Source organism: Sinomicrobium sp. (assembly GCA_029266035.1).
GTDB lineage: Bacteria > Bacteroidota > Bacteroidia > Flavobacteriales > Flavobacteriaceae > Sinomicrobium.
In genome coordinates, this window is sequence record JAJUFH010000023.1 from 1 (window position 1) to 45,879 (window position 45,879).

Genomic DNA, 45,879 nt, shown 5'->3' on the forward strand with positions numbered 1-45,879 from the left:
CACAACGACCACATGGTTCACTAAAAAATATGAAACCAGAAGAATTTGAAACTTTTCTTTTGGGGCGCGCCCCAAAAGAAAGACCAACAGTAATCATTAATTATTAACCTGAAAAAAGGCAAGCTTATTCAGGCAAGGTCAGAACAACAACAACAAACCATAAATCACCAACTAAAAAACTACAATCTAAACCCAAAATAAAATTATATTTGCAAATTAAACCTGTCCTAAAAAACCGGGAGGTATTCCGGAGAATAAGGGACATATAACCTTTGCTATGAAGCACATCCGGAATTTTTGCATTATCGCACATATAGACCACGGGAAAAGTACCTTGGCCGACAGGTTGTTGGACTATACCGGATCGGTAACGGAACGGGAGAAGCAAGATCAGTTACTCGACAATATGGATCTGGAGCGCGAGCGTGGTATTACTATCAAATCGCACGCCATACAGATGGAATATGTTCACAAGGGAGAAACGTATACCCTAAACCTGATAGATACTCCCGGACACGTAGATTTCTCTTATGAGGTATCGCGTTCTATTGCGGCCTGTGAGGGTGCATTGCTCATCGTAGATGCTGCACAGAGCATACAGGCGCAAACTATATCCAACCTATATCTGGCCTTGGAAAACGATTTGGAAATCATTCCGGTACTGAATAAAATAGATCTCCCAAGCGCCAATCCGGAAGAGGTTACCGACGATATTGTAGACCTATTGGGATGTGATCCGGAAGAAGTGATTCCCGCCAGTGGTAAAACCGGACTGGGAGTAGATAAAATACTCGAAGCCATAATAGAAAGGGTACCACCGCCAAAGGGAAATACCGACGAACCCCTACAGGCTATGATTTTCGATTCTGTATACAATCCTTTTCGGGGGATTGAAGTAATCTTCCGAGTGATGAACGGACAGATTACCAAAGGGCAGAAAATTAAATTTATGGCTACCGGAAAAGAGTACTATGCCGACGAAATCGGTACACTCAAACTCACTCAACATCCAAAACAGGTCATTGAAACAGGAGATGTAGGTTATCTTATTTCAGGGATAAAAGAAGCTCGAGAAGTTAAGGTGGGGGATACCATTACCGATGCAAAAACGCCTACAAAAAATATGATTGCCGGTTTTGAGAATGTAAAACCGATGGTCTTTGCCGGTATTTATCCGGTAGATACCGAAGATTATGAGGAACTTCGCGCCTCTATGGAAAAACTGCAGCTCAACGATGCTTCTCTGGTATTTACTCCTGAAAGCTCTGCGGCATTGGGATTTGGTTTCCGCTGTGGATTTCTCGGTATGCTACACATGGAAATCATACAAGAGCGTTTGGAAAGGGAATTCGATATGACGGTAATCACTACTGTACCCAACGTATCCTACCTCGCTTACAGCAAAAAACAACCGGATACCCCCATCGTAGTCAACAACCCTTCCGACTTGCCCGATCCGTCAGGAATGGATAGGGTAGAGGAGCCCTATATCAAAGCGACTATTATTACCAAAGCCGACTTTGTAGGACCGGTAATGAGCCTTTGTATAGACAAAAGGGGACAGATTACCAATCAGACCTATCTCACCCCGGAGCGAGTAGAGCTCAATTTTGACATTCCACTGGCAGAAATTGTTTTTGACTTTTACGACCGATTGAAAACGGTTTCTAAAGGTTATGCTTCTTTCGATTATTCGCCTATAGGAATGCGCAGCTCAAAACTGGTAAAAGTAGATATACTGCTCAACGGGCAATCGGTAGACGCGCTTTCAGCGCTTATCCACGCCGACAATGCCTACGATATCGGCAAAAGGATGTGTGAAAAGCTCAAGGAACTGATTCCACGCCAGCAATTCGACATTCCGATACAGGCCGCAATTGGGGCAAAAATCATCTCTCGCGAAACTATTAAAGCCTTGCGTAAAGACGTAACCGCAAAATGTTATGGGGGCGATATTTCACGAAAGCGAAAACTGCTCGAAAAACAGAAAAAAGGTAAAAAGAGAATGCGCCAAGTAGGTAATGTAGAAATACCTCAACAGGCATTTATGGCTGTATTGAAACTCAACGACTAAATAGCTATACCTACTTTTTTAATACCGGAGATACGAATTTTCGTGTTAGAGGAGATTGGAATGGATACCCTACTAGCATATCGATCCATAAAATATCACCGTATCATGGCAATATGAGGTATACCATCTTCCAGATAACCTTTGCCTATCTGCTTAAATCCGTGTTTTTCATAAAATTTAAGCAGGTATTCCTGAGCTGATATTCGTATTCTCTCTTCGGAAAAATGAGTGGAGATAGCGCTTATAGAAGCCTTTATAATTTCGTGTCCATAACCGTATTGTCTGTAACTTTCTCTGACTACTACGCGCCCTATACTCGCCTCTTCAAAATACATTCCGGGTTTAAAAATCCGGGTATACGCCACTACCTCATCATCTTTTTTCCCTATCAGGTGCAGAGCATAAGCATCTTTGCCATCTAGATCTTGATAAACACAGTCTTGCTCCACCACAAACACCTCCGATCGCAATTGGAGTATATCGTATAATTCTTGCAGACCGAGTTCGTCAAACGATTTTACCGAAATTGAAAGCATAAATCGGATTTATGAACAACCAAGAGGTATCTTGTTTACGCGGTTTTGATGCCTTCCTCCTTCAAATTCTGTATTCAAAAAGGTCTTTACCATATCTAAGGCCTGTGGCAAGGAAACAAAACGAGCGGGAATACTCAATATATTGGCGTTGTTGTGTTCGCGAGCGAGTTGAGTAATCTCTTTGGTCCAACAGAGTGCAGCTCGAATTTTTTGGTGTTTGTTGGCTGTGATTGCAGCGCCGTTACCACTTCCGCAGATAATAATTCCAAAATCGGCTTCGCCCGATTCTACATCGTCCGCTACCGGGTGAATAAAGTCTGGATAATCCACACTGCTATCGGCATCTGTACCGTGATTGGTCACTGTGATCCCCATATCTTCGAGCAGTTCTTTTATCGCAAATTTATACGAAGTACCTGCGTGGTCGTTGCCTATAGAAATTTTCATGGTGTAAACGTTTATATATGTGTACGCAAAGGTACTAAATAAGGCTTTTGAACCGCTATAAACAGCCTTGTTAATTTGATTTTATAAATATTTAATAATGAATTAATTATACCTTAACACTAACTGTTGATATTTATAGGCTATAATCTCAAAAAATAATTTGTTTTTATCAAAATATATTGCAATATGCTTTTTTATTCGGATTAATCAAGTGGATTCTTTTAAAATTTCTCGGTTGGTTATCAAGTTTAAAAACACAGTTATCAACACTTATTGGTACTGCTATTTATCAAATAAAAACTGTTATTTACAATTGTTCACAACTGTTAATTACTTCTCATTTATCCGTAGAAATGAAGAGCTTATAGTGGGTAAAAACTGTTGATTACCCGGTATAATTTTTAATAAGAGACAAAGTCAAGTTTTTCCGGAAAAACTTACACCACAAATTAACAGCCCATAATAACACATCAAAAAATATTTTAAAAAAAAAGAATTTATAATGATAATGTTAATTGTTGTTGATTACTTCTTGTGGTTAAACTGGAAATAATACTCAAACAATTCTCATTGTAGTGCCTTTATCTTCAAATTCTCTCAAGATTTCAATTGCGATATCTACGTCTTTGTGATGTACTTTTAGCTGTATTCCGCCAAGGGCATTGGAGTAGAAGGGGGTTATATTTACCATGGTTTCATTCTCGAAGACATGGGGAATTCCGGCATCTTCCAAAGCGAGGCGGAGCACCGCGTATTCGTAGGGGTATGTAAAGACCGCTATAGTTACAAATTCTTCCATCGACTTAGTTTGGTGTTATAGGTGTATAAAAATAGGGAAATATTACTTTATTTAATTTTTAAGTTATACACTCTCGCCATGTTACTTCGATTATTATTTGTACTTTTCGAACATAATAGAAACGATTATATGTCAAGAAAGAAAAAACGTGCTGAGAAGCACAAAAAGAGTGAAATTATCAAGGGTATTTTTTCTGTACTCGAAAAGGATCCCAACAAATCATTCAACTATAAACAGATTGCTTCAAAACTGAATATTACCGATGCTGGAAGGCGCAATATACTCATAAAGAAACTGGTAGAACTCAAGGAAAAGAAATCTATTAAAGAGGTAGAACGAGGTAAGTATCAAGCCATACCTTCACTCAATTATTTTACAGGGATAGTAGATATTACGGGTAGGGGAAATGCCTATGTGATTTGTGACGAGCTGGAAAAGGATGTTTTTGTACCGTCGAATATGCTGGGAAAAGCCTTGCATGGAGATGAGGTAGAGGTGTATGTATTTCCAAGGCGATCGCGAAACGGAAAGAAGCTAGAGGGAGAGATTACCAAGATTATCAACAGAAAAAAGACAGCTTTTGTAGGAGTAGTTCAGATGCAGAAAAATTTTGCCTTTGTACTACCTACAGATTTTCGCATGTATACCGATATTTTCGTGCCTAAAAACAAAATAAACGGCGCTGAACACGGCGATAAGGTATTGGTGGAGATCGAAGACTGGCCGGATAAGGCCGATTCGCCTTACGGCAAAATTCAAAAAGTATTCGGTAAACCGGGAGAGCACAATACCGAAATGCACGCCATTCTCGCTGAATACGGTTTGCCATACACCTTTCCGGAAGAAGTGGAGCACTATGCTAATCAGTTAGATACTTCTATCACAGCCGAGGAAATAAAGAAACGACGCGATATGCGTGAGGTGCTCACCTTTACCATAGACCCGGCAGATGCAAAAGACTTCGATGATGCGCTGTCTTTTAGAGTGCTAGACAACGGAAATTTTGAAGTGGGAATACACATTGCCGATGTGTCGCATTACGTACAGCCGGGGAGTGTTCTCGACGAAGAGGCATACAACCGGGCTACTTCGGTCTACCTGGTAGATCGCGTAGTGCCTATGCTGCCCGAAATACTGTCGAACAATGCTTGTTCCCTGCGTCCGAATGAAGAAAAATACACCTTTTCCGCAGTCTTTGAAATGAATGGAAAAGGGGAGGTGCTCGAACAGTGGTTTGGGCGTACAGTAACCTATTCCGATCGGCGTTTTGCTTATGAAGAAGCTCAGGCTATTATAGAGCGACAGGACAATGTAGTGCCAAAAGAGGTATCGCTAAGCGGAGAGGAGTACAAAGTAGAACAGGAGGTAGCCGACGCTATTCTGAAACTGGATGAAATAGCCAAGATAATGAGGGTAAAGCGAATGAAATACGGCGCTATTTCGTTTGATAAGGTGGAGGTGAAGTTCGCCCTCAATGAGGATAATGAACCCACCGGAGTTTACTTTAAAGAGAGTAAGGATGCCAACAAACTCATAGAGGAGTTTATGCTGTTGGCCAACCGAAAGGTGGCAGAGTATATCGGAAAGGTAAAACCTCCAAAAACTTTTGTATACCGAGTGCACGACGAACCGGATGAGGACAAATTAATACAGTTGCAGGGCATTGTTTCGCGTTTTGGATATGCTCTTGATATGAAGAGTAAAAAGACCATTACAAGCTCTCTAAACAACCTTCTCAGGGATGTTCAGGGCAAGAAGGAACAGAATATGGTCGATACTTTGGCTATACGTACCATGAGCAAGGCCGAATACACCACGCATAATATAGGGCATTACGGATTGGCTTTTGATTACTACACGCATTTTACCTCTCCCATACGGAGGTATCCCGATGTGATGGTTCACCGACTGTTACAGCACTATTTGGATGGTGGTGAGTCGGCAAAAGAGGAAGTTTACGAAGAGAAATGCAAGCATTCTTCTTCTATGGAAAATCTTGCGGTAAGTGCTGAAAGGGATTCTGTAAAGTATATGCAGATCAAGTTTATGGAAGACCGCAAGGACCAAGAGTTTGTCGGAGTTATTTCCGGTGTTACCGAATGGGGTATCTATGTCGAAATTATCGAGAATAAATGCGAAGGTATGATTAGAATTCGTGAGATTCGCGACGATTATTACGTATTTGATGAGCGACAGTATGCACTGGTAGGTGAGGTGACCAAAAATATGTACCAACTGGGCGATGAAGTGATTGTAAAAGTGAAAAGCACCGACTTGGTAAAACGCCATCTAGACTTCGAATTACTGGGAAAAGCCGAAGATTAACGGTATATTTGGAATGATTATTGAACGCTGATGGACAGCGAATACATTAGGGTTTGTCCAATCAGATTCTAAGATTAAAAGATTGAATTTTATGAAGCGCATATTTTTTGTGGTGGTACTGTTGGTGAGTACCTGTACTTTTGCTCAGAAGAGCATAGAGAAGGAAATGGGAAAATTTGATGAAGTAAAGGTATTTGACGGTATTTCTGCACAGCTCTTTCCTTCTGAGGAGAACAAAATTATTATTTCGGGAGAAGATGCAGAGTCTGTAAGCGTAGTAAACAACAACGGAGTACTCAAGTTGCGCATGAATATAAAAAAGGCGTTTAGCGGGCACAAAACATTTGTAGAAATACACTACAAGCAGAAACTGAGTATTATCGATGTCAATGAGAATGCTTTTATAGGTTCGCCAGAAACTTTTAAACAGGTGAGCCTTGAGCTGAAGGCTCAGGAAGGTGGAGAGATAGATATTGCTTTAGACGTGGATAAACTGAAATCGAAGGCGGTGACAGGAGGAATACTTACCGTAAAGGGAAAATCTAAAAACCAAGAAGTTGCAGTCAACACAGGTGGAGTGTTTAACGGAAGCGAGTTGACCACCGAGCAGACTACCATAAATCTCAACGCTGGAGGTAATGCCAGTATCAAAGCGACTGAATATGCTGATGTAAAAGTAAGAGCCGGAGGAACGGTTAAGGTTTATGGAAAACCTGAAGTATTAGAGAAGCAAACGTTTTTGGGAGGAAAAATCATAGAAGAGTAATTAATTGACGCAATGCAGGATATTCTCGCTGCCATTCCGTGGGGTATTTTACTGGCCTTTACTATAGGACCGGTGTTTTTTGTACTGTTAGAAACCAGCGCTATCAAAGGGATAAGGGCTGGTATTGCATTCGACTTAGGTGTGATTACCAGCGATATAATTTTTATACTTATCGCCTATTTCAGTACCAATCAGATTCTTGAAAAACTCAAGGACGATCCAGCACTTTTTATTTTTGGAGGGGTACTTCTACTGTGTTACGGCCTTATTTCTTTTGTGAAAATACGGAGAGAATATCTGAGAAATGCCGACAATATGGACGATTTTTCCATCTATCGAAAAAACTATGCAGCCCTGTATTTTAAGGGGTTTTTACTCAATTTTATCAATATAGGAGTACTCGGATTTTGGCTGGGAGTTATTATTGTTTTCGGACCGAAATTAAACATGGAACCACAGCGGATTATTACCTTTTTTACCACCATTATCCTTACCTATTTAAGTATTGATTGTATCAAAATAGTATTGGCTAAACAGTTGAAAGGAAAACTCACCCCTTGGCGTATCTACAAAGTAAAGAGAGTGATAAGTATTGTACTGATGGTTTTTGGAGTGGCACTTATTGTACAGGGATTGTTTCCAGCCGAAAAAGAAAAAATTAAAGAAGCCATAGAGGATATCAGAAGTAAGTAATTATTCTCAAAAAAAACGCCTTGTAGAATATTCCACAAGACGTTTTTTTGAGGCACCGAGCGGATTCGAACCGCTGTACAAGGTTTTGCAGACCTCTGCCTAGCCACTCGGCCACGGTGCCCTGTATCGGGACGGCAAATCTACTAATTTATTTTTTAATCCACTAAAATAATAGTTTTGAATTCTCCTGAGAATTTATCCCGATTGATCAGCTTATAAAGGGGTCGATTCACTGTTGTCGTTACGATCTAAAGTCATGCCTATGGTCACCATTTCCACATTGCCTCCTATGGGTGGATTTATTTTTGAAACTTCTACTGTAGCTTCTCGAGCAATCTCTATTTCACTGAAGATCCGATTTATAATGCGTTTGCACACCTGTTCGAGAAGTTTAGAACGCACTGACATCTCTTCTTTTACAATGCGGTTAATATGTACATAATCTACCGTATCGCTGAGCTGATCTGAGGTAGCCGAAGGTTGCAAATTGGCCGTAACGGATACGTCTACACGGTAATCACTGCCTATTTTTCCCTCTTCTATAAGACATCCGTGATAAGCGTATACACGAATATTTGAAAGTTTTATGATTCCCATAGTTTTCTCTGTGATTGCAATTGATTTTTACAACTGCGGTATAGAAATGCAAAAGTAAGGCTATCGTGGGCAATCACAAAGCAATAGACCAATATTTGAATGTACTGCTTATAAGTCGTATACTACAGATTGTTACCACTTTGGCGTTTTTAGAGCTCTGTGGTATTCCGAATTCAAATCGTTGACGTATTTTTGCAGTCGGCAGTACTCGACTATTTTAAATTAAGGGCTGTGTGTTAAAGAAAAACAACTGTTATGTCGGAAAAAGAAAGATCGCTAAATTTTATAGAGCATATTATTGAAAAGGATATCGAGCAAGGATTTCCGAAAGATAAGCTCAGGTTCCGATTTCCACCGGAACCCAACGGATATCTACACATAGGGCATGCCAGTTCTATCTATCTGAATTTCGGACTGGGGTTGACCTACAATGCTCCGGTAAACCTGAGGTTCGACGATACCAATCCGGAAAAGGAGGAACAGGAGTATGTAGATGCCATAAAAAGAGATGTGGAATGGCTCGGTTTTAAATGGGAACAAGAGTGTTACGCCTCCGATTACTTTCAGCAGTTGTACGATTGGGCGATAGAACTTATAAAGAATGGAAAGGCTTATGTAGACAGTCAGACCTCCGAAGCGATTGCCGCGCAAAAGGGAACACCTACCAAAGCGGGGGAGGAGAGCCCATTCCGAAATCGTTCTGTAGAGGAAAATCTCGATCTTTTTAAACGTATGAGAGCTGGAGAATTTGAGCCTGGAACCCATGTTTTAAGGGCAAAAATAGATATGGCATCGTCTAATATGTTGATGCGCGATCCGGTGATTTACAGGATTATGCATAGAGAACACCACCGTACCGGTAACGAATGGCCTATATATCCTATGTACGACTGGACACACGGGGAGAGCGACTATATAGAACAAGTGTCTCATTCATTCTGTACGCTTGAATTTGCCATGCACAGAGAGTTGTACGAGTGGTTTCTGAAGCATGTGTACGAAGAGGGAAGAGTAATGCCTAAACAGCGTGAATTTGCACGTCGTAATCTGAGTCATACCGTAGTGAGCAAGCGAAAGCTGTTGCAATTGGTTAAAGAAGGTGTTGTTTCTGGATGGGACGACCCTCGTATGCCTACTATTTCCGGTTTGAGAAGAAGAGGATATACCCCGGAGTCCATTCGCAATTTTACTGCTACTATCGGTATAGCTAAACGAGATAACCTTATCGATGTGTCTCTGTTGGAATTCTGTATTCGAGAAGATCTCAACAAAAAAGCACCGAGAGTAATGGGAGTGTTAGACCCTGTAAAAGTGGTGATTACTAATTACCCGGAAGGGGAGGAGGAGTGGCTGGATGCAGAGAACAATCCCGAAGATGAATCGGCAGGATCGAGAAAAGTGCCTTTTTCGAGAGAGATTTATATCGAAAGGGAAGATTTTAGAGAAGAGGCCAACAGAAAGTTTTTCCGCCTGAAACTCGGAGGAGAAGTTCGTCTAAAAAATGCTTATATCATAAAAGCAGAGGAGGCGATTAAGGATGCCGATGGCAATATTACCGAGATTCGCTGTACCTACGATGAGCTGAGCAAGAGTGGTAGTGGTACTGAAGAGAGTATGCGAAAGGTAAAGGGGACCCTGCACTGGGTGTCTGTAAAGCACGCTATAGAGGCAGAGGTTCGTATCTATGACAGGCTGTTTACCGACCCGGAACCAGATGCGCATAAGGATAAGGATTTTATGGAATTCATAAACCCCAATTCTCTGGAAATTACTACAGGATATTTAGAACCCTCACTCGAAAATGTTGAACCCGGAGCGCAATACCAATTCCAAAGACTGGGGTATTTTTGCGTAGATCGCGATTCAAAACCCGGAAAATTGATATTCAATAAAACCGTAGGTTTGAGAGATAGCTGGGCGAAGATCGATGATAAAAAGTGATGTTTTACCTGGATTTCAATATTTTTATTCTATTTTTATAGGTAAATAGAAGTGATATGAAAACACAAATTGTAAAAGATCATAAGGGAAAACCTACAGGTGTTTTTATTCCGATGAAAGAATGGGAGTATATAAAAAGCTATTTTCCTGAAATTGAATCTATCCATAAGGATTTGCCTAAATGGCAAAAGGATATTATAGATCAAAGGCTAAAAGATATAGAAGAAGACCCTAAACAACTGTTACCTATTGATCGGTTATTTGATGTTTTAGACAGGTAAAAATGGAGTTTGTAGCCTTTTACCATACAGGTGTAGAGAATGATATTTTTAGGGCTAGAGATTGGTATAAAAATCAACGAGATGGATTGGAAACTCGTTTTTCAAAGGAGGTTAAATCTACAATTCAGCAAATAATTTCGGATCCTTTTATTTTTCAAAAAAAGTATAAAGAGGTGAGAATTGCGTACACCAAAATATTTCCTTTTGGAATTCATTTTCGTGTGAATGATGTTCATAAAGAAATAATAATTTTGGGAGTTTTCCATACATCGGTAAATCCTAAAAAATGGGAAAAACGCTTATAACTTTTATTATTCTTTAGCTAAAGACAATTTTTTCCATAATAAGTTCGGATTGCGTAGTAGTATGGAATCCGAACTTTTTGTATAAGCCGTGGGCATCTAGAGTTTTGAGTCCCCATTTTTCTATTTCCGAAAGTTCAGGATGCGATATTATGTTTTCGAGCAGCATACGCCCAAGGCCGTTTTTTCGATGCCCGGGAATGATAAAAACATCCATAATCCAAGCAAAAACAGAATAATCTGTAACCACCCGGCCAAAACCGAGTTGTTGTCCCTCATGGTCATATACTCCAAAACAAAGGGAATGAGCAATCGACTTTTCTATGGTCTTGCGTTTTCTCCCCTTGGCCCAATACGATTGGCGAGCTAAAAAATCTTCTATTAAATCCAAATTGAGCATGGATTTGTCAGTGGAAATATAATAATCAGAATTCACAGCATTTATATTATAACGACCTATGGTAAACAAAAATCTAATATATAATTTTTATTATAATCAAAAATTATAGAATTACGGAATAACATCAATCAAATTAATAAAAAACGACCTTCATAGTTTTGTGTATAATGAAGATCGTTTTTTGTTCGGCTATATCCCTCATTTTTAATATAAAACCTCGGGAAAATGGCTTATTTGCCTTTTTTGAGGATTATTCCTGCTTGTCGGCTTGGTCGTTGCCTTTTGCGTTACCTTTTTTCATCGCTTCACCGATTTGGTTGCTCGTTGCAAATGCAGCGACCATATTGTTTAGCATATCGGTACCTGCCTGCGGAGAGTTGGGCAGAAGGATGAGATTGCTGTTGGTCTCTTCACCTATAGATTGCAAGGTGTCGTAATGTTGAGTCACTACGATAAGCGCAGAAGCTTCTTGCGAATTTATGCCTACTCTGTTCAGCACTTCGACAGATTCTTCGAGACCTCTTGCTATTTCTCTTCGCTGATCTGCTATACCTTGTCCTTGTAGGCGCTTGCTTTCAGCTTCAGCCTTAGCTTTCTCTACTATGCGTATGCGTTCGGCATCACCGTCAAACTGAGCTGCGATCTTTTCGCGCTCGGCAGCGTTGATGCGATTCATAGCCGATTTTACCTGAGCGTCAGGATCGATATCGGTTACCAAGGTCTTGATAATGTCGTAACCGTATTCGAGCATAGCATCCTGTAATTCTCCTTTTACCGCTATGGCAATATCGTCTTTTTTGACAAACACATCGTCCAGTTTCATTTTCGGCACCTCTGCACGGACTACATCAAAGACATAACTGGTGATCTGGTCGTGAGGATATTCCAGTTTGTAAAAGGCTTCATACACCTTGTCTCGAATAACGACATACTGAACCGATACTTTCAGTTTTACAAATACGTCGTCTAGAGTTTTGGTCTCTACAATTACATCGAGTTGCTGTATCTTCAGGCTCAATCGTCCCGCGATACGGTCTACCAAAGGGATTTTTAATTGTAGTCCTGAATGACGTATGCTCTGAAAACGCCCGAATCGTTCTATCACAACAGCGGTCTGTTGCTTGACGATAAAAAATGACGATAAGAAAATGACAATCCCGAAAAATATCAAAGGATAAATAATAATGTTCATAGGCTTTATTTTAATTGATTAATTTATAGTTATTCACAGTAAGTTTTAATTTCAAATTTCAAATTTCAAATTTCAAACACCAAACACCAAACACCAAACACCAAACATTTTCACAGGTGAATATACGCAAAAAACCTCATAGAATTTGTTCCACGAGGTTTTTGAGTGTTAAATAATTGCTATTTATCCTAGTGCTGTGATAGCTTTTTGTATTCTCAAAATAGTTTCTTCCTTTCCGATCAATTCGGTAATATCGAAAATATGCGGACCTCTCATAGCTCCTACCAGTGCGAGTCTTAGAGGTGGCATAATCTGTCCGAAACCGAGCTCGTTATCAGCTATCCATTGTTTTACAGCTGTTTCGGTGAGAGTAGCGCTGAAGTCGTCTGCGGATTCCAATACTTCCTTTACAAGCTGGTTTAGGAGTGAGGCGGTATTTTCTTTCCACTGCTTTTTAAAGGCTTTTGCGTCGTAACTGTCGGGCGACTTAAAAAAGAATGATGCTTGTTCCCACAAATCGGAGATAAAGGTGGCCCTTTCTTTTACCAGTCCCACTATTTTTTCTAGGGGTAGGGTAGTAGTGATGCCCTTTTCAGCAAGTAGTTCGGAAAAGGCCTCGGCAATTTGAGCGTTGTCTTTTAGTTGTAGGTAATGGTGATTGAACCACTTTATTTTTTCCGGATCGAATCGCGCACCGGACTTATTGACTCGTTCCAAGAGGAATGCATCTATAAGCTCGTTTTGGCTAAAGACTTCTTGTTCCGTACCGGGGTTCCACCCCAAAAGAGCGAGAAAGTTTATCACAGCTTCCGAAAAATAACCGTCTTCGCGATAGCCTCTCGAAATCTCTCCTGTTTTTGGATCGGTCCATTGCAGAGGAAAGACCGGGAATCCCAATTTGTCGCCATCTCTCTTGCTCAATTTTCCCTTGCCCGTCGGTTTTAAGATAAGAGGTAAATGAGCAAATTCAGGTGCATCCCATCCAAAAGCCCGATAGAGCAAGTGATGTAAAGCCAAAGAAGGAAGCCATTCTTCTCCTCTGATTACATGGGTGATTTCCATCAGGTGATCGTCTACGATATTGGCGAGGTGATAGGTAGGCATACCGTCGCTCTTAAAGAGAATCTTATCGTCGAGTATTCCGGTATCTATGGTAATCTCTCCGCGAATTAGATCGTTGAGAACTAGAGACTCACCCTGGTCACACTTAAAGCGGAGCACGTAGTCGGCACCACTTTCCAAGCGCGATTGCACCTCTTGTTCAGTGAGCGACAACGAGTTTTTTAACTCTTTTCTGTTGTGCCAGTTGTATATAAAAGTTTTCCCTTCAGCTTCATATGATTTGCGTAGTGCATCGAGCTCGTCGGCTGTGTCAAAAGCGTAATATGCACTTCCCTTAGCGATCAGCTCGTCGGCGTAATCTTTGTAAAGGTGTTTGCGCTCACTCTGTCGGTAAGGGCCGTATCCCTTGTCTTTGCCTATACCTTCGTCAAAGGGAATACCGCACCAATTCAAGGCCGCTACAATATAGTCTTCCGCTCCGGGAACATATCTCCCCTGATCGGTATCTTCGATGCGAAGTACAAAATCACCACCGTGTTTTTTGGCGAACAGATAGTTGAACAACGCCGTACGTACTCCGCCAATATGTAGCGGTCCGGTAGGGCTGGGGGCAAAACGCACTCGAACTTTTTTATTCATTTTTTCCGGATTTGAGCAGCAAATTTACGGGTTTATCTACAAGCGACAAACCTCGAAAGGCAGTGTGGAAAAAATTGTACTTTTATAAATTGGAAAAAACAGACTTTAACGGAATGCTATAAGTCGTAACAACAGTATGCAAGACCGTCGGGAAAAATACGAAACAGAAGCATTGAAGGAGATAAAGCAAAAGCTGGAACGCTTTATCCGTAAGTACTATGCCAATACACTGATAAAGGGAGTCCTTCTTTTTACCGCTATTGGTCTGCTTTATTTTCTGTTTACCTTGTTTGTGGAACATTTGTTCTGGTTTGGAAAAGGAGGGAGAACATTGTTGTTCTGGCTCTTTGTTTTTGTAGAAGTCTATCTGCTGTACCGCTTTATCGGCATACCTCTGATGAAGATGTTTCGATGGCAGAAGGGAATAGGGTATAAAGAAGCTGCAACCATTATAGGAGCTCATTTTCCGGAAGTAGGAGATAAACTGATCAACGTACTCCAACTTTCGGAAAGCAGTGCGCAGTACAGCGAACGGGATAGGGAACTGCTCTTGGCAGGAATCGAGCAAAAATCAGTCCAAATGCAAGCCTTCTCCTTTCATTTTGCAGTCGATTTTAAACGAAATTTAAAGTATGTCAAATATGCGCTAATTCCATTTGCTATTGTTTTTATAGTATGGATTAGCGGTAATATTAGTTGGTTTTCAGATAGTTATAAAAGAGTGGTCGATTATCGCACCGCTTATGAACCCCCTGCTCCTTTTAAGTTTTTTGTGATGAATGATGCCCTGAATGGCATTGCTAATAAGGCTTTTGAAGTGAGAGTTAAGGTTGTTGGCGAGATACTTCCGGAAGATGTGGAGGTACATTTTAACGGACAGCGCTATTTTATGCAGAAAGAGGGAGTGGACAGTTATAAGTACGTTTTTGAACAGCCACAGAAGGATATCAGTTTTTATCTGTCTTCCGGTAAAGTTTCTTCTAAAGCTTATTTGTTGAGGGTAGATGCAGCTCCGCTAATGACAGGTTTTGAAATGCAATTGCACTATCCCTCTTATATCAAGCGAAGCTCCGATACGCTTAGAGGTACGGGAAATGCTACAGTTCCGGAGGGCACCGAAGTGCTTTGGGTGTTGAATACCGAAAATACTACAGGGGTTTCATGGAGCTCGTCCGACACCTTGATTCAATTTGAAAAAGAGCATTCCAAAGGCGACAAGGCTGTATTCTCCATGTCCAAACACTTGTACGCTAATATCTCATACAATATTACAACAGCCAATGAAAAACTTAAGGATTACGAGTCACTTGGATTTGATATACGGGTGATAAAAGACGAGTATCCTGAGATTGATGTAAAGGAGGTACACGACAGCACAGCTTTGGAAGCTACTGCCTTTGTAGGACAGATTTCTGACGATTACGGCTTTTATAAACTAACGGTAAACTACTACCCGGAGGGAGAAGAGGAAAAAGAGATAAAGAAGGAGTTAAAGATTGCTTCTGGAGCAACGGTATTCCGATTTGCTCAGGCCTTCCCGGGGGATCTGAAATTAGGCCAAGGACTAAACTATCTGGTGTATTTTGAAGTGAGGGATAACGATGTATTGAGAGGGGGAAAGTCGGCAAAATCTTCACTGTTTTCCTATCGTATGCAGACCAAAGAAGAAATTGAAAGAGAAGCTTCTGCTCAACAAAAAGAGGCCATAAAAAATATGGAACGTACGCTTGGGCATATGAAGGATAGGGAGGAGGAAGGAAAGGAGATCAGGACCTTGAATATGGAAAAGGAGGAGAAGAGTTTTAACGACCAGCAGCGAATAGATAATTATCTCAAAGAGCAGTTGGAGCAAGAGAAAATGATGCGGCGTTTTACGCGTGAGCTCGAAGACAGATTGGAGCAGGCACCTGAAAGTAATGATCCACTTGAGAAAAAATTGTTGCAAGAGCGCCTGGAACGCCAACAAGAGGAACTGGAAAGGGACAGGGCGTTGATGGAGGAATTGAGGGAGGTCTCTGAGAAGATAGATCGCAAAGACATGGCCAGAAGACTGGAGCAGTTGGCGAGGACGGAGCAAAGTGGAAAGCGGAATCTTGAACAGCTACTCGAGCTCACCAAAAGGTATTACGTAACACAGAATGCCGACAGATTACAGCGGGAATTGGAGCGTATGGCAGAGGAGCAGAAGAGCCTTGCAGAAGACAGTAATGAGGAGGAAGTATTGAAAAAGCAGCGAGATTTGAATGAAGAATTCAAGTCTTGGAGAGAGGAAATGAGAAAATTGGAAGAGGATAATGAGGGTTTGAAGAAGCCTATGGAATTAGGAAGTAATAGTGAGCAAGAGGAGGATGTTGAGAAGCAACAACAAGACGCGATAGAGGGTATAGAACAGTCGGATAGGGAGAATGCAGAAAAGAAGCAGCGGAATGCCGCTGAACAGATGAAGAAGATGGCAGAGAAAATGAGTTCTTCGATGCTGCAAGGTCAGGCTTCTTCGGATATGGAAGATGCCAAAGCATTGCGACAGATATTGAAAAATCTGGTAACTTTTTCTTTCCGTCAGGAAGATTTGATGAGGCTTGTGAATAGACTGCAAAGCGAAGCTCCGGATCTCAGTGGAAGCATACATCAGCAGCACAATTTAAAAGAGATGTTTACACATGTTGACGACAGTCTTTTTGCACTTTCACTCAGGCGTCCTGAACTTTCTGAAGTGCTCAACAAAGAGCTTGCTGACGCGCATTTTTATATTGAAGCTTCCTTAGATCAGCTTGCAGAAAACGAGGTGTATAGAGCTGTGGCTAGTCAGCAATACAGTTTTACGGCGGCAAATAATCTCGCCGCCTTGTTGAGTGAAGTGTTGGATAATTTGCAGGAGAATATGTCTATGGGTAGCGGAAGTGGAAGTGGAGAGATGCAATTGCCAGATATTATTCAGAGTCAGGAACAGCTAAACGAGCAGATGAAGCAACAGATAGATGGTGATAAAAACAAGTCCGGAGAAGAGGGAAAGGAGAAAGGAGATGGAGAGAGTGGAGAAGGAGATGTCATGGAAGAAGGGGAGGGCGATGCGGAGGCGCTGTATGAGATATACAAACAACAGCAATTGTTGCGAGAGGCTCTTGAAAAACAACTTGAGGAGATGGGAGACAGTCCGGGGAGTAAGGATGGCCAACAGCTATTGCGTGAGATGGAAAATGTTGAAAATACACTCTTGCGTGAAGGGATGAATGAAACGAGCATGAAACAGATGCTCAACCTTAAACACGAGTTGTTAAAGTTGAAGGAAGCTGCTATGGAACAGGGAACAGAAAACCGGAGGGAGAGCAGTACAGCGACAAATGCCTATAAAAGAGAAGCGGTAAAGACTTTGCCTGAAGTAGAGGAATATTTGCAGGGAGTGGAAATATTAAACCGACAAGTATTACCTTTGCGGCAAATTTATAAAGATAAGGTAAAAAAATATTTTAGTCGCGATGATTAATTTTTATTATGAATCTGATTTTACCTTGACGGATGAAGAAATTTATGCCGATTGGATAAATCGCGCCATTGTTTCGGAGGGCAAGGAGACTGGGGAGATCAGTTATATTTTTTGTGACGATGAGTATCTTTTGAGCCTTAATCAGAAATACCTGGACCACGACACGCTTACCGACATTATTAGTTTCGACTATACTGAAGGCGACATTATTCACGGGGATATTTATATTTCTGTAGAAAGGGTTCGCGACAATGCGGCCGATTTTAATATTGCTTTTGAAGAAGAACTCAGGAGAGTTGTTATTCACGGTGTGCTGCACTATTGTGGATATAAGGATAAGACGGAGGAGGAGAAGGTCGTGATGCGTGGAAAAGAAGAAGAAAAAATGGCACTGTTCCACGTGGAACAGTAATTTTTTACAGGTGAGTTTGTGGTGTTCCACGTGGAACAAGTAAGATTCAGCGAGAGCGTTCAGGGTGTGGGAAATATAAAAAGAACTTGATAACAAGATTGGAATGTTCGACAACACGTATGATGTTATAGTAGTAGGAGCGGGCCATGCGGGTTCGGAAGCGGCGGCAGCGGCGGCCAATATGGGGTCGAAAACGCTGCTTATAACAATGAATTTGCAGAATATCGCTCAGATGTCTTGCAATCCCGCTATGGGCGGAATTGCAAAGGGACAGATTGTTCGAGAGATCGATGCCTTGGGCGGATATAGCGGTATAGTAGCCGATAAAACAGCTATTCAGTTTAAGATGCTCAACAAATCGAAGGGGCCAGCTATGTGGAGTCCGAGAGTGCAGTCGGATAGAATGCGATTTGCAGAGGAGTGGAGGTTGATGCTTGAACAAACTCCTAACCTCGACTTTTACCAGGAAATGGTGTCAGGATTATTGGTAGAGAACGGAAAGATTGCAGGGGTAAAAACATCTCTAGGAATAGAGGTAAGGGCGAAGGCTGTTGTTCTTACTAATGGGACTTTCCTGAACGGATTGATTCACATAGGAGAAAAACAATTCGGAGGGGGAAGAGCAGGAGAACGGGCCGCCACGGGTATAACAGAAGAGTTGGTAAATCTCGGTTTTGATGCCGGGAGAATGAAGACGGGTACACCGCCGAGAGTAGACGGAAGATCGCTGGACTATTCTGTTATGCAAGAACAGCCAGGAGACGATGTGCCGGAAAAGTTTTCGTATTCCGATCTTACTAAGCCTCTCGAAAAACAACGGTCGTGTTATATGACCTATACCAGTCCTGAGGTGCACGATCTGCTCAGAGAAGGCTTCGATCGTTCGCCTATGTTCAACGGGAGAATTAAAAGTATTGGTCCGAGATACTGCCCTTCAATAGAGGATAAAATCAATCGTTTTGCCGATAAAGACAGACATCAGTTGTTTGTAGAACCGGAAGGGTGGAACACTGTTGAGGTATACGTAAATGGCTTTTCAACTTCACTGCCCGAAGATGTTCAGTTTAAAGCATTGCGATCGGTTGTCGGATTTGAAAACGTCAAGTTTTTCCGTCCCGGGTACGCTATAGAATACGATTATTTTCCTCCTACTCAGCTCCGGCATACCCTCGAGACAAAACTGGTAGAAAATCTGTTTTTTGCCGGACAAATCAACGGTACTACCGGGTATGAAGAGGCCGCTTCACAGGGGCTTATGGCAGGGGTGAATGCGCACTTAAAAGTGTATGGAAAGGATCCGTTTGTCCTCAAGAGGAACGAAGCTTATATAGGGGTGCTTATAGACGATCTTATCACCAAAGGAACCGAAGAACCGTATCGTATGTTTACCTCGAGAGCGGAATATCGAACACTTCTTCGACAGGACAATGCCGATTTTAGACTTACACCTAAATCGCACGATATAGGACTGGCTTCTGAAGATCGCTTGCGCAGCATGGAGAAAAAGAAGAATAATGCCGATGCCTTTATTCACTTTTTCAGAGAAACCAGTGTAGACCCCTCAGAGATGAATTCGGTGCTGGAAGAAAAAGGATCCTCCTTGATGAAACAGTCCGACAAGCTGTACAAAGTGTTTTCCCGTCCCAATATCACGATGGACGATATGATGAAAATAGGGGAGGTAAGGCAGTATGTAGAAGCGCATCAGTTGGATAAAGAAGTGCTGGAACAAACGGAAATACAGGTGAAGTATTCGGGATATATAGAGAAGGAAAAGAACAACGCGGATAAACTGAATAAACTCGAAGATATAGCCATTCCTCCCGGCTTTGATTACGACAAATTGAAATCGCTCTCCTTTGAGGCGAGGGAGAAACTCAAAAACATCCGTCCAGCTACACTTTCACAGGCGTCGCGTATCAGTGGAGTATCACCTAGCGATATCAGTGTAATGCTGGTGTATATGGGACGATAATGTACAATTTTTAAAAGACGTTCCACGTGAAACATCCAGGTCAATTCGCATGTATATTGATGTCGGCTGTTTTGTACTGTTCCGGAATGTAATAGTCAGGAGTCGGAAGTTGTCATCCTATGTTTGCAGGAGAGGAAGAAAAGCTCCTCCCTTTAGACAAAGGGAGGTACCCAAGCGCAGCGCAGGGGGGAGGGTTCTGACAGCCTGAGTTTCTGAAGTAGCTCTAAGTGTTTGGATATCGGTATGGTTTGGGTTTTCAAACCTTCCGTCATACCTCCGGGATGCCACCTCCCTTCGTCTGAAGGGAGGAGTTGGTTAAAGGGAAGGAAATCGTGTCATTCCGACGAAAGGCCTGTCCGCCGAAGGAGGAAGGAAGGAATCTCTTTTGAGCCGATATGTTATTGAAGTTTCTTTGGGCGGGGTGTAGATTCTTCACTTCGTTCTGATATTTGTCATAAATCAAAAAAACTAATTTCCTGTAAATGGATAAGCCAGCAGCTTCACATTACCTAATGTGTAAAGACTATACCGTAAGCGGCGAACTTTTTGCCTTGGTTCGGGATGAAGAGTTACAGATGTTGAAAACCGTTCCTGCTCCGGAAGAAGATCGTTTGCCGGAATACTACAAAAGCGAAAACTATATCTCCCATACCGATGGCAAGAGAAGTCTGTTTGAAAAGTTGTACCATATTGTAAAGCGATATTCCTTAAAGCAAAAACTCAAATATATCGATAGAGAAAACCCCGAAAAAGGGCGATTGCTCGATATCGGTGCCGGCACAGGCGATTTTTTGGCAGTCGCTAAAGAAAACGGTTGGGAGGTAGAAGGTATAGAACCCAATTCTGGCGCGAGAAAAAGAGCAAAGGAAAAGGGAGTGTCCCTAAGAGGGGAATCTGACGAACTTTTTGTGGAAGACAGACTTGCCGCTTTTACGACAATTACCATGTGGCACGTGTTGGAACATGTGCCCGATTTGCACCGACAGATAGACGAACTGAAAGTGCTGCTCAAAAGTGAAGGAACCCTTTTTGTAGCTGTGCCCAATTTTAAATCTTTCGATGCCGAATACTACAAAAGTTTTTGGGCGGCATATGATGTGCCCAGACACTTATGGCATTTTTCTCCTGAAGCCATAAAATCTATTTTTCAAAAACACGGCATGAAAGTCACTCGTCAAATTCCGATGAAATTCGATGCCTTTTATGTCAGTCTGCTTTCCGAAAAATACAAAACCGGGAAAATGAATTTTTTTAAAGCCTTTCGTCTCGGATGGCGATCTAATCGCAAAGCTGCCTCCAGCGGACAATACTCCTCCCTGATTTACGTCATAAAACACGAAAACAACAAAAACAAGGCGATTTAAGGGCTTTTCTCTCTGCACACGGTTTCAGGAACACCAAAAAAACGGAACGCGCTAAAAACGGCTTAAAATAAACGATTTTTGATTGTGTTTTATTATTGAGTTTTAATTTTTAATAAAGATAAACTATAGTTAAGAAATTGTCGTCCAAGGATAGGTGTAGCCTCAGGATTGTACGTTATGCTGTTGAAGGTTCTTTGGGCTTGGGGGGAGATTCTTCACTGCACTCTGCTCCGTTCTGAATGACATTTTTTGGTGTCATCCTATGTTTGCAGCAGAGGAAGAAAAGCTCCTCCCTTTAGACAAGGGGAGGAGTTGGTTGTAAAGGAAGGAGACCGCGTCGGTGCTTTTGATACACTCAGCGCGATAAGTTTCCCCAAAAATAAAATAGAGGAAAACATCACGTCTGAAAAACTTTTCTATTTTTGCGTGTAAACAAATTTTAAACCGATGAAGAAAATTGTTATAGCCGCAGTGGCTTTGTTCGGATTGTTCTCCTGCCAGCAGGATAAGATTGCTTTTATAGACAACACCAAACTCATCAATGATTATCAGGAAAAAAAGGATATAGAGGCTAAATTCAAGACAAAACTCGAGGCTTTTCAAAAGAAGACCGACAGTCTTTCTCTGGCATTGCAAAACGAAGGTCAGGCCTTTCAAACCGAGGCAGCCAAGATGTCGCAGAGCAAAGCTCAGGAAAAATACGAGCAGCTGATGCAAAGGAGACAACAGATACAACAGCAAGTACAGCAGGAAGAAATGCAGTTGCAACAGGAAAGCCAAGGAGCAATCGACTCCCTTATAGAAAAAGTCAGAGAGTTTGTCAAAGATTACGGCAAAGACAATGGATATACCTATATCCTCGGTGCTAATGAAGCCGGAAGTGTCCTCTATGGTGTCGAAGAGAAAGACCTTACCGACGAAATTCTCAAAGCACTTAACGACAAATATGCTAAAAAATAGTAATAAACTGAAATACAGTTTGTTATTTAAAAATCCCGGTAGCTAAAACCGGGATTTTTCTTTGAGTTATTGCTGAGGAGTATAGAAATAATTTTATTGGGCGCTTCCTAAGCCCTGTGTAGCAATCTAGTGAGTTTTATCGAGAGGTCTGTGAACACAATCTTGGCATTGCCGTTGCGTTCTATGTGATAAATGGCGTCTTGTAACTCCTCGTTAATCGCACTGATATTGTTGCCGCTTACAAAAGGCGCAAATTTTTCCAACTGGAAATTTTCCGTACGAAATTCCATAAACACCAGAGAGGGAGCACTGTAATTTAAGAGTAAGGCCTGTCTGAATACATCCATGCAATAGTGGAGAAAGAGTTTTTGTGTTTCTCTACCGCTTGCGGCAATCTCTTCACTCCAAGAGATGAGCCCTTGTATGGCAGTCTTGTTTCCCTTGGCTATAAAAGCGGTGCGAACCCAGGTGATAAACCAGCTTTCAAAAGTCAGATCGCTCTGATCCTTGTCTGCCAAAACCAGCGCCTTGTTGTAGTCACCATCGGCCTGATGTGCAATTTTTACAGCCTCGTTTTCCGGGATTCCTCGGGAGCTAAGAGATGTGCGTATTGCCATTTCCGACAATGGGGGGAAGTGCAGTATCTGACACCTGGAGAGTATGGTCTGCAAGATCTGCCCTTCGTCTTTTGCGATGAGTAGGAAAAGTGTTTTTTGAGGGGGTTCTTCTATGAGCTTGAGCAACTTGTTGGCCGAGGCAATATTCATTTTTTCTGCCATCCATACAATCATTACCTTATATCCTCCTTCATAGGATTTTAACGAAAGCGATTTGACGATATCCTGGGCCTCATCTACACCAATCTGCCCTTGTTTGTTCTCAATACCAAGGGTCTGATACCATTCAAACAGTGTTCCGTAAGGCTTTTGTTTGACGAATTGCCGCCATTCTTCCAGAAAGTGATTGCTCACCGGATGTGACTTTACCTTGGAGTTGCTCGCCACCGGAAAAGCAAAGTGAAGATCGGGATGTACTAAATGATCAAATTTAAGATTGCAGGAAGCATTTCCAGTATCGTTTTCTCCTCCTTGATTCCCACAGAGGACGTATCTGGCATAAGCGATGGCCATAGGGAGTACCCCACTGCCCTCATTGCCCACAAATAGCTGTGCATGGGGGATGCGCTGTTGGTCTGCACTTACCGTAAGGTGCCTTTTTAAATGTTCTTGTCCGAGAATATCTTTGAATAGCATCCGACAAATATAGGGTGTTTAACAATATTCTAATAAAACTGCCGATTTGGAAAACCAATATTTAATTACATTTGTGCCTCATTGCCTCCAGTTCGGCTTTAAAGCGGGGAGGAGGCACACTAATTTAAACCCTAAATACACACTTTATGAAAACCATAGATGATTTCGATTTCAAAGGGAAAAAAGCATTGATTCGGGTAGACTTTAATGTACCGCTCGACGGAGAGTTTAAGCTTACAGATACCACCCGTATAGAGGCGGCTAAACCCACTATTATCAAGATATTGGAAGATGGAGGAAGTGCGGTATTGATGAGTCATCTCGGGCGCCCCAAAGGGCAAGCTCAAGAAGCCTTGTCTCTGAAGCATATTGTGAGTGCAGTATCGGAAATCATTGGTGTAAAGGTAAATTTCGTAGAAAACTGTGTAGGATGGGAAGCTGAAGAGGCCGTTTCCAAGCTCAAAAGTGGAGAAATACTGCTTTTGGAAAACCTCAGATTCCACGCCGAGGAGGAGAAAGGAGATGAAGATTTTGCAAAACAGCTATCCGCGTTGGGAGACATATACGTAAACGACGCATTCGGTACTGCCCACCGAGCTCATGCATCTACCACTGTTGTTGCAAAGTTTTTTGAAGACAAGAAGTGCTTCGGGTATTTGCTGGCCAGAGAAATAGAGAGTATTGACAAGGTGATGAAAGACGGAGAAAAACCGGTTACAGCCATATTGGGAGGGGCGAAGGTGTCTTCTAAGATCACCATCATTGAAAATATACTAAACAAGATAGACCACCTTATTATTGGAGGGGGGATGACTTATACTTTTGTGAAGGCAAAAGGAGGAAAAATCGGAGATTCCATTTGTGAAGATGACAAACAGGAACTCGCGTTGGATATACTGAAAAGAGCCGAGGAAAAAGGGGTTAAGGTACATCTGCCCGTAGATGTTATTGCTGCCGACGATTTTAGTAATAAGGCCAATACAAAAGAAACTGCTGTAGACCAGATTCCAGACGGATGGCAGGGATTGGACGCAGGGCCGAAAACACTGGAGCTGTTTAGGGAAGTTATTTTGCAATCCAAAACCATACTTTGGAACGGTCCCGTAGGGGTTTTTGAAATGGAGCGTTTCCAAAACGGAACTAAAGCTGTGGGTTATGCCATAGAAGAAGCCACCCAAAAAGGAGCCTTTTCACTGGTAGGTGGAGGAGATTCTGTGGCTGCAGTAAAACAGTTCGGTTTTGAAGATAAGGTGAGTTATGTGTCTACCGGAGGTGGAGCGATGCTGGAAAGTCTGGAGGGAAAAACACTTCCGGGAATTGCAGCTATATTAAAATAATGTAGGCAATTACGCCAACCGTCGTCGAGAATAACCCTCGTCTTTTGCGAATAAAGGCGAGGATTTTTTATTTTAACATCCTCTAAAGACGCTATTTAAATGAAAAATGCGATTTTTACAAAATTTCTGATTTACCAAAAATAACCTAAAGCCCGATGAAGAGTTTTTTTACTGCCCTTTTATTTGCCGTATTGATCGCTCCGGTTTACGCACAGGATGTCGCAGAGGCTGTACAGAAACAAGAAAGTGATTTTTCAGCACCTTCTCCAATAGTGTCCAAAAATAACGATTCTATTATTCCCGATGTAACCATAGAAAAAGTAGATGGCAAATATCGCCTTCGCGATAATGCACTTGCAGCCCGTATAGATAGTCTGTGGCTCAGGGAACTATACGACAACAGCCTTTTCGACACTATCGCAGAGATGGTGAACGACATGGATTACAAGGAGGTAGACTATGCCGAGCTTCCCACAGATGTGTTAAAGGCTCGACTGGAAGCCTTAAATGAAAAAACACCTTTTAATATTTCGTACAACCCGGAATTGGAGAGCGTTATCAAGAACTTCCTCAAGAACAAAAGGGAGTTTCTGGAGCGGACTATGCAGAAGAGCACGTACTACTTTCCCCTGTTTGAGCAGGAATTGGACAACAGTGATATCCCATTGGAAATGAAATATCTCGCCATAGTTGAATCTGCCTTAAACCCCAAGGCAAAATCTTGGGCAGGAGCTACTGGGATTTGGCAATTTATGTACGGAACGGGAAAAATGTACGGACTTGAAGTCAGTTCTTATGTCGATGAACGCAGTGATCCGGTAAAGTCGACCAAAGCGGCTTGTGCATATCTCGGCAAACTCTACGAAATATTTGGTGATTGGGATTTGGCATTGGCTGCGTATAATTCCGGCCCAGGAAATGTATCCAAAGCCATACGCCGTTCGGGCGGATACCAGAACTATTGGAATCTCCGACCATTTCTTCCACGTGAAACAGCGGGCTATGTGCCCTCGTTTTTGGCGATGATGTATATTTTCGAATACGCAGGCGAACACGGACTAAAAGCTCCCAAATCCGAAATGCCCTATTTCGAGACCGATACGGTACACCTTAAGCGCTCGCTTAGCTTCGACCATATTTCCGAAATAGTGGGCATCGATATAGCGCAACTACAGTTTTTAAACCCCGCCTACAAATTGGATATAGTGCCGGTTATCGAGGGAGAAGTTCACCCTTTGCGTCTCCCCTCTGAGGCCCTTGGAAAATTTGTGGCCAATGAAGAAGCCATATATGCTCATATCGAAGCCGAAGAAGCCAAAAAAGAGAAACCCTTGCCTCAGTTCTTCGAAAAGAACACCAGTCTTACCTATAGAGTGAGAAAGGGAGATTATCTCGGACGTATAGCCGGCAAATACGGAGTGAGGGTGAGCGATATTAAAAGGTGGAACGGATTGAGAAGCAACAATCTTAGAATAGGACAAAGACTTACCATATATTCCCGAAGAGCAATGCTTACAGCGGCTAAAAACAATGAAAAAACTCAGAATATCCCCAGCAACAAGATCTATACCGTAAAGCGAGGGGATACACTTTGGACGATTTCCAGAAAATTTCAGGGAATTTCTATAAAAAATATACGAGAATGGAACGATATTAGTGGGGATAAATTAAAACCTGGAATGAAGCTGAAGCTTTGTAACTGTTAGAAGCTGTTTTGATTTTGTTTTTGGAATATTCTACAGAGTATTCCTATCTGCCCGATGCGGTCCTAAAAAAGGCATATAAACGAGCGGAAAGATAAAATTTAATCGTTTCTTGTAACCACTAAAACCTATAAAATGACACGAGATGAGACTGCCCTTTGCCGGGTAACTTTGCCCGATAACGAGCGGAAATCTGATGTAAAAGCGGGTAGATACTTTTGGCCTTCCACAGTGTTAATGCTATGTGCCGCCATTTTTTTTACAGCTTGTAAGGAAGAGAAAAAAGGAGAGAGAGGATATATGCCCGACTCGGTTGGGGCTATTAATTCTCTCGCCGTCGTTATAGACAACGAGTTGTGGAACGGACCTTTGGGAGATGAGATACGCGAATTTTATGCCTCCCCGGTAGATGGGCTCCCGGCCGTAGAACCTCTTTTTACGCTTCACCAAATACCGCCCTCCATATTCAACGGAACAACCACACGGAGTAGAAATATCATATTGGTACAAAAAGACTCTGCCACCTATACGGGTATAAAAACCGATAAATTTGCAAGGCCTCAAAAAATAGGTGTTATCCAAGCGGCTGACGAAAGAACCATGATAGAGCTCATCGGTAAAACCCATGAAGAGTATATAAATGCCTTTAAAGAAAACGATGTAAAGGCCAATCAGAAGAGATTTCTAGTCTCTCCCAACAAATCGCAGGATATCAGAAATAGATTTGGGATATCCCTCATCATGCCTTCTGTTTACAGGACAGGCACCAATAAGGATAATTTTATCTGGATGGAGAGAGTGATACCCAAAGGGACCATGCATATTTTTGTATATCAACTGCCGCTAAATGCTATTCCTGAGGATAAGAACACCCGAGTAGATGCCTTCATAAAAATGCACGACTCCATAGGAAAACAATACGTTCCCGGTAGGGAAGAAGGCATGTATATGGTCACGCAAAAGGCCTATGCTCCTTATGTATTCGACATTACCGTTGCCGGAAAGCCGACTATGGAAACCAAAGGGATATGGGAAATGAAAAACTTTGCAATGGCCGGACCTTTTGTAAACTACATTATCAGGGATGAGGAGAACAATAGGCTTTTGGTGCTCGAAGGTCTTACTTTCGCTCCATCCGAAGATAAAAGAGACTATATGTTTGAACTCGAATCAATTTTGAAGAGCGTAAAGTTTGTCGGAAAAGAGGAGACAGCTCCCGAAACAAAATAAGAAACTGAACAACAATCAACAGGCATATCGGAAAACTATTTCCGGTATGCTTTTTATTTTTAGTACTACAATAATCTACAACATACCCAAAGTGGTTTGGAACACAATAAAATGAGCCTTCAAGAATACGTTATCCGCCATACCCACCTTCCTGAAAGAGGGGTGGTCAACACTTTAAAGCTACTGGACGAAGACAGCACTGTACCGTTTATTGCCCGCTATCGCAAAGAGATGACCGGAAATCTCGACGAGGTACAGATCTCGGAAATACAGAAATTAAAATCGGCTTTCGAGGAATTGCAAAAACGAAAGGAAGCCGTGCTCAAGTCGATAGAAGAGCAGGGTGCACTCACCACCGGGCTAAAAGAGGACATACTGAAAGCATCTTCCCTTACCGAAGTAGAAGACCTGTATTTGCCCTTTAAGCGAAAGCGCAATACTCGTGCGGGAGTTGCGAGGGAAAAAGGGCTTGAACCACTGGCAGCGATGCTGATGTCTCGGTCCGGAGCTCAACCGGAAACGGCAGCTGTGCGGTTTGTGAAAGGTCGGGTAAAGACCGCAGAAGAAGCCTTGCAGGGAGCGGTCGATATTATGGCCGAATGGATTAGTGAAAACAGCGGAGTAAGAGAAGTGCTCCGGCGTGTGTTCTCCCGAAATGCTGAAATATCCGCAGCGGTAATCAAGGGAAAGGAGACCGACGATCAGGCACAGAAATACAGACAGTATTTCGACTGGAACGAACCTCTTAATCGATGCCCGTCTCACCGCTTGCTAGCCATGCTACGAGCCGAAAAAGAGGCCGTGGTCAGGCTAAAGGTTGTTGTGGACAAGGAAGTGGCTCTTGAAAGTGTAGAACGCATTGTTTTGCGCAATAAACCATCGACCTCTGTTCCCTATGTGCATCAGGCGGTAAAGGAGGCATACGAGCGGTTGTTGTATCCGGCAGTGTCTAACGAAGCGTTGAAAGAAGCAAAGCACAAGGCGGATATCACAGCTATCAATGTCTTTTCGTCCAATTTGAGACAGTTGTTGCTGGGAGCTCCACTCGGAGAGAAACGCATATTGGGGATAGATCCGGGCTATAAAAGTGGCTGCAAAATTGTGTGTTTAGACGAAAGGGGAGAGCTGATACACAACGAAAATATATACCCTCATGCACCTCAACGAGAATCGGCTAAAGCCGTGAAAAAGCTGAGGTCGCTGGTCAATGCATATCAAATACAGGCCATCGCGATAGGCAATGGTACGGCATCGAGGGAAACCGAAGCCCTGGTCAGAAAAACAGCTTTCGACCGAGAGGTGCAGGTCTTTGTTGTAAACGAAAGCGGAGCCTCAGTGTATTCTGCTTCCAGTATTGCCAGACGGGAATTTCCCGATTACGATGTCACGGTAAGAGGTGCTGTATCTATCGGGCGAAGGCTTGCCGATCCGCTGGCAGAGCTGGTCAAAATCGATCCGAAATCGATAGGAGTAGGGCAGTATCAACACGATGTAGATCAGTCGTTGCTGAAAACAGAGCTCGACGCTGTGGTGATGAGCTGTGTGAATCACGTAGGTGTCAACCTCAATACAGCGAGTCCGAGTCTGTTGGGATATGTTTCCGGAATAGGTCCGGCACTGGCAGAAAATATTGTCGCGTATCGAAGCGAAAAAGGAGAAATTCGCTCCAGAAAAGAACTGTTGAAAGTAGCCCGTTTAGGGAATAAGGCTTTTGAACAGAGTGCGGCATTTTTGCGTGTGGTACAAGGCGATAACCCCCTAGACAACTCGGCCATTCACCCTGAAAGTTACGGTATAGTGGAACAGATGGCGTTCGATTTAGGGGTAGAGGTTAGCCGACTGATAGGGAATAAGGAGTTGATAGCGAAAATCACGCCCGAAAAATACTGCTCTGGAGCCATAGGGCTACCAACTCTGACTGATATCTTAAAAGAGCTGGAAAAACCAGGCCTCGACCCGAGAGAAAAAGCTGGATTTTTTGAGTTTAGCAAAGAATTAAAAACCATAGAAGACGTAAAGCTCGGTATGACCGTGCCCGGAATTGTAAACAATATCACGAATTTTGGATGCTTTGTAGATATAGGAATCAAGGAAAGCGGATTGGTGCATATTTCCAATCTGAGCAAGGAGTTTGTAAGTGATGTGAACACTGTGGTAAAGCTGCATCAACACGTAGAGGTAAAGGTGCTAGACGTAGATCTGCAGCGAAAACGCATACAGCTGTCTATGGTGGGAGTGGAGTAAATAGTTTTGTTTACTAATCTTTACGAAAATGAAGAAAAGAAAACCGGAAGCATAAGATCCTAGCTTCCGGTTTGTCGGTTTTTATATGGACAACAGCATGTTATTTAAAAATTTGCGACAATTTTTTTTCTACCATATACCCTCTTAGGTTTTGAGCGACAATTTTACCCTCCGGGTCTATAAGTAAGTTTTGGGGGATAAATTTTATGTTGTACAGGAGGGCAACTTCGTTATTAAAACCTTTCAGGTCGGATACGTGACGCCAAGCGAGGCCTTCTTCTTCTATCCCCTTCAGCCATGCATCCCGTTTGGTGTCTAGAGATACGGAAAGGATATCAAAGCCCTTGTCGTGGTATTTGGTATAGGCCTTTACCAGATTGGGGTTTTCCATCCGGCAAGGGCCACACCAGGAGGCCCAGAAATCGACCAAAAGGTATTTCCCCCTGTAATCGGACAATTTGATAGGTTTTCCATCAGGGTCGTTTTGAGTAAAGTCTGCGGCTTTGCCTCCTAAAGCCTCTTTGGCGCTTGCGAGGCTGGCTACTACTTCCTTGCCGAACTTGAGCTTCTTAAGTTCTGGCGTTAAGGTTTCGTACAGTTTTTTAAGCTTGTCAGGATCGTCTTTTGTCTTTAGGTCATTAAGCGCCACAAGGCTGAAATAGGAGTCGGGATTGTTGTTGATATATTCATACTTTAGAGAATCTCTGGCATTTGTCATTTCCATAATGATGGCACTTCCCTCTTTGATCTTACGTTTTTTTTCGATTTCAGATTCGGGCTGCGTTGATTTTTTCGAATATAATGCGGCGTATTTTTCCATAAAGTATTTGGGTAGCATTATAGCCTTTAGGTATTCTTCATACTGCCTGTTGAGCTTTGACCCCAGTACTTTGGAACTTTGGAGAGAGTCTTTTGCCTTCACCAAAATATCTGCCTGTTCCAGATAGACCATTTTCCAATCGTTTATAGGTTTTAGTTGTTTCAAGCCTTTACCAAAACGATCAAACACCAAATAAACAGGCTTGGGATCTGTTATGGTGTCTTCAAAGAAAAATTTGTTGTTTTGGTATGAGGCCGAATCAAGAATATCTTTTGGTTCTATGTTATAGGGTCTCTTAGATAGATACATTTTGGCGTTCGGATGTTCCATCTGCTCCAATTCTACCGAAATTGTATAGCCGGTTCTCTCTTTTTTACTGCAAGAGAATAGCAATAGTGCAAATATGAGATAAATGAGTTTTTTTGTCATCTTAATATTTTATTTAGTTTTTATTCGTGTGTCGTCCTTGGGAAGGCCGATATTTTAGGTGTCCGATTATCCGACAACGACTATTTTAAATTGGGATTACGTATAGTTTCGTCGTATGGGATGGGGAAGGTGACGTTAGTAGGATCCCAGTTCTCCTTAAATAGTCCGAATACTTCGTCTGCTCTTCCGGTTCTTATGGTGTCGAACCATCTGTGACCCCATTCTGCAAATAATTCACGGGCTCTTTCGTCGTATATAGCTTGTAATATAGCTGAAAGCGTTGTTGCTGTCACTTCTCCGAGGTTTGCCCTGGAGCGGATGACGTTCAAATCTGAGGCAGCACTTTGCTCTCCCACAATATTGTTTTGATGGGCGCGGGCCTCTGCTCGTATGAGATACATTTCGGCGAGACGGATTACCATATTGGCTTCTTCGGTGTCGGGGCCTACTGTATTGGAATAGGCCTTGTATTTCAGGGGGCCATTTCCCGTGGGAGTAAGCCAGGCCGACCTCCGTCCGTCTTCTTCCGAAATCAGTTCTGCCAATACATCGGTTAAGAAAACCTGTGGATTGTCTACAGAATTAGCGGTGAGTTGGATGTTGGTGTAACGGCTAGAGCCTGAATTGGCGAATTGTAATATACTTTCTTTTGAATCGGCATAAAAAACTCTTTCGAGTTCTTCCAGTTCGTAAAACTCTGTATTGATCACCTCCGTGGCCAGGGCTTCGGCTTCTTCCCAACTTTCCCGATATAGTTGTACGCGGGCGAGGAGTGCTGTTGCAGCCCAATAGTTGGCGCGTATTCTATCTCCGGCAAGGGTGTATAGCTCAGTGCTCAACGATGTTCTCGCTTCAGTGAGGTCGAGGACAATTTGGTCGTATATCACAGAAACAGACGAACGGGCGAGTAAGCGGTTTTCCTCATAATCTGGAATAAGGGGAAGAGGAACTTCTCCGTACAGGTTTACCAGATAAAAATAACACAGCGCTCTTATGAAGCGGGCTTCTCCGGTAAACTGCCGCCTCGATTCTGTATCCAGCTCCGTTGAGTTTGCTATGTTGGCGATGAGGTTATTACACTGGTAAATGATATTGTAATACCCCTTCCAAAAACCAGTAGTTGCCGATCCAGTTGGGTCAATTTGATTGGTGGCAAACTCCAGATAAATTGAAGAATAACTCACCCGTTCCATTTCATCCGATGCCAGTCCTATATGAGTGGTGAGGTAAGTTATGGCGGGAGTGCCGGCAGTGTAGGCATAAATTCCCCGTACAGCTGAATTTGCAGATTCTTTGTTTGAAAAGACTTCTTTGGTATCCAGAAGCTCTTGAGGTAGGTCGAGATCGACAAAATCACTACATCCTATTGGCAATAAAGACATTATTATGCCGAATATCAGTAAATGAGGTAATCGTGCTTTTTTGTTTTTTATAGTTGTCATAACAGTAATTTCTTTAAAGATCAAAGACTGAGTTGAATTCCCATAACAACAGTTTTTAGGGGAGGAAGGGATCGCAATGAGGTAGTTTCCGGATCACCTACTTTATATGGTGTTATGGTAAGGAGATTATGAGCTTGAGCGTAAATTGACAGGGAGCTCAGCCCGAGACGGTCCAGCACTTTTTTCGTAAATTGATATGACAGAGCCACATTTTTTAATCGAATAAAAGAAGCGTCTGTATAATTCATGGAAGACAGATAGGTAGGAGCGTGTCCGGTTAAGCTATACATATCCAAAAAGGAAGCTGTCGTAGTAAATTTTTGATAGGGAGCGATATCTCCGGGGTTTTGCCAGCGGTTCAGTATCTCTGTAGGGTAGTTATTTCCTGCAGATCCTGCGGGGTTCGTTATGTTGGAAGCCGAAAACCACCAGCTGTTCCCCTTCTTTTTTACGAATTGGAAAAAGACATCTAGGCTCAATCCCTTGTATGAAAAGCTATTGCGAAACCCTCCGTAGAAGTCGGGATCGGTGTCCAAAAGAGGTCTGGCATCGCCCTCGCCCTCGTCGTAAGAGGGCTCATAGGTGCCGTTGCCGTTGTAATCTTCTATTTGATACAGCCCTGTTTCGGGGTTAACCCCAACCACATGACCGGAAATGACTGTATTGAGTGATTTTCCCAGAATAAAGCTATTGTTATAGCTCGAAGTTTCCAGTGCCGGAAATTTCTTGAGCTCGTTTTTTGGAATGGTAATATTGAAATTGGAAGTCCATCTAAAATTTCCGTTGTCAATATTGGTAGAAGACAACATCAACTCCCAACCCCGATTTTGAATTAAAACACCTTTTAGATTGGCTACTACACTGTTATATCCAGTAATAAAGGGAAGCGGATAGGATACCAGTGGATCGGAAGAATTGTTGCGGTACCAAGTGGCAGATAGCCTCAGCCGATCCATAAAGAAATTTACATCTGCGGAAACCTCCATTTTTATAAACTTTTCCCAGTGCAGGGTAGGATTAAACAACGATTCTGGCCTCAGAGCGACTTCCCCGTTATAACTTCCAGGGGCTGTAAACGAAAAGGCATTTGAGTTTGCATATACGTCCTGATATTTATAATCGCCTATATTGTCATTTCCGGTAACACCATAGCTCGCCTTGAGTTTTGCAAAGCTTACGGCGGTTAGGTTTTGCATAAAATCTTCATCGCTAACAATCCATGCAGCCCCGATAGCCCCGAAGTTGGAAAAACGGAAATCTGGTCCAAAGCGACTGGAGCCGTCTCTTCTCCCGGAGAGGTTAATGATATATTTATTGTCGTGAGTGTAGTTGATTCTCCCGAAAAAAGCACCGTAGCGATATTGTGAAAAGGAGCTAGTAGCATGAGAAAACATCTCTGATGTTACAGAGTTCAAAGATCCGATCAACCTGTCGTTTTCATATCCCTTTATAGCTAAAAAATATCGGTTTTTTTCCCTGCTTTGTAACGATCCCCCGGCAAGAGCGCTTAAAACCCCTTTGCCTAACTTCAGGGTATACTCTATCTGGGGTTCCCAAATCCAGCTTTTAAATTCGCTATGCCCCATATTGTACTGTCCGTCAGCTCCTGTTCTGTCTAGAGGGTTAACGGAGGTAGACGGCCAGGTCTTGATTTCTTCTGTAGTGATAAGATTATACCCGATACTGCTCTTCAAAACAAGGTTTTTAAATGGAGTATAAGAGATAAAAACATTGGTATTTAGTGTTTTGGTATTTGCCTCGTATTTTCTGTGGAGATAAGCCAAAGGGTTATCGCTGTCATACCCACCTTCATTCCAAGCCAAATCACCGTTTTCTTCATATAGTTTGTAATTGGGAGGAAGGAATATGGAAGCAGAAAGATCGGAAGCAGGACTGGTATTCTTGGTGTCGGTATAGCTGGCAGAAAATGTACCAGAGAGTTTATTGTCTCGGCTTCTCGCAGAGATATTTGCAAAACCTGACATACGAGAATTCGGAAAGTCTCCAGGGACAACAGAGGTCTCTCTATTGTAATTACCTCCAAGCCTGAATTGGGTGAGCTCACTACCTCCAGAAAGGGAAAGCTGTACATTGTGTGTATAAGCGGTACCTCCTATAAGTTGCTTTACGAGGTTGTTGTCTCTTAAGGTGTCGTATTGTACGAGGTCGTACACCAGATTGCGATCCACAGCGCTCGAACTGTTGGCGAGCTCGTAAAGATCCATGCCGTCATTTTTCAAAGCTTCCTTTCGCATTTCCACGTATTGTCTCGTGTTGAGCATATTGGGTAAAGGAGCCACGCTGACCCCGCTCGAAATATTGGCATCGAACTTCAGGCTGCCGGCTTTTGCTTTTTTAGTGGTGATGAGTACTACACCGCTGGCTCCCTGACTTCCGTAAATGGCAGTGGCATCGGCATCTTTTAACACTTCTATACTCTCTATGTTGTCCATGTTGATATTGTAAAGTGGACTTAGACCAGTTATGCCCACACCGCTTATGGCAGAGGTCATGTAAATATCGTTGTTGAGAAAATCTCCACCACTCGCTATGGGGACGTTGTCAACAATAATCAGCGGTTGATCTGAAGCGCTGTAGAGATTGTCGATCTGTGTGCGCCCCCTGATCTCGATATTAAATCCCGATCCGGGGTTGCCGTTGTTTTGGGTAATTATCATGCCAGGAACCTTTCCTGCCAATGCTGCAATAGGGTTTACCACGGGAGACAGGTTAAGCTCTTCGCTGGTAACTTTGGAAATGTTTCCTGTACGCATTCTCTCGGAGGTGGAATAATATCCCGCATTAATTGTCACCCCATCTAAGACATCTACTTTTGTAACCAGAGTGACATTGACGACCGAAGCATCCCCAACGGTAATCTCCTGCGACTCGAATCCTATGGCGGTAAAAACCAATACGTTTTCTCGGTTGGGTACTGCGATCGAATAATTCCCGTCCATATCGGTAAAGGTCCCCGAAGAGGTCCCTTTGATACGCACAGTTACTCCGGGAATTGGTAGGCCATCTTCATCGTTTACGGTACCGTTTACGCCTTTTTGTTCTCTGTTGTAATGAGATTTGTCACGGATAATAATGGTGTTGTTTTCGGTGAGTACAACGTTGAACTCCTTTTTTTCTATGACCTTCCCGAGAAGTTTGCCGGCATTGATGCTTCCTTTGTGGAGAAAAATTTTTGGAAAGCCTTCAAAAAGATCGGACCGGTAGATAAAGGAGTACTCTGTTTGTTGATTGATAAGGTCAAAAACCTCGTCTACGCTGTAATCGCGATTATCTGTAATCGTGACTTCCCGCTTTTGTGATAAAACTTCCTTAGGGGAAAATGCGAATACTGTGGTGCAGAATAAAAGGATAAAGATTCTCATACAAAAAGAGAATAATATTTTTAATTTAAAAAAAAGGAAGGGTGTAAAATCTATTTTCATAAATTTAATGTGTGTTAGTTAAACTCGTTTAATTAATGCATCAGAAAGGGGAAATACAGGTCTGTTTTGTAGGAGATTCAACCTGTGTTCCCCTGTTTTTATTTCAGAATTACGGTATTTCCATTGATCTCGTAGTTTATATTGTTCATTTCACTTATAATTTCCAGTATATCGGGAAGGTTCTGCGTTTTTTTCAGCCCTCCGTTGAAGGTCAGTTTTTTGAGTTCACTACTTCTAAAGACGACATCTACATCGTACCAACGAGACAATACTTTCATGATGTCCTTAAGCGGAGTATTGTCGAAGCTGAATATTCCGTCTTTCCAGCAGGTTTCTTTATATACGTCAACCTGTGTTACGGAAATTTTATCATCGTTGCGAATCGAGACAGCCTGTTGTCCAGGCAAGAGAAACTGTTGTACGCCTTCTTTGGTAATCTTTATTTTTCCCTCAGATAAGGTGGTGTAGATATGAGTTTCGTTTTTATAGGCTTTTACATTGAATTCCGTGCCTAAAACCTCAATTTCCTGCCCTGGAGAAATAAGTTTGAAAGCATCACCCTGATGTTCTGTGCTGGGAGATACATCAAAATAAGCTTCTCCGTATACTAGCTCTACCTGCCTAGGATTCCCAGGGTGAAAAAACACGGGGTACCTGAGTTGCGAATCGGCATTGAGCCACACAACGGTCCCATCGACCAATTGTACCTTAAACTGTCCTCCTCTCGGTATGGTGAGAACATTGAATTGATTTTTCTGAGGTGTTCTGGGAGGTGTACTGTAAATTAGGCTTTCGTCTGTACTGTAGTGAATACTGTCGATTAATGTATGGCCATTTCCCAAGGCGACTTCGGTACCATTGCTCAATTGTAAAAGAGCCTTGTTGGTGCCTGATTGAATGTTTTGTTGCACAATTTTTATATGAGACTTTTCCGGCTCTTCACTGTGAGAGCTATAGTATAATGTAAACAGGCCAAGACACAGTAGAAGTACACACGCGGCTGCGTATCGGTATATCTTGATATGGCGCATGCGTTTTCTGTGCAATACGGTCTTGCTGAATTTTTGTAAGGAAGGGCGATGGTCAAAATCCCTTTTGGTATTCAACAGCACATGGAGTTCGACGTATTCCTTAAAAAGAGTAGCGTATTCACTGTTTTTCAGGCACTTGGTCAAGAGATCTCTCTCCTCTTCCGTGATGCTGTTTTCTAAGTACCTTACAATGAGCTTATGGACTTCTTCTTGTTTCACTTTGTGATCGGTCTTTGTTATTATGTCGTAAAAAAAGCTAAAAACCCTTGACGTATTTATTTTTTTTTCACATTTGCAATATATTTTTTCGATTTTAATCAGTTGTCTATGTCTAAAGAGCACTATATTCTTTTGAAAAATATCCGTGACGGGGATATACACAGCTTTGAAAAAATTTATGCGGAGTTCTATGAAAACCTATGTCGTTACTTATTGAACTATACGACAGATAGGGGGGAAATTGAAGATGCTGTCCAGGATAGTTTTTTGTATTTGTGGGAGAAAAGAAGAAAAATTGAAATAAAGACATCTCTGAAAAGTTACCTGTACAGAGTAGCCTATAATCGCTTGGTGGATAAGTTTAGAAATGTTAAGAAAAGGGAAAGCGTACTCGATGACTACTATCACAATGCGGTAATGGAAGTGATGGAATCAGAGTCTGAATACAAGTCACAACGCATAAAAAAACTAGAAGAATGTATCGCTCTATTACCGGAACGATGTAGGGAGGTTTTTGTAGCCTGTAAAATATCAGATATGAAATACATTCAGGTAGCACAGAAGCTAAACCTCTCCCTAAAAACAGTTGAAGGTCATATTACCAATGGCTTTAAGCTGGTTCGGAAATGTTTAAACAATGAGGTGAGTTAAAACAAAAAAACCTCCTTCCCAAAGGGAAAAAGGCTTGTTCTGTTATAGGAGGAGAGCTTATTCTTCCTTCTTGTCACCAGCTGGCGGCTCGTCGTCTTTAGTTGCGTTTTTAAATTCTTTAATCCCGCTTCCGAGTCCGCGCATCAGTTCTGGAATTTTTCTGCCACCAAAAAGCAACAATAGCACTACCACAATCAACACAATCTGTGGTGCACCAATTACTCCTAAGATAATATTCAATGAAATCATTTTTAATTACTTTTACTCACCAAGTGAGGTTTAATATACTCCGACCAAATACCGGAATGTTTTGTTTTTGTATTAAGTCTTTGCCCTAAAACAGCAAAACTTAGTGAAAACAAAGGTAATAAGAAATGTTGAATACAGGCGTTAATTATTATATTTTTAAGAGTTGTATGGGGCGTATAACGTTATATTTGCAAGTGTCATGACAAAGAGCAAACCCAAAAAAAAGAAACTGGCAAAAAAGCTTTTGCACAAATATCGACTGGTTATTCTCAATGAAGATACCTTCGAAGAGCGTTTGTCGTTCCGCCTGAACAGGCTCAACGTCTTTGTAGTAGGAACTTCATTTGCTGTATTTCTCATTGCGCTCACCACCATTCTCATTGCGTTTACTCCTTTGAGGGAGTATATCCCGGGATATTCTTCCCCCCAATTAAAACACCAACTCGCCAATCTCACCTATAAAACGGATTCACTACAGCAGGTGTTAGGAGCCAATGACGACTACATCTCCAATGTCAGAAGGATACTTACAGGAGAGATAAATCCGGAAGAGATGACCGAGAAAACCCCCAAAGACCCTTCGTCGTCGGAAGACCGACCCGATCCGTCTGAAGTGGATCTTTCCCCGGGAGCAGAAGACCTTGCCCTGCGTGAGGAAGTAGCGGTAGAAGACAAGTACAACCTCATGGGTAGCGCTATGTCGGAGGTAGATTTTGTACTTTTCCCCCCTGTTTCCGGTGTTATTTCCAATGAGTTCAACCTCGAAGAAAAACATTTTGCCGTAGATATTGCCGGGGCTTCCGGAACTCCGGTGAAAACAGTTGCCGACGGGATTGTTATCTTTGCCGAGTGGACTGCAGATACCGGATATGTATGTATTGTAGAACATTCGCTCGGACTGATTTCCGTATACAAACACAATGGCTCATTGACCAAGATGCAGGGAGATTTAGTAAAGGCAGGAGAGGTGATAGGCACGATGGGAAATACCGGAGAGTTGACTACGGGACCTCATCTACACCTGGAGTTGTGGAGCAATGGATATCCGGTAAATCCCACAGACTATATAGATTTTAATTAAAAAAATAGGACTCCTGTTATTGCGAATTCAAGGAGTTGTAGCGATTTTGACCTATGTCTCTAAAATCCTTTGCAGCAAAGATTTTTGCCGAAAACGTATACCGCGATATGCAGCGGTGGGTTCAAAAGCCTGTAGAAACTCAGGAAAAGGTATTTCGAAAGCTGATTGCAGAAGCTGCCGACACGGCATTTGGCAGAGATCACCATTTTGAGCGTATAAAAACTCACGAAGATTTTGTCAAAAATGTTCCGGTTCGCGATTATGAAAAACTCAGACCTTATGTAGATCGGGTGGTAAACGGAGAGGAAAATGTGCTCTGGAAGGGAAAACCTCTGTATTTTGCCAAAACTTCGGGCACTACTTCGGGAGCCAAATATATTCCGCTCACGGCAGCGTCTATGCCACACCATATCAAGGCTGCGAGAAATGCTATATTGTGCTATATTCACGAAACGGGAAACTCCCGCTTTGTAAACGGGAAAATGATCTTTTTACAGGGCAGCCCTATACTCCAAGAAAAAAATGGAATAAAACTCGGAAGACTTTCGGGTATAGTGGCTCACTACGTGCCCAAATACCTGCAAAAAAATCGAATGCCCAGCTGGGAAACCAACTGTATAGACGATTGGGAAACCAAGGTCAACACCATAGTAGAGGAGACACTTGTGGAAAATATGAGCGTTATCAGTGGTATCCCTTCCTGGGTACAGATGTATTTTGAAAAATTACAAGAATACAGTGGTAAAAAGGTAGGAGAGATCTTTAAAAACTTCGAATTGTTTATCTACGGAGGAGTTAATTACGAACCCTATAGGGCGAGGTTTGAAGACCTTATCGGTAGAAAGGTAGACAGTATAGAGCTCTTTCCGGCAAGTGAAGGCTTTTTTGCCTTTCAGGATTCTCAAAAAGAAAAAGGGATGTTGTTGCAGTTGGATTCCGGAATCTTTTACGAGTTTATCCCTGCCGATGAATTCTTTACAGAGAATCCGCCACGTCTCACATTAAAAGATGTGAAGTTAGACGTCAATTACGTCATGATTATATCTACCAACGCCGGTCTTTGGGCTTACAATTTGGGCGATACAGTACAATTTACCTCCGTAAGCCCTTATCGCGTTGTGGTATCCGGTAGGATTAAACATTTTACCTCAGCCTTTGGCGAACACGTAATAGCCAAGGAAGTGGAACAGGCGATAAAGGAAGGAATAGAGGCTTTTGGAGGTAGCATTAACGAATTTACAGTGGCCCCGCAAATCGATCCGCCCGAAGGGGGATTGCCGTATCACGAATGGCTGATTGAATTTAGCGAAGAACCGCAGGATATAAAGGGGTTTGCACGGTGTGTGGATCAAGCGCTTCAGAAGCAGAACACTTATTATTACGACCTTATTTCTGGAAGCGTACTCGCCCCTTTGAGGATTACCAAAATTAAGAAAGGAGGCTTTTCCGAATATATGAAAAGCATAGGTAAACTAGGCGGGCAGAACAAGGTGCAGCGACTGTCAAACGACCGCAAATTGGCAGAGAAACTATACAACTACAGAAGCTGAGCTCAGTGGTTGAGGTGTTGATGAGGGTGTATCAGTCGACCTGTCGCTAAACAATTATACAAAAATCCCGTATTTTTGTACAGAAAACAAGATATGAGCAAGGTAAAGGACAGAACAAGAGCACAAGAATCGACCAACGCCATAGAGCGGATGTATATCGCGATGCGACATCTGCTCAACAGGGGGTTTTATAAACCGATGGGTGTTTCAGGGGAAACGCTTAGGGAATCCTTGTTGCTGATTCGTCCTGAAATATACGGTTCTATTGCTGAAAACAAGGTAGAACTCAACGGACTGACGTATATACTCGACCGGTTGCCCATGGGTATAGAAGAATGTCGATACATCAACCTCACCTCAGACGAGGGATACAAAAAATCGCAATTTACTCCTATTATTCCTCCAAAACGCAGGCGGAATTGCTATAGGGTAGATGCAGAACAGATGAATATTGAGATCACCAGAGGGCGCTCCGACATCTACGATATACTCACTCACCTTACTTTCCTGTACATAGAGTCTGACAAGATAAGACGAAGGGTTTACGACGATGAAACCGGCGAAACTACAAGAGATTGGTTTAAGCTGGAGTCGGCCGTACAGAAAGGGAAGTTGTCTAGAGCTGAACGCGAAGGAGCACTAATCCACGTGGCCAGTATTTTGGGGCGTACTTTTGAGGAAGCTTTGGATGCACACCAAACATTTGCCACCAAACAGATGCCCGAGCGATTTTTACACATCGTTTACTGGATGGGCAGACTAGCCATAGAGGAGGAAAGAGATAATAACAAGAGAGCGATAGCATTTAGCCCTATTCTGCGAGAGCGATTGGGGCATCATATCCACGGGGAGCGATGGGCTCATGCTATTAAAACTGTGCTTTTGGAAAACGACCTTCTGGGTCGCCCGATACATATCATCAGTGCGAATATGCACAGTGTGATGAATTCACTCTTTGCAGTGGAGGCACTGAAAAAGGAGGTGAAGGGAAAAGAACGCCTTGAGCTATATGAGATGCTCAGTCTTCCCCAAAACGACGACCTGAGGGAGAGGGTAAAGACATTCGCATTAAAAAACGGGATGATTGCTATCGATGACACCTCGGGAACGAATATAGATGTACAGATATTTGACACCGCCAAAATAGAGTTTCAGCATCCTGATTACCGTTTTGAAGCTGGAGAACAAGGCGGATTTCCTGTGTTGTTTGTGATGGATTATGCCTTTGGGGAACAGGCGTATGAAACCATAGACGAGTTTTTAAAACCGTATAAAGACAGAAAGAAACGAGTTGTAGATCACAAACCTTATTTTCTCGACATCAAATCGGTTTCCATCATGGGAAAGGCAGGAATATTGGAGGGCGACAAAGGAGATCTCATGATTCCTTCCGCTCATATTTTTGAAGGGACAGCCGACAATTACCCATTCGAAAACGAACTCTGTAAAGCTGATTTTGAAGGATATGGACTAAAGGTGTTTGAAGGTACGATGATTACGGTTCTCGGAACATCCTTGCAAAATAGAGATCTGCTCAGTTTTTTCCACGAGTCGACGTGGAATGTGGTGGGCTTGGAAATGGAGGGCGCGCATTATCAGAAAGCTATTCAATCGGCCTCGAGGATAAGAAAGAGTATTTCTAAAGATGTCAAGGTGAGATACGCCTATTACGCTTCCGATAATCCGCTGGAAACAGGGAGTACGCTTGCCTCTGGAGGGCTTGGTACTACAGGGGTAAAACCCACTTATCTCATCACCCGCAGAATTCTAGAGCAGATACTCAACGGAAAGAGGAACAAAAACACTAATATTTCAGAAGAAAAACAGCTCTTATTATGAACGAAAACAAAGCCCGTCAACAAGCCTCAGATGAAATAGATCTCGGACTGTTATTGCAAAAAATAGGAGACTTTTTTAAGTGGATCATCAAAGGGATATATCGTGTGGTGATGTTCTATAAACGATTTGCGATTGTTCTTCTCGTCCTTTTGCTCATCGCCTTTGCGGTCGGATATTTTATAGATAGCTCGTCGGGATCCAGCAGTTACAGAAGCGAGCTTGTAGTAGTACCCAATTTTGGAAGCGCAGATTATCTGTACTCGGGCGTTCGGGAAATAGAAACTAAAAGGCGCAGAAGAGATACGGAGTTTTTTAAACGTATACAGCTAGAAGACCTAGGTAGCTTTTACGGTATTTCTGTAGCGCCGGTTATCGACATTTACGGGTTTCTCACTGATGAAGACAGACTCAATGTGTTTAATGCCCTGAAAGGCGATTTGGCTTTGGCTAAAGATGAGGTAACCGCCGTAAATTACAAATATCACAGGATTACTATTCGTACCGGAAAGAAAAACGATGCAAAGAAAATAGTTTCGGCTGTACTGGGGTTTTTGAATGACAATGAGTATTACAGCAGGTTGGGAGACAGCCTGAGGAAAAACACAATTTCCAGATTGGAAACCAGTAGAGAAGCTGTTTTGCACATCAATGATATTCTCAAAAAACAGGGTGAAGGTATGCCAGATAGCATAGACAAGGGAGATGCAGCGATTGTCCTGAGATCTGAAACGACGGGAACTCTTGCCGAATTGGTGAGGTCGCAACAGCAACTCTTTGAAACCATAGATAGCCTGAGTACGGGAACTGTCGATACCGAAAAGACAATAAGAAGTGTAGCAGAACGCTTGGACCTCCCACAAAAGAGCATAACAACTACCAAAAAATGGATGTTCCCCCTCGTGGTATTTATAGCGTTCTCTGGGGGAGCCCTGCTCGTTTTCCTCTTTAAGAAAATGAAAGCCATAGCGACGGAGGGGTGATGGTTTGGTGATGAGGAGAGATGGAGATGAGATGGAGAAGAGGTGATGAGGAGATGGGGTGACTTGGTGAGGAGACGCGGAGATGAGGAGACTTGGAGATGAGGTGATGGTGATTTTTCGCTTCGCTCAAAGGGGGCTTGGGTTAGGAGTGCTCTACGGTATTTCGTTTTGTAGTAATCTGTTGTCTTGAACCTGATGGTGAGATCTGATTTTGGAATTGTACTTTAAAGAATTACAAACAATTACAAGAAGGGTAGCAATATGAATAGTGAAGCGATTTTCGGTATTTCCGGGAAGTCTGATTTCGAAAGGCTAGCCCTCGAAGTGTACCGTTACCAGTATCGGTCTAGCGAGGTATACGGCAGATTTTGCAAGCTGTTAGGCCGAAATCCGGAAAAAGTGCATTCGCTAAACGAGATTCCTTTTTTGCCAATTTCTTTTTTCAAAGATCAACGTGTAGTGACTTCCGATCGAGAGCCCCAAGAGATCTTTACCAGCAGCGGAACTACAGGAGCGGCCACCAGCAAACACTATGTAACAGACATAGCTCTCTATGAAAAGAGCTTTTCAGAGGCATTTAAGCGTTTTTACGGGGATATTGCGGATTATACCGTACTCGCATTACTGCCGTCTTATTTAGAGCGTCAGGGATCCTCGTTGATCTATATGGCAGAGGCCTTGATAAGGCAATCGAAAAAGAAAGATAGCGGGTTTTACTTGCACGAGCTCGATACTCTTGCCGACAAACTTGTCCAACTCGATCGTGCAGGGGAAAGGGTATTGTTGATAGGGGTGTCGTTTGCATTGCTCGACCTAGTGGAAAATCGACATTTTGATTTGCAAAATACCGTAGTGATGGAAACCGGAGGAATGAAGGGAAGGCGAAAAGAGTTGGTACGTGAAGAATTACACCGTATATTGAGAGAAGGTTTTGGCACCGATAGTATTCACAGTGAATACGGAATGACCGAATTGCTCTCACAGGCTTATTCTTATGGAGAAGGAATTTTTCAGTGCCCCCCCTGGATGGGAGTGCTAACTAGAGATCCCGAAGATGCTCTTTCCATACAAGAATACGGAAAAACTGGAGGGATTAATATTATCGACCTCGCCAACCTGAATTCTTGTTCCTTTATCGCTACTCAAGACCTCGGTAAGCTCAATGCAGACGGCTCTTTTGAGGTTCTCGGACGTTTTGATCACGCCGATATCAGAGGATGTAACCTCATGGTGATGTAAAAAAGAAAACTACTCTCATAGGTGTGCTGAACGTCAATCTTGATGTCTTTATTTATAATTAGTCTTAGACCGGATTGAAATTATCTGTATATTAGATAGTTAGTGTTGAGTTTCCTATCTTTGTACATGTAGAAACAGAGACGTAGAAAGATACGCGTATAAAAAGACAGACCTATGAAAGACTTAGTAAGACAAAAATTAAGCATAAATGTAGAAGTGATGGACTTGCTGAACAAGCAGGTTGCAATAGAGGCTCATTCTTCGGCCATTTACCTGGCGATGGCTTCGTGGTGCGACAGAAATGCACTGAATTGTAGCGCACAGTTTTTTTATGAGCAAGCCGAAGAGGAGAGGGAGCACATGATGAAGATTTTCAGATTTATCAACGACAATGGAGGGATGGCTTATTCTCCCGAGATTCCTTCTATATCGCACGATTTCGATTCGCTGGAGGCAATATTCGAAGCTTCCTTGGATCAGGAGATAGAGGTTACCAAATCCATTCACAATATTGTGGCCAAATGTCGTAAAGTAAACGATTTTGGAACGGAAAACTTCTTGCAGTGGTTTGTAAAAGAACAGATGGAAGAGGAGCAAACCATGAGAAATATTCTCGACTTGTTCGAACTCATGGGAAGCGACGGTATAGCGCTCAAACTTATTGATGAGCGTATTTCCAGTATAGGCGAATAACCCACTTATACAACACAACAAAAAAGGCCATCCCTGCGGACGGCCTTTTTGTATTTAGGTACATTCAGAATTAAATAAACATTTGTAATTCAGTGAATTAATCCGTAATTTAGAGAAACAAAACCCCGAAAATTGGCCAAAGTGCCAAAAAACGGGGTTTTTCTATTCTACGTGTCTATGAAATTACAAAGAATTTC

36 protein-coding genes and 1 tRNA gene are annotated in these 45,879 nt (G+C 42.4%); 23 read left to right on the forward strand and 14 right to left on the reverse strand.

Annotated elements, in window-relative coordinates:
• Positions 1–277: 277 nt before the first annotated feature.
• Positions 278–2,074 carry a translation elongation factor 4 gene (gene lepA, locus ACYZZR_RS10550; protein WP_461533970.1) on the forward strand — a complete coding sequence of 599 codons (1,797 nt, stop codon included), beginning with the start codon at positions 278–280 and terminating at the stop codon, positions 2,072–2,074.
• Positions 2,075–2,169: 95 nt separating this feature from the next.
• Here the strand turns inward: lepA and ACYZZR_RS10555 are convergent, their stop codons facing one another.
• The 3 genes from ACYZZR_RS10555 to ACYZZR_RS10565 all read right to left on the reverse strand — a co-directional run bounded on the left by ACYZZR_RS10555 (position 2,170) and on the right by ACYZZR_RS10565 (position 3,856).
• A complete protein-coding gene (locus ACYZZR_RS10555) occupies positions 2,170–2,610 on the reverse strand; it encodes a GNAT family N-acetyltransferase (protein ID WP_461533971.1) in 441 nt (146 codons plus the stop codon).
• A gap of 9 nt (positions 2,611–2,619) precedes the next feature.
• Complete coding sequence (gene rpiB, locus ACYZZR_RS10560) at positions 2,620–3,057, reverse strand: ribose 5-phosphate isomerase B (protein WP_461533972.1); 438 nt, start codon at positions 3,055–3,057, stop codon at positions 2,620–2,622.
• A 556-nt stretch (positions 3,058–3,613) separates the two neighbouring features.
• A complete protein-coding gene (locus ACYZZR_RS10565; RefSeq protein ID WP_461533973.1) occupies positions 3,614–3,856 on the reverse strand; it encodes a putative signal transducing protein in 243 nt (80 codons plus the stop codon).
• A gap of 129 nt (positions 3,857–3,985) precedes the next feature.
• On the opposite strand from ACYZZR_RS10565, the gene rnr reads away from it, so the two are divergent.
• The 3 genes from rnr (at position 3,986) to ACYZZR_RS10580 (ending at position 7,640) form a co-directional block, all read left to right on the forward strand.
• Positions 3,986–6,181 carry a ribonuclease R gene (gene rnr / locus ACYZZR_RS10570; protein ID WP_461533974.1) on the forward strand — a complete coding sequence of 732 codons (2,196 nt, stop codon included), beginning with the start codon at positions 3,986–3,988 and terminating at the stop codon, positions 6,179–6,181.
• Between the two features lie 91 nt (positions 6,182–6,272).
• A complete protein-coding gene (locus tag ACYZZR_RS10575; RefSeq protein ID WP_461533975.1) occupies positions 6,273–6,947 on the forward strand; it encodes a head GIN domain-containing protein in 675 nt (224 codons plus the stop codon).
• Positions 6,948–6,959: 12 nt separating this feature from the next.
• The gene (locus ACYZZR_RS10580) at positions 6,960–7,640 is read left to right on the forward strand and encodes a LysE family translocator (protein ID WP_461533976.1); all 681 of its coding nucleotides are present in this window, start codon (positions 6,960–6,962) and stop codon (positions 7,638–7,640) included.
• Positions 7,641–7,690: 50 nt separating this feature from the next.
• Here ACYZZR_RS10580 and ACYZZR_RS10585 read toward each other — a convergent pair.
• Both ACYZZR_RS10585 and folB read right to left on the reverse strand, forming a co-directional pair.
• Positions 7,691–7,761 (reverse strand) — tRNA-Cys (locus tag ACYZZR_RS10585).
• 92 nt (positions 7,762–7,853) lie between these two features.
• Positions 7,854–8,237 carry a dihydroneopterin aldolase gene (gene folB, locus ACYZZR_RS10590; RefSeq protein WP_461533977.1) on the reverse strand — a complete coding sequence of 128 codons (384 nt, stop codon included), beginning with the start codon at positions 8,235–8,237 and terminating at the stop codon, positions 7,854–7,856.
• A 255-nt stretch (positions 8,238–8,492) separates the two neighbouring features.
• On the opposite strand from folB, the gene ACYZZR_RS10595 reads away from it, so the two are divergent.
• Genes ACYZZR_RS10595 through ACYZZR_RS10605 form a run of 3 tightly spaced genes read left to right on the forward strand, consistent with a single transcriptional unit; the run spans position 8,493 to position 10,764 of the window.
• Positions 8,493–10,178 (forward strand): glutamine--tRNA ligase/YqeY domain fusion protein, encoded by a 1,686-nt coding sequence (locus ACYZZR_RS10595; RefSeq protein WP_461533978.1) that lies wholly within the window; start codon positions 8,493–8,495, stop codon positions 10,176–10,178.
• 56 nt (positions 10,179–10,234) lie between these two features.
• A complete protein-coding gene (locus tag ACYZZR_RS10600; protein WP_461533979.1) occupies positions 10,235–10,459 on the forward strand; it encodes an addiction module protein in 225 nt (74 codons plus the stop codon).
• A 2-nt stretch (positions 10,460–10,461) separates the two neighbouring features.
• A complete protein-coding gene (locus tag ACYZZR_RS10605; RefSeq protein ID WP_461533980.1) occupies positions 10,462–10,764 on the forward strand; it encodes a type II toxin-antitoxin system RelE/ParE family toxin in 303 nt (100 codons plus the stop codon).
• Between the two features lie 13 nt (positions 10,765–10,777).
• On the opposite strand, the gene ACYZZR_RS10610 is transcribed toward ACYZZR_RS10605, so the two are convergent.
• The 3 genes from ACYZZR_RS10610 to gltX form a co-directional block, all read right to left on the reverse strand.
• Entirely contained in the window at positions 10,778–11,197 is a 420-nt protein-coding gene (locus ACYZZR_RS10610) for a GNAT family N-acetyltransferase (protein WP_461533981.1), read from the reverse strand.
• Between the two features lie 214 nt (positions 11,198–11,411).
• A complete protein-coding gene (locus ACYZZR_RS10615) occupies positions 11,412–12,353 on the reverse strand; it encodes an SPFH domain-containing protein (protein WP_461533982.1) in 942 nt (313 codons plus the stop codon).
• Positions 12,354–12,536: 183 nt separating this feature from the next.
• Positions 12,537–14,054 carry a glutamate--tRNA ligase gene (gltX, locus tag ACYZZR_RS10620; RefSeq protein ID WP_461533983.1) on the reverse strand — a complete coding sequence of 506 codons (1,518 nt, stop codon included), beginning with the start codon at positions 14,052–14,054 and terminating at the stop codon, positions 12,537–12,539.
• 136 nt (positions 14,055–14,190) lie between these two features.
• Here gltX and ACYZZR_RS10625 point away from each other — a divergent pair, with 136 nt between their 5' ends.
• The 5 genes from ACYZZR_RS10625 to ACYZZR_RS10645 all read left to right on the forward strand — a co-directional run bounded on the left by ACYZZR_RS10625 (position 14,191) and on the right by ACYZZR_RS10645 (position 22,249).
• Positions 14,191–17,538, forward strand: coding sequence for a coiled-coil domain-containing protein (locus tag ACYZZR_RS10625; protein WP_461533984.1), 3,348 nt, complete (start codon positions 14,191–14,193; stop codon positions 17,536–17,538).
• A complete protein-coding gene (gene ybeY / locus ACYZZR_RS10630; RefSeq protein WP_461533985.1) occupies positions 17,531–17,950 on the forward strand; it encodes an rRNA maturation RNase YbeY in 420 nt (139 codons plus the stop codon). The genes ACYZZR_RS10625 and ybeY overlap by 8 nt, the downstream gene beginning before the upstream one ends.
• A 103-nt stretch (positions 17,951–18,053) precedes the next feature.
• The gene (gene mnmG, locus ACYZZR_RS10635; protein WP_461533986.1) at positions 18,054–19,925 is read left to right on the forward strand and encodes a tRNA uridine-5-carboxymethylaminomethyl(34) synthesis enzyme MnmG; all 1,872 of its coding nucleotides are present in this window, start codon (positions 18,054–18,056) and stop codon (positions 19,923–19,925) included.
• Positions 19,926–20,407: 482 nt separating this feature from the next.
• The gene (locus tag ACYZZR_RS10640) at positions 20,408–21,289 is read left to right on the forward strand and encodes a class I SAM-dependent methyltransferase (RefSeq protein ID WP_461533987.1); all 882 of its coding nucleotides are present in this window, start codon (positions 20,408–20,410) and stop codon (positions 21,287–21,289) included.
• A 447-nt stretch (positions 21,290–21,736) separates the two neighbouring features.
• Positions 21,737–22,249 (forward strand): OmpH/Skp family outer membrane protein, encoded by a 513-nt coding sequence (locus tag ACYZZR_RS10645; RefSeq protein WP_461533988.1) that lies wholly within the window; start codon positions 21,737–21,739, stop codon positions 22,247–22,249.
• Positions 22,250–22,356: 107 nt separating this feature from the next.
• Here ACYZZR_RS10645 and ACYZZR_RS10650 read toward each other — a convergent pair whose 3' ends face one another.
• Complete coding sequence (locus ACYZZR_RS10650) at positions 22,357–23,502, reverse strand: DNA polymerase III subunit (protein WP_461533989.1); 1,146 nt, start codon at positions 23,500–23,502, stop codon at positions 22,357–22,359.
• A gap of 146 nt (positions 23,503–23,648) precedes the next feature.
• Between ACYZZR_RS10650 and ACYZZR_RS10655 the strand changes: the two genes are divergently transcribed.
• The 4 genes from ACYZZR_RS10655 to ACYZZR_RS10670 all read left to right on the forward strand — a co-directional run bounded on the left by ACYZZR_RS10655 (position 23,649) and on the right by ACYZZR_RS10670 (position 30,016).
• Positions 23,649–24,839: a phosphoglycerate kinase gene (locus ACYZZR_RS10655; protein WP_461533990.1), complete on the forward strand. Its 1,191-nt coding sequence runs from the start codon at positions 23,649–23,651 to the stop codon at positions 24,837–24,839.
• Positions 24,840–24,994: 155 nt separating this feature from the next.
• Positions 24,995–26,545, forward strand: a complete 1,551-nt coding sequence (locus ACYZZR_RS10660) for a LysM peptidoglycan-binding domain-containing protein (RefSeq protein WP_461533991.1) — start codon at positions 24,995–24,997, stop codon at positions 26,543–26,545.
• 132 nt (positions 26,546–26,677) lie between these two features.
• Positions 26,678–27,772 (forward strand): DUF4837 family protein, encoded by a 1,095-nt coding sequence (locus ACYZZR_RS10665; protein WP_461533992.1) that lies wholly within the window; start codon positions 26,678–26,680, stop codon positions 27,770–27,772.
• Between the two features lie 111 nt (positions 27,773–27,883).
• A complete protein-coding gene (locus tag ACYZZR_RS10670; protein WP_461534005.1) occupies positions 27,884–30,016 on the forward strand; it encodes a Tex family protein in 2,133 nt (710 codons plus the stop codon).
• Between the two features lie 100 nt (positions 30,017–30,116).
• On the opposite strand, the gene ACYZZR_RS10675 is transcribed toward ACYZZR_RS10670, so the two are convergent.
• From ACYZZR_RS10675 to ACYZZR_RS10690, 4 genes are all read right to left on the reverse strand, one after another.
• Entirely contained in the window at positions 30,117–31,265 is a 1,149-nt protein-coding gene (locus ACYZZR_RS10675) for a redoxin domain-containing protein (protein ID WP_461533993.1), read from the reverse strand.
• An 80-nt stretch (positions 31,266–31,345) separates the two neighbouring features.
• Complete coding sequence (locus ACYZZR_RS10680; protein WP_461533994.1) at positions 31,346–32,707, reverse strand: RagB/SusD family nutrient uptake outer membrane protein; 1,362 nt, start codon at positions 32,705–32,707, stop codon at positions 31,346–31,348.
• 20 nt (positions 32,708–32,727) lie between these two features.
• Positions 32,728–36,090, reverse strand: a complete 3,363-nt coding sequence (locus ACYZZR_RS10685) for a SusC/RagA family TonB-linked outer membrane protein (RefSeq protein ID WP_461533995.1) — start codon at positions 36,088–36,090, stop codon at positions 32,728–32,730.
• Between the two features lie 158 nt (positions 36,091–36,248).
• Positions 36,249–37,400: a FecR family protein gene (locus ACYZZR_RS10690; protein ID WP_461533996.1), complete on the reverse strand. Its 1,152-nt coding sequence runs from the start codon at positions 37,398–37,400 to the stop codon at positions 36,249–36,251.
• Between the two features lie 108 nt (positions 37,401–37,508).
• Between ACYZZR_RS10690 and ACYZZR_RS10695 the strand changes: the two genes are divergently transcribed.
• Complete coding sequence (locus ACYZZR_RS10695; RefSeq protein ID WP_461533997.1) at positions 37,509–38,051, forward strand: RNA polymerase sigma factor; 543 nt, start codon at positions 37,509–37,511, stop codon at positions 38,049–38,051.
• Between the two features lie 57 nt (positions 38,052–38,108).
• On the opposite strand, the gene tatA is transcribed toward ACYZZR_RS10695, so the two are convergent.
• Positions 38,109–38,300 (reverse strand): twin-arginine translocase TatA/TatE family subunit, encoded by a 192-nt coding sequence (tatA, locus tag ACYZZR_RS10700; RefSeq protein ID WP_461533998.1) that lies wholly within the window; start codon positions 38,298–38,300, stop codon positions 38,109–38,111.
• 199 nt (positions 38,301–38,499) lie between these two features.
• On the opposite strand from tatA, the gene ACYZZR_RS10705 reads away from it, so the two are divergent.
• The 6 genes from ACYZZR_RS10705 to ACYZZR_RS10730 all read left to right on the forward strand — a co-directional run bounded on the left by ACYZZR_RS10705 (position 38,500) and on the right by ACYZZR_RS10730 (position 45,682).
• Entirely contained in the window at positions 38,500–39,381 is an 882-nt protein-coding gene (locus ACYZZR_RS10705; protein ID WP_461533999.1) for a M23 family metallopeptidase, read from the forward strand.
• A gap of 53 nt (positions 39,382–39,434) precedes the next feature.
• Positions 39,435–40,931, forward strand: coding sequence for a GH3 family acyl-acid amido synthetase (locus ACYZZR_RS10710; protein ID WP_461534000.1), 1,497 nt, complete (start codon positions 39,435–39,437; stop codon positions 40,929–40,931).
• A gap of 93 nt (positions 40,932–41,024) precedes the next feature.
• Positions 41,025–42,770 carry a DUF6909 family protein gene (locus ACYZZR_RS10715; protein ID WP_461534001.1) on the forward strand — a complete coding sequence of 582 codons (1,746 nt, stop codon included), beginning with the start codon at positions 41,025–41,027 and terminating at the stop codon, positions 42,768–42,770.
• Positions 42,767–43,750, forward strand: coding sequence for a hypothetical protein (locus ACYZZR_RS10720; RefSeq protein WP_461534002.1), 984 nt, complete (start codon positions 42,767–42,769; stop codon positions 43,748–43,750). The genes ACYZZR_RS10715 and ACYZZR_RS10720 overlap by 4 nt, the downstream gene beginning before the upstream one ends.
• A 261-nt stretch (positions 43,751–44,011) precedes the next feature.
• Positions 44,012–44,989 carry a long-chain-fatty-acid--protein ligase gene (locus ACYZZR_RS10725; protein ID WP_461534003.1) on the forward strand — a complete coding sequence of 326 codons (978 nt, stop codon included), beginning with the start codon at positions 44,012–44,014 and terminating at the stop codon, positions 44,987–44,989.
• A 174-nt stretch (positions 44,990–45,163) separates the two neighbouring features.
• The gene (locus ACYZZR_RS10730) at positions 45,164–45,682 is read left to right on the forward strand and encodes a ferritin (RefSeq protein ID WP_461534004.1); all 519 of its coding nucleotides are present in this window, start codon (positions 45,164–45,166) and stop codon (positions 45,680–45,682) included.
• The last annotated feature ends 197 nt before the right edge of the window (positions 45,683–45,879 follow it).

Coding starts and splice junctions, on each gene's coding strand:
- lepA (WP_461533970.1), top strand. CDS start 278: ATGAAGCACATCCGGAATTTTTGCATTATCGCACATATAGACCACGGG.
- ACYZZR_RS10555 (WP_461533971.1), bottom strand. CDS start 2,610: ATGCTTTCAATTTCGGTAAAATCGTTTGACGAACTCGGTCTGCAAGAA.
- rpiB (WP_461533972.1), bottom strand. CDS start 3,057: ATGAAAATTTCTATAGGCAACGACCACGCAGGTACTTCGTATAAATTT.
- ACYZZR_RS10565 (WP_461533973.1), bottom strand. CDS start 3,856: ATGGAAGAATTTGTAACTATAGCGGTCTTTACATACCCCTACGAATAC.
- rnr (WP_461533974.1), top strand. CDS start 3,986: ATGTCAAGAAAGAAAAAACGTGCTGAGAAGCACAAAAAGAGTGAAATT.
- ACYZZR_RS10575 (WP_461533975.1), top strand. CDS start 6,273: ATGAAGCGCATATTTTTTGTGGTGGTACTGTTGGTGAGTACCTGTACT.
- ACYZZR_RS10580 (WP_461533976.1), top strand. CDS start 6,960: ATGCAGGATATTCTCGCTGCCATTCCGTGGGGTATTTTACTGGCCTTT.
- folB (WP_461533977.1), bottom strand. CDS start 8,237: ATGGGAATCATAAAACTTTCAAATATTCGTGTATACGCTTATCACGGA.
- ACYZZR_RS10595 (WP_461533978.1), top strand. CDS start 8,493: ATGTCGGAAAAAGAAAGATCGCTAAATTTTATAGAGCATATTATTGAA.
- ACYZZR_RS10600 (WP_461533979.1), top strand. CDS start 10,235: ATGAAAACACAAATTGTAAAAGATCATAAGGGAAAACCTACAGGTGTT.
- ACYZZR_RS10605 (WP_461533980.1), top strand. CDS start 10,462: ATGGAGTTTGTAGCCTTTTACCATACAGGTGTAGAGAATGATATTTTT.
- ACYZZR_RS10615 (WP_461533982.1), bottom strand. CDS start 12,353: ATGAACATTATTATTTATCCTTTGATATTTTTCGGGATTGTCATTTTC.
- gltX (WP_461533983.1), bottom strand. CDS start 14,054: ATGAATAAAAAAGTTCGAGTGCGTTTTGCCCCCAGCCCTACCGGACCG.
- ACYZZR_RS10625 (WP_461533984.1), top strand. CDS start 14,191: ATGCAAGACCGTCGGGAAAAATACGAAACAGAAGCATTGAAGGAGATA.
- ybeY (WP_461533985.1), top strand. CDS start 17,531: ATGATTAATTTTTATTATGAATCTGATTTTACCTTGACGGATGAAGAA.
- mnmG (WP_461533986.1), top strand. CDS start 18,054: ATGTTCGACAACACGTATGATGTTATAGTAGTAGGAGCGGGCCATGCG.
- ACYZZR_RS10640 (WP_461533987.1), top strand. CDS start 20,408: ATGGATAAGCCAGCAGCTTCACATTACCTAATGTGTAAAGACTATACC.
- ACYZZR_RS10645 (WP_461533988.1), top strand. CDS start 21,737: ATGAAGAAAATTGTTATAGCCGCAGTGGCTTTGTTCGGATTGTTCTCC.
- ACYZZR_RS10650 (WP_461533989.1), bottom strand. CDS start 23,502: ATGCTATTCAAAGATATTCTCGGACAAGAACATTTAAAAAGGCACCTT.
- ACYZZR_RS10655 (WP_461533990.1), top strand. CDS start 23,649: ATGAAAACCATAGATGATTTCGATTTCAAAGGGAAAAAAGCATTGATT.
- ACYZZR_RS10660 (WP_461533991.1), top strand. CDS start 24,995: ATGAAGAGTTTTTTTACTGCCCTTTTATTTGCCGTATTGATCGCTCCG.
- ACYZZR_RS10665 (WP_461533992.1), top strand. CDS start 26,678: ATGACACGAGATGAGACTGCCCTTTGCCGGGTAACTTTGCCCGATAAC.
- ACYZZR_RS10670 (WP_461534005.1), top strand. CDS start 27,884: ATGAGCCTTCAAGAATACGTTATCCGCCATACCCACCTTCCTGAAAGA.
- ACYZZR_RS10675 (WP_461533993.1), bottom strand. CDS start 31,265: ATGACAAAAAAACTCATTTATCTCATATTTGCACTATTGCTATTCTCT.
- ACYZZR_RS10680 (WP_461533994.1), bottom strand. CDS start 32,707: ATGACAACTATAAAAAACAAAAAAGCACGATTACCTCATTTACTGATA.
- ACYZZR_RS10685 (WP_461533995.1), bottom strand. CDS start 36,090: ATGAGAATCTTTATCCTTTTATTCTGCACCACAGTATTCGCATTTTCC.
- ACYZZR_RS10695 (WP_461533997.1), top strand. CDS start 37,509: ATGTCTAAAGAGCACTATATTCTTTTGAAAAATATCCGTGACGGGGAT.
- tatA (WP_461533998.1), bottom strand. CDS start 38,300: ATGATTTCATTGAATATTATCTTAGGAGTAATTGGTGCACCACAGATT.
- ACYZZR_RS10705 (WP_461533999.1), top strand. CDS start 38,500: ATGACAAAGAGCAAACCCAAAAAAAAGAAACTGGCAAAAAAGCTTTTG.
- ACYZZR_RS10710 (WP_461534000.1), top strand. CDS start 39,435: ATGTCTCTAAAATCCTTTGCAGCAAAGATTTTTGCCGAAAACGTATAC.
- ACYZZR_RS10715 (WP_461534001.1), top strand. CDS start 41,025: ATGAGCAAGGTAAAGGACAGAACAAGAGCACAAGAATCGACCAACGCC.
- ACYZZR_RS10720 (WP_461534002.1), top strand. CDS start 42,767: ATGAACGAAAACAAAGCCCGTCAACAAGCCTCAGATGAAATAGATCTC.
- ACYZZR_RS10725 (WP_461534003.1), top strand. CDS start 44,012: ATGAATAGTGAAGCGATTTTCGGTATTTCCGGGAAGTCTGATTTCGAA.
- ACYZZR_RS10730 (WP_461534004.1), top strand. CDS start 45,164: ATGAAAGACTTAGTAAGACAAAAATTAAGCATAAATGTAGAAGTGATG.